Genomic DNA, 55387 nt, shown 5'->3' on the forward strand with positions numbered 1-55387 from the left:
GCCCCATTCGCCGATCGGCCACGCGCTGATACTGGCGGAGGGGATCCGCCAGGCGGTTAGCGAATACCAGACGCTGTCGGTGACCGTCAGCATCGGCGTGGCTGAACATCATGACGGCGAAACGGTTGATCAACTGTTTTCCCGCGTCGATAAAGCGCTGTATGCGGCAAAAAATGACGGGCGTAATCGGGTGACGCGCATGCCTTTTGACAGCTCTGAGCGACGGCGCAGTAGAGATGGCGCCGCCTGAATAAACCCCCGCCTGTAGTGGGTTAGCCTGCGTTAAGGTGGCAAACAAGGTATGGTGCGTTTTCTCGTTCTTTTCAGGAAGTGGGACTGGCTGAGGGGTCAGTCCTGACACCACACCCGCTCGCCGTTCACCAACGTCTCGCTGATATTGCGTTCATCACCCAGGGTCATCAGCACGAACAGCTGCTCATAAATGTCATGGCAGCGGCCTATGCGCAGGCGCTGCAGCGGGGTGACCGCCGGGTCAATCACCACAAAATCCGCCTCTTTGCCCGGCTGGAAATTGCCAATTTTCTCCTCCAGCCGCAGGGCGCGCGCCCCGCCAAGGGTGGCGTGATAGAAGGCCTCGCTGGCGCGCAGGCGATAGCTCTGCAGTTGTCCTACCTTGTAGGCCTCGCCCAGCGTCCGCAGCATGCTGAAGGTGGTGCCAGCGCCAACGTCGCTGCCGATGCCCATCCGCACCTGGTGCTGCCAGCAGGCGGGCAGGCGGAACAGCCCGCTGCCGAGAAACAGATTCGACGTCGGGCAGAAGGCGACGGCGGACCCGGTGTCATGCAGGCACTGCCACTCGGCATCATCGAGATGGATCCCGTGAGCGAAGACGCTGCGTTCGCCGGTGAGCTGATAGTGATGATAGACATCCAGATAGCGCGCATGCTCAGGCCACAGCTGTTTAACCCAGGCGATCTCCTCCCGGTTTTCACTGAGATGCGTCTGCAGCCAGGTGTCGGGAAACTCGGCCCGCAGGCGCTGCGCCGCCTCCAGCAACCCCGGGGTCGAGGTGGGGGCAAAGCGCGGGGTGATGGCATAGCCCAGCCTGCCGCGCTGATGCCAGCGGCGGATCAACGCCCGGGTCTGCTCGTAGCTCTCCCCGGCGGTTTCGCACAGGTAGTCGGGCACATGGCGATCCATCATCACTTTCCCGGCGATCAGGCGCATATTGAGGCGCAGAGCTTCGCTGAATAACGCCTCCACCGATGCCGGATGCAGGGTACAAAACACCAGCGCGGTGGTGGTGCCATGGCTTATCAGCTGAGTTACAAAAAACTGCGCTATCTCCTGGGCATACTCCGCATCGGCAAACTGGCTCTCCACCGGGAAGGTGTAGGTGGTGAGCCACTCCAGCAGCTGTTCGCCAAAGGCGCCGATCATCTCGGTCTGCGGATAGTGAACGTGGGCATCAACGAACCCCGGCAGCAGCAGCTTACCCCTCAGATCGACATAGCCCTTCAGGGGATGCAGAAAGGCTTCCCCCTCCTGCCATGGCAGCAGGGCGATAATTTTCCCCTCCTGCAGGAACAACAGGCCATCATCGAGATAGCGGGCCTGGGCGGCCACCTCATCCGGGGTCTCCGCCACGCCGGCGATATCAAAAAATGCACCGCGCACAGCGGTCTGGTAATCCATCATCGAACCTGCCTTCTCTTAACGCTCTGGGAATAGTGATAAACAGCAAGATTGGTGCCAGTTTGCAGCCTGCCGCGGCCAGACGCCGCGGCAGAAGGGGAAGGTTACTCTTTTTGCGCCACCGCGCCGGAGCGGAAGGCAGCTTTCGCCTGCACTTCGCGCTCGTCGCGAGCCAGCCAGCGGTAGGTGGTGGCGCCGAGGAAGACGCCGATAAACCAGCTGAAGTTCGCCACTTCATGCAGGGCCGGAATAAAGCTGATAATCAGCCCCAGGCCCACCGACGGCAGCAGGGCGGCAATCGCTTTCGGGTTAAAGCCGTTGCGGTACCAGTATTTACCCTGCGGCGTATCGTCAAACAGATCGTCCACTGACACCCGGCCGCGTTTGATCAGGTAGAAGTCGGCGATCAGGATGCCAAACAACGGGCCAATAAAGGCGCCCAGCACGTCGAGGGTATAGTGGATCAGCTCCGGGGAGTTAAACAGGTTCCACGGCGTCAGGAGTATCGAGCCCACCGCGGCAATCATCCCGCCGGTACGGAAGCTGATTTTCTGCGGGGCGCAGTTGGAAAAATCGAAGGCCGGCGAGACGAAGTTAGCCACGATATTGATGCCGATGGTGGCGGTGATCATGGTCAGCAGGCCGATGGCCACCGCCAGATCGTTACCCACGCGGCTGACGGTTTCGATCGGGTCGGTGATCATTTTGCCAAACAGCGACTGGGTGCCGGAGACAATCACCACGGTAACCACCGAGAATAGCAGAAAGTTAAACGGCAGTCCCCAGCGGTTACCGCGGCGGATCTCGCCCATGCTTTTGCCGTAGCGGGAAAAGTCACCGAAGTTAAGCAGCGGCCCGGAGAAGTAGGAGACCACCAGCGCCGTGGCGGTGATCATCTGCCAGGTCTGCTCGCCGGCGCTCAGGGATTTGCTGGCGAGGGTAAAGGAGATACCGTCCAGACCAGTCTTGTATACAATCCAGCCGGCCAGCGCCAGCATCACCACATAAACCGCCGGACCGGCGATATCGATAAAGCGTTTGATGGCGTTCATGCCATGCCAGAACACCGTCGCCTGCAGCAGCCACATAGTGGCGAAGCACAGCCAGCCGAGGGGCGACAGCCCGAGAAAGCTGCTGCTGGTCAGCGAGGCAAGGGAGGGCCAGAACTTGAGCAGGACCAGCATCAGGGCATTCGCCGCCAGATAGGTCTGAATGCCGTACCAGGCAAAGGCGATCAGCCCGCGGATCACCGCCGGGATATTGGCGCCGAAAACGCCAAACGCCTGACGACAAATCACCGCGTAAGGCACCCCGGCCATCTGGCTCGGCTTCGCCACCAGGTTGGCGCACAGCTGGACAATACAGATGCCCACCAGCAGGCAGAGCAGAACCTGCCAGCTGGCCAGCCCAAGCGTAAAGAAGCTCGCCGCCACTACGTAGCCGCCCATGCTGTGCACGTCCGACATCCAGAATGAAAAGATATTGTACCAGCTCCAGTTCTGGTCGCGGGTCGGCGCCAGATCGTCATTACATAGCCGCGGACTGTAGCCGGCGGCCGCCTTGTGAGTCTTCGTCTGCTGCGTGTGGGATGAATGTGGCATGAAACCTGCTCCTCTGAATGAAAACCCTTTGATATGGATTGCTGAGGCTATTGCAGGATCCAGGCCAGAATGATGAATTTTGTATACAAAAATTAAATTTTATGTATACGATCTGCTATCGATAAGTGAAACCGGAGTGGGTTAATGAATAATGAACATCGTCTCCAGGCCGCGCCAGCGCTGCAGGACAAGGACGAAAGCATTTACCAGGCGCTGATGACGGCTATCGTCGAACATCAGCTGCCGCCGGGCAGCAAACTGCCGGAAGAGGCGCTGGCGGAGGTGTTCGCCGTGAGCCGCACCGGCATCAGAAAGGTGCTGCAACGACTCGCCGCTGTGCAACTGGTCACGTTGACGCCCAAACGTGGTGCACACGTCACCAGCCCGAGCGTGGAAGAGTCCCAGGCGATCTTTCGCACCCGGGCGCTGCTCGAGGTCGCCAATCTCCCCGATGTGATCGCGCGCTGTCAGCCGCCGCATCTGGCGGCGCTGGAGAACATTATTCAGCGTGAACAGCAGGCCCATGCGGCGCACGACGGCCCGGCGGCGATCCGCCACTCCGCTGACTTTCATATTCAGCTGCAGGCTATCTCCGGCAACCCGGTGCTCACCGAGATGGTGACCCGCCTCAGCCAGCGCTCCTCTTTAGTGATTGCCGCCTGGGGCGCCCCCTGGCGACAGGGCTGCCGTTGCGACGATCACCAGCAGCTGGTCGGTTTGCTGCGGGATAAAGCCCTGCAGCCGCTCAGCGAGGCGCTGATGCACCATTTTGATCATATTGTCGCCAGCCTGTGCTTCGAGCGCGATGGCGTCAGCCTGCCCGATTTTTCCCGGCTGTTCGCCGGCCACAAGGAGTCGTGATGTCTTCCGTTCGTATACAAGTGATTAACCCCAACACCAGCCTGGCGATGACTGAAACGATAGGCGCCGCTGCGCGTGCGGTCGCTGCACCGGGCACCGAGATCCTTGCGGTCTGTCCCCGCGCCGGGGTGCCGTCAATTGAGGGCCACTTTGACGAAGCCATCGCGGCGGTCGGCGTGCTGGAGCAGATCAGGGCCGGACGCGAGCAGGGGGTGGATGGGCATGTGATCGCCTGCTTCGGCGACCCGGGGCTGCTGGCGGCGCGGGAGCTGGCCCAGGGGCCGGTGATCGGTATCGCGGAGGCGGCAATGCATATGGCGACGATGGTCGCCACCCGTTTCTCCATTGTGACCACGCTGCCGCGCACGCTGATCATCGCCCGTCATTTGCTGCACCAGTACGGATTTCATCAACACTGCGCGGCGCTGCACGCCATTGACTTGCCGGTGCTGGCGCTGGAAGACGGCAGTGGCCTGGCGCAGGAGAAAGTGCGTGAGCGCTGCATTCGCGCTCTGAAAGAGGATGGCAGCGGGGCGATTGTTCTTGGCTGCGGCGGGATGGCGACCCTGGCGCAGGAGCTGACCCGCGAGCTGCGGGTGCCGGTGATCGATGGCGTCAGCGCGGCGGTGAAGATGGTGGAGTCGCTGGTCGCGCTGGGCCTGGCGACCAGCAAGCATGGGGACTTAGCGTTCCCGGAGAAAAAAGCGTTAAGCGGACAGTTTCAGTCGTTAAATCCATTTTAAAAGGGGCAGGAGATGGGAGAGAACCAGGAACACTATCCTCGCGATCTGCGAGGTTATGCAGGGGAGCCGCCGCACGCGCGCTGGCCGGGCGGGGCGCGGATCGCGGTGCAGTTTGTCCTCAACTATGAGGAAGGCGCGGAGAATCACGTCCTGCATGGCGATGCGGGTTCGGAACAGTTCCTGTCCGATATTATCGGCGCCGCCAGCTACCCGGCGCGCCATATGTCGATGGATTCACTCTATGAGTACGGCAGCCGGGCAGGGTTCTGGCGCATCCATCGCGAGTTCAGCCAGCGCGGGCTGCCGTTGACGGTCTTCGGCGTGGCGATGGCGCTGGCGCGGCATCCGGAGATTGTGGCGGCGATCAAGGCTGCGGATTACGATGTGGTCAGCCACGGCTGGCGCTGGATCCACTATCAGCACATGGATATTGCCGAGGAGCGCGAGCATCTGCAAAAAGCGGTGCAGGTACTGACCGACCTGTTCGGCAAACCGCCCACCGGCTGGTATACCGGCCGCGACAGCCCTAACACCCGCCAGCTGGTGGTGGAGCACGGCGGCTTTGATTACGACAGCGATTATTACGGCGATGATTTACCTTTCTGGAGCGAAGTGGCCTGCAGCGACGGCAGCCAGCGGCCGCACCTGATCGTGCCTTATACCCTCGACGCCAACGACATGCGCTTCGCCACCGCCCAGGGATTCAACACCGCGGAGCAGTTTTATACCTATCTGAAAGACAGCTTTGACGTGCTATACGCCGAGGGTGAAACCGCACCGAAGATGATGTCCGTGGGAATGCACTGCCGACTGCTTGGGCGTCCAGGCCGTTTCCGCGCGCTGCAGCGTTTCCTTGATTATATCCAGCAGCACGACAAGGTGTGGGTCTGCACCCGGCAGCAGATTGCCGACCACTGGCGCGAAACCCATCCGTATCGCGGGTAGCTTGTTGCCCCTGATCCTGGCCCTCTCTTCAGGGAGAGGGCTCCGCCCGGTCGCGTCTGTTACACCGGTTTACCAGAATGTAATTTGATTATTGAATAAGCATGGCGAGGAGTACCAGGCACAGCAGCAGCACATAGATGCGCGCATACCATACATCAGGTACCGCAGGGATTGCCCGGCGGCTAAACACTATCCCGGCCCAGCCGGTCAGGACGAGCAGGCCTAAAATTTTCAGGCTGATAAACCCCATAAATCCGCTCAGCGGAATGCTGTGCCAGCCAATGACGGCATAGGTCACAGCCCCGCATAGCGCCACGGGCAAAGAAAGCGGGTTGGATGCGCTAACGCACTCCTGCATTGCATACCCGTGTCGCCGTAGCAGGGGCACCGTCATGACGCTGCCGCCCACGCCCAGCAATGCGGCGATCGTACCGATAATCACACCGCCGCCGGTGACCACTGGCAGGGACAGGCGACGCCGAGCGCTGCCCGTGAAAAAACCCTTGCGCAACAAACAATCGCTGATGGTTGCCAGCATATAGAGAATAAACAGCGCGCGAACAATATTCTCGCTCAATATCCCCGCCAGACAGGAGCCCACCACCGCCCCAATGGCAATAAACCATAACAACGGAAACAGCGTCTGCGCGGCAAGCCTGCCCGCCCGCCAGTTTCGATAGCTGACCCAGCCGGCGTTAAATATCATCACTGCCGTTGAGGTAGCCACTGCGACATGCATGGCGTTGCCCGCGATCGCCGGCTGCCGGAGCATCAGTTGATAGACAAAGGGCACCACCACAAAGCCGCCGCCGAAGCCGAACAGCACCGTGGTAATGCCGGTAGTAAAGCCTGCCAGCGCAATAATAACGATCTCATTCAAGAGAGTATCCCCGACCTGAAAATGAGCGAGCAGCTTATACCGGTCGCGTACTGCTTCCCATTTGCGTAGCGCTCAATTACCTTTGTAAATCGGTCAGAGGGAGGCAGGTGTGCGCAACGTAAAAATTGACGAGTTCGATCGACTCGATCGTGATGTGGTGGCGTTAGGTAATGACTATGCGCAGGGATTTATCCTGCCCCCGCACCAGCATCGTCGCGCACAGCTACTGTATGGCGCGACCGGACTGATGTATGTCACTACGCAAGACGGAGAATGGGTGGTTCCTCCGCAACACGCTGTCTGGATCCCCCCTGAAACCGTGCATGCCGTCAGATTTGCAGGGGTGACCACGCGTAGCTTGTATATTGAGCCAGATTGTGTGGCCGCTTTCATTAAACACCGTCGTTGCGAAGTGATCAGCGTCTCGCCGCTGTTGCGCCAGCTACTGCTTGAGGCTGTGGATTTACCACCGTTGTACGACAGCCCACGCGATCGCACGCTGATACAGTTGATGTTGCTGGAACTGGCCGCCATGCCGGTCCGCGAATTTGACATTCCGTTGCCGCAGCATCCGGCGCTGCTGGCGCTTTGTCAGGCTTTTTTGCTTAACCCCTCTATCCATGATCCTGCGGCGCGCTGGGCCAGGGCGCTGTTTATGAGTCCTAGTACCTTTCGCCGCCATTTCCTGAAGCAGCTGGGCCTGTCGTTTTCCGCCTGGCGACAGCGAGCCTGCGTGGTGAGCGCCCTGGCATGGTTGATAGCAGGCAAACCGGTGAACGAAGTGGCATTATCCCTTGGATACGACAATGCGTCCTCTTTCGCCACCATGTTCCGCCGCATGACCGGGCAGCCGCCGTCGTTTTATCACCCAGCCTGAGGCGTCGGAGAAGGGGACTCCCGCAGCATGTGTCGGAAAAGAATGTCGCTTTTATGGCGTAGCTATGCGTTTACGCGGTCATAAGACAGATAATCCAGGAAGGCCTGGCTTCGTTTTCAGGTACCCCTACATTTAGTGGTGGCTACATCCAGGCGGTTTATCTATTCTGCCTGTAACCGTGAGAAGACCGGAGTCTCTCTTTGTGAACCATCTTATCATTGAAAAAATCATCATCATCATTCTTCTCGTCCTGTGGGGATTCGATACCTTCAGAACCAGGAAAAGAAAACGCTATGATCCCGCAATTGAAGCCGCTGATGCCAGCGAACGTTATCAATGGCGCTATCTGAGATGGGGATTTCGAATCATACAGGTGGTAGCGGGAGTGTATATCGTCGTTCAACTGATACAGGTATTACTGAGATAGAGGCCGCCGGCAGGGCGGCGGGACAGAACATCTGGCTGACCAGAATGAGGTCAGGCAATAGCGGTTTTCACGTCGGCAAAGGGGAATGTCCGCTCTGAGCCAGGAGCGGAACTTACCCCGATGAAGTAAATCCGGATTTTTGCCGGATAAACCCCCAATAATTTACGTAGAAGGGATCCATTCAACAATAATTCTTGCCAACTCCCTGGGCTGTTCGAGCGGAATCAAGAATGATTCTTAACGACGCATAAGGTATGGCTTCGACCAATTCTTCTGCCTCCTTCATCGAACGGATGGCATCATCTTCACTGGCGATAACCAGCGTTGGACAACGTATCGTTGCAGAAGGTATACCTTGCCTGGATAAGGATGATTGCGTGATGAAGGCTTCAAATCCCAGAGAGCATCCCATTTTCTGGATAGCTGAAATCATATCCTGATTTGATGTGTTTAGAGGGTGGAGTGACCGGGCAATAGCATGTCTGCTCAGCCCCTTAAAGGTTGTGGGGGACAATGACTGCACGCTTTTCCGCTTTGCTTCAGCTTCTAACGGCGTATCTTCCCGTAAGGAACTGGCAATAAGCACTAAGGACTCTACACGTTCAGGGAATTCTGCTGCCAGTTGTCGGGCAATATATCCTCCCATCGAAAAACCTATCAAAGAAAACTTCTCAGGCAGAAGAGTAATCAAATGCTGCACTACATCATGAATGGTTCGTCCTTCAGTTACAGCTGCATGATGAACAATACAGTTTGACGGGAGATATGTTTCAAATTCATGCCAAAGCATTTCATTCAGCATAAACCCAGGAATTAAAACGATTCTACGCGGCTTTAAACTCATAATTCTCGCTTAAATGCATCAGTGTATTTATTGGATAAGACAGGTTAAAAATATCTTACTAACAGCGACAATATCAAATTGCAGCCCTGGATAGGCGTTTGTCTATTTCCACAGAGTTTCTGAACGTTTCTAACGTTCTCCCTGGCTTCCTCCACCATCAACAGGCTGATCCCGAATTGAGCAAGCTCTAATGCCCAGGTCCGTGTACAACCTACCAGAGCACTTTTCCGCTTCTCGCTCATAGCGGACCTTCAAATCAGGTAGCTTGTCCGCTCTGTGCCAGGAGCGGACATTAAAATCAAAACCGATGGCAAGCTTACCGAGCATGACATTATGCTTGCGCTGCTTTGTAACGTGCTTCCAGCTTATCCAAAAAGCCAAAAAGTACTTGATTCATTTCACTGTAATCGTGCGCCCGGAGCGCTTCAGGCGTGTCAACGAAACGATATTCTGCTGCACGGCTCAGGTCTTTCTCAGAATGAGCGATCAGCCGTTCTACAACGTCCAATGTGAGCTCCATGTGGCACTGGAAACCAAAGACGCGGTCTGAATAGGCAACGATCTGCCGCGGACAGCCTTCGCTGTAAGCGATAATTTTAGCCTCTGGCGTCAAACCTGGCATATCGTTATGCCAGTGACCCACTTCCAGTGTTTTCCCAAAGTGAGAGAACATCTCATCCTTCCTGCCGTCTTCGGTCAATGTGATCGGGAATTTACCAATCTCTTTTTCCGGGCTATGAGAGAACGGCGCGCCCAGCGCTTCACCAATGAGCTGTGAACCCAGGCAGATACCGATCACCGCCTTACCGGTTTTAACCGCGAAAGCAATCAGCGCCTGTTCCGCTTTAGCATTAAAGTGCGGGCACGCTTCAAGCGTGGTGTCCGGATCTTGCGGACCGCCCATAACGATAAGAAAATCGATGCCTACGGCGTCATCAGGTAGCCGATCGCCTGCATAGACGCGTGAGTAAGTTACATCATGACCCTGGTTTATTGCCCAGGTTTCATATGCGCCCGGGGCTTCAAAACTTTCATGTACGATAAAGTGTACACGCATGAGGTTAAGCTCCTGTAATATCTTTGATGATCAGAATGATAAGTCACGCACCCATTGCCTAAGGCTCTACTCCGGGTGGTTCCAGTTTCGATATGATAATGGCAGGGGCTAAATCTGAAATGCCAGGTAGTATAGATAAAGCGCCAAGACATGATGAAGCCACAGGCTGGTCCAGTACTGCGATAAGCTATCAACGCGGCGAGGCAGATCCTCCCCATCATCATGTTGAGGGGCAGCTACTCTTCGCCACCAGAGGGGTTATGCTGGTGCAAACAGAGAGCGACCGTTGGGTGATCCCTCCTCAGCGGGCATTATGGCTACCGCCTCTGCATATCCATAGTTATCATCTGCTTTCACAAACCGATCTCAGGGCGATCTATTTCAGCAGTAGCCTTATCGCAGAATGTACGAGCTTTACGAAGAGTCAGCAGGTGCATGTGATCACGGCTACGCCCTTAGTCAAAGAGCTTATCGCAGGGCTGTTCAGTGAGGAATACGCCAGACCGAGTCAACGGAAGATAGCGTTGTTGCTTCTGGAAATTCTCAGCGAGGCTCCACCTTTAACGATGGCGCTTCCCATGCCGAATGATGAGCGATTATTCAGCGCGGCCAGATCGCTACTGGTCAATCAGCGCTGGGAAGCATCGCTGAGCGAGCTGGCTTTTATGTCGGCCATGTCGGAACGGACCTTTTCCCGCTTGTTTATGAAGGATACAGGCTTTAGTTTTAGAACATGGAAGCAGAGAGCCAGAATTTGCGCTTCGTTGGATCTTCTCGCGAACGGTGTTCCAATCAAACAGGTCGCTTACCAGCTTGGTTTCTCATGCCCGGCGGCCTTTACCGCTGCTTTTCGCTGCATTTTGGGGGCAACGCCACGCGATTATGTGCCTTAAACCGGGAAACCCTCAAAGCGGTCTTTGAGACTGTCATGGGCATATTACCAGACGCAGAAACCCTGCGAGGGTAGGGGTATCCCGCCTTTGCTGTTGAGAAAGGTAGTTTAATTTGCACCCGACACACTCTCATTGATTAAAGCACGGAGTGGAGATTACTGCGGTCCACAGTTCTGACAAACCGTGAAAGAGAAGGCCTGCATGAAGAAAAAAGGTGTCGCGATGCGTGATGAAATTACCTTATGACAGACCTTACGGTGATTTACGGCACCGGGTGGATTCCGGACGCTGTGAGCCCCTCATTGCTACAAAGCCTGATTCTGCTGTACCTCACGCCATATGATAGCCTGCGCAACAATCACATCCTGCCCATTAATGCGTCCAGGGGAGTACTCCCGGGCCCTGCACGTCCCTGTGTGCCAAAAGCGGAAGTAGGCTGATGATAAATTAGCGTTGATGTTAATCGTGGGTTCTGCAGATGGGTAGAAATTGATAACTTAGGATGCAAGTTCGTCCCGCTCTTTCTGCAGTTTTCATCGAGGGGATATTCTCCGGAATAATTGTGCCCATATACATGGATAGTTCCGAATCGGAATGAGTTAATAATCGGTACAGCAGGCGTTGCGCTCGGGCCGACAATGATCGACCACGAAAAGCAGGAAGTATTACTTTGTCAGTAATACGATATCCTCTCAGAAAAGCGAGGTTTCCTTTCTGGCATATTAGCAACCCGGCGCGAACATCGTTTTCATAGATAATATATACTTCTCTCTCAGAAATATGGTCACACAACTCTTCGTCATCAACTGCTACCAAATTGCTTGCAGACAGTTCGCGAACTGTCTGCCATGTATGCTTATAGGCATCACCCAGGGCCTGACAACACCAGTCAAAATCTTCGTATGTCGCCACTTGCAAAGTAAGAGATTTATCATTGAATTCAGGGGGTTCAGAAAAAGAAGTGGCATATATATACTGGTCAGGAATACCCTGCGGGAAGGACTGGCCTGGCACAAGAATGCGGACATACTGAGCTCTGAGTTGTGACCATTCCTTACTAATGAGTTCTAATGCAGTATGATTTAGGTCAGAATCCATACCTACAATATCAATAAAAGGTTTGTTAATATTTCCGCCCTGATAACGGGGGCCAGTAAGAAATTGCTTTCCATCAATTTTGAGTTTTCGTTGTAAAAAATATTCCTGACATAATCCAGTTTCTCTCCAGGGAAATCGCGCCGAGAAACTTCTGTCTGTACACCTCGATTCCTGCTCTGACAACCATTGTTTTAACCATGAACGTAGAGTAACTTCAGGCACAGGTAGCCTGGCATATTGAGAGAGCATGTAAGATAGCATAAAAAATATTTTGCCCTTGGATGTAAAAATGTCTTTTTAAACAAATCAGAATAGTTCTACTCTCATTTTATTACCAATTATAGCTGGCACGTCAGCTCCTTGCTCAATGCGGACCTTTAGCTCGATAGCTTGTCCGCTCCGCGCCAGAAGCGAACAGTGTTATGAGTGGCCAGTGATAAAATGTCAGCCCGTTGACCTTGCCTTACAGCACCTCAACCACTTCAAATTCTTCTGCGATCAACTCCATATCTTCAGAAAAATGACCTTCAGAGCTGAAAAATCTCTGATGCTCTTTCTTCCAGTATTCAAGGCTTAAATCGCCTTCACCTTCTTTGCGGGCGAACGCTTCAGTGACATCACAAAAACGAACCAGCTGCATCGAAATCAGTCTGATCACGCAAACTGGAACATTCTGACCATCAAGAATAATGTTATAACTCCCGATTCTCGGGGCGGATTCTTCCTGCTGGTAAGAGGCAAAAGATCCGCAAGAGGCCGTTTTGATCCCTTTTTTGATCAGGTCAGCAAGCTCGTTAGCCAGTTGCGGACTGTCACCCATTTGCCAGGCATCTGCGCCGGGATATTTCTTTTTTATTTCCTCAACCTCAACCATGAAAATTCCTTCGTTATCGTCAATGAAAAGAAAAGCTATCCCTTTTTTAACATGAGCGGTCCCAACATAATAGGCGATATCATTCTTTAGATAGTGTGGTCCGTTCTTCGCTCAAAACTGACCTTGATCGATAACTTCGGCTGGCTGGACAATGCGTCGATTCCATTCTCGATGAGCCGAATCGGCGCCATTGTCTCCCTGGGTATCGCGCTGTACTTGATTTACTCCAGCAGCAGGGCAAAAGCCGCAACGGTGGAAATCCCCCGTCGGCCAGTACCGCAGGGGAGCTGACGATTATTGCCAGCGTTTCAGCAGCAGACTGGCGTTAACGCCGCCAAAGCCAAAACCGTTCGACAGCGCATAACGCATCTTCTGCGGGCGGGCCTGCAGCGCCACCAGGTTCATGCCTGCCGCGTCTTCATCGGGGTGATGCAGGTTCAGCGTCGGCGGCACCACCTGGTCACGCAGGGCCTGAATGGTGAAGATGGCCTCGATCCCGCCGGCCGCGCCTAACAGATGGCCGGTGGCGGATTTCGTCGAGGTAATGGCGACCGGATGCGCGCCAAACAGCGTTTTAATCGCCGCCAGCTCACCTTTATCACCGACCTGCGTCGAGGTGGCGTGGGCATTGATATGGTCAATCTCGTCGACGGTCACCCCGGCCTGGCGAATTGCGGTCTCCATGGCCCGACGTGCGCCGTTCCCGTCTTCCGGGCCCGCGGTCAGGTGATAAGCATCTGCGCTGGTGCCGTAGCCGACCAGCTCGGCCAGCGGCGTGGCGCCGCGCGCCAGCGCGTGCTCCAGCGACTCGATCACGATAAGCCCCGCGCCTTCTCCCATCACAAAACCATCGCGGTCACGGTCAAAGGGGCGGGAAGCGCTTTCCGGCTGGTCGCTGTAGGCGCTGGACAGCGCCCTTGCCGCGGCAAACCCGGCCAGGCTAACGCGATGAATTGCCGCTTCCGCGCCGCCGCAGAGGGCGATATCCGCCTCGCCGCTGCGGATCATCCGCGCTGCATCGCCGATGGCCTGGGCACCCGCTGCGCAGGCGGTGACCGGCGCGCCGATGGGGCCCCGGAAGCCGTGGGCGATAGACACATGCCCGGCGGCCAGGTTGGCCAGAAAAGAGGGGATAGTGAACGGCGAGAGACGACGCGGCCCGCGTTCATCGGTGGTATGTACCGCATTGGCGATCTCGCTGAACCCGCCGATCCCGGTGGCGATCACCGTGGCAGTGCGTTCCTGTTCGGCCTCGGATGCTGGCGACCAACCGGCCTGGGCCAGCGCTTCGCGGGCGGCGACCAGCGCAAACTCAATAAAGCGATCCATCTTTTTGCGCTCTTTCGCCGGGATGGTCGCCAGCGGGTCGAAGCCGTGCAGCGGATCGCTGTCAATGGACGGCACCTGGCCGGCCACTTTGCAGGGAATATCCGCGACCAGCTGCTCGCTGAGTCGGGTGATCCCTGACTTTCCTGCCAGCAGCGACTGCCAGACGTGCTGTACGCCGCAGCCCAGCGGGCTGACAATCCCCATCCCGGTGACGACAATGCGTTTAACGGAAACGCCCATAGTTAACTCTCCTGTAGTATCAGTGTGCCGGCGGCTTTTTCATCAAGGGAACCAGCAGCGCGGCAAGTAAAAAACCCATCATGATGAGGTAGAAAGCATCGGAAAATGCCTGGGTTCGCGCCTCCCGTAGCGCCAGCGCGGAAAGATTTTTCAGCGCCGCCGTCTGCGCGGCATCCGGCGAGATCCCCTGGACGGTGAAGTTTGCCGCGCTGCGCTGAACAAAATCGCTCATTGCCAGGTTGGCGTTATTCAGATGGTCCGCCAGGCGGCTATAGTGCAGATTGGTTCTGTCGTTAAGCACCGTGCCGCACAGGGCGATGCCGATGGCGCCCCCGAGGTTGCGCATCAGATTAAACAGCCCGGAGGCCAGCTTCAGGCGCGCGGGCGGCAGGCTGCCCAGCGTCAGGGTCACCGTTGGCGCGACGGCAAACTGCTGCGCCAGTCCGCGAAAGGCCTGCGGGAGCAGCAACTGGTCCGCCCCCCAGTCGTGAGTGATCGGAACAAAGCTGTACATTGACACCGCAAAGCCGATCAGCCCGGCCATCAGCAGCCAGCGCAGATCGACGCGGTTGGCGAGCCACGAATAAAACGGAATAGACATGACCTGGAACAGACCGGTGGAAAATACCGCCAGGCCGATCTCCAGCGCACTGAAACCGCGCACGCTCCCCAGATACAGCGGGGTTAAATAGATGGTGGCGAAGATGCCGACGCCGGCCATAAACGAGAAATAGCAGCCGAGGCTGAAGGTTCGATCCTGCAGGGCGCGGAGATCCATCACCGGCTGCGGATGGCGCAGGGTGCGGATAACAAAGGCCACGCCGCAGAGCAGGGCGACCCAGGCGGTGGTCGTCAGGGTCGCGTCATCAAACCAGCCCCAGCGCGGACCTTCTTCGAGGGTATATTCCAGGCAGCCGAGGGACAAGGCCAGCAGCAGAATACTGAGATAGTCGGCGCCGCGCAGCAGAGTGGGGTCGGCGCTGTCTACTTTTACCAGCAGCGGCACTGCCACCGCGATGTAAATCCCCGGAACCACGTTGATAAAGAACAGCCAGTGCCAGTTGTAGTTTTCGGTGATCCAGCCGCCCACCGTTGGACCCAGCGTAGGGGCGAGGGAGGCCAGGCCGCCGATCGTCGCCGCGGCGATGACCCGCTGTTTGCCCTGAAAAAAGGCGAAAGCGGTGGTGAACACCAGGGGGATCATCGACCCGCCCGCCAGTCCCTGCAGGGCGCGGAAGGCGATCATACTCTGGATGTTCCACGCCCAGCCGCACAGCAGGCTCATCAGCGTGAAGCCCGCCGCGGAAGCGGCAAACAGCCAGCGGGTCGACATGACCCGGGCCAGCCAGCCGGAAAGCGGGATAATAATGATCTCGGCGATCAGGTAGCTGGTTTGTACCCAGACGGTTTCATCGTCGGCCGCCGACAGGCCGCCGCCAATATCCCGCAGCGAGGCGGAGACGATCTGGATGTCGATAAGGGCAATAAACATCCCCACGCACATGCTGGCGAAGGCGAAGATCTTCTTCGCCGTCGGCATCGACAGACCCTGCGGGGCGGACAGCGCCTGAACGGTGCTCATCGAGGGCTCTTTTCGTTCACGGTGACGATCACCGACAGTCCCGGGCGCAGGACGTCAAGCTTTGCCCCGTCACCTTCCAGCGCAATGCGGACCGGCACCCGCTGCACGATTTTAGTGAAATTCCCGGTCGCGTTCTCCGCCGGCAGAATGCTGAAGCGTGAGCCGGTCGCCGGCGCCAGGCTGGCGACATGCCCCTTAAAGGTATGGTTCGGCAGCACATCGGCGACGATGGTCACCGGCTGGCCGGCACGCATATGCGCCAGCTGGTTTTCCTTGAAGTTAGCGTCAATCCACAGGCCGTGCGCGGGTACCAGGGAGAGCAGCTGCGTACCGCTGCTGACGAAGGAGCCGGACCACGCGCGGCGGTTGCCAATCACCCCATCGAACGGCGCGCGAATGTCGGTATAGCTGAGGTTCAGCCTGGCCATCTCGAGGTTAGCCTGGGCCTGCGCCAGGGCAGCCAGGATTTGCTGCTGGCGAGCATCCAGCACCGCCAGCTGACGTTCGGCCACGGTTTTATCCGCTTTGGCCTTCTCCTGCTCGGCGTGCGCCCGGCGATAATCGGCGGAGGCGTTATCGCGGATCTGTGCGGAAATCGCGCTCGACGCGGCCAGGGCGTTATAGCGTCGGTTGTCGTTAGCCAGTTTTTCGGTTGCCGCCGTGGCGGCCAGTAACGAGGCCGCAGAGCCGGCAATGGTCGCCTGCTGAAGCTGGCGGGTAGCCTGGATATCGGCCAGCGCGGCCTGCTGCGCCGCCACTTCTCCGGCGGCTTTCGCGAGGGCGGCGCGATAATCGCGGTCGTCAATGCGGATCAACAGGTCACCTTTTTTCACCGCCATATTGTCCTGCACCGCCAGCTGCTGGATATAGCCGGAGACTTTGCTGGAGATGGCGCTAATGTCGCCGCCGACATAGGCATCATCGGTGGTCTGCATAAAGCGCCCGGTATGCCACCAGTAAGCGCCGTAGCTCGCTGCCGCCAGGGCGGCAGCCCCCAGGGCCGCCAGGACAAGAATATTTTTCTTACTGGTCGGATTCATTGCTGGCATCTCTGTAAGGTTCAGGCTGGAATTTTTGCCCGCTATCGCCTTCGCGTTTGCGCAGCAGATATTCATGACGATATTTCATCAGCGGCGAGGCGGCGGGGCCCGGCACCATGGCGTATTTACCCGGGATAATCTCTTCCCCTGTCGCTTTATCCACCATGACTGGCTCCACGTGGCGCTGGGTTGCCATTTCCACCAGCTGCATCTGACGCCCTTCGGGGGCGAAGTGGCGATTACCCCATTCCGCCAGCGCCAGCAGCACCATGCGGAAATCGCGGCCGCGCGGCGTGAGGTGGTATTCGTAGCGCGGCGGGGTGCTGCTGTAGCACACCTTCTCCAGCAGTCCGTCATCGACCAGTTCCTTCAGGCGGCGCGACAGAATATTGGGCGCGACGTTGCTGCTTTTCTGGAACTCGTCAAAGCGGGTAAAGCCCGCGAAGGCATCGCGCAGGATCATGATGCTCCAGCTGTCGCCGATGCGGCCCAGGCTGCGGGCGATGGGGCAGGGAGCGTGGCAAAGCGGTTCATTTTTCATGGGCTGTCCAGTAACCAGGTGGCTTTTGCCAGCAAATTGACATAGTAACTATCAAAATGCAAGTTACTCTTCATGGTACCCGGAGAAGAAGCTGCTCCCGTTTCGCTACGCCGTTTCACCTTTGAATGCCGAAAACTGGACAGTCGCCGCCGCCTTATATCTGCTTGACCGTAATAAGAGATAAATATCGCTGATGGCAGATGAAACATTTTAATAATGATAAAAATCGATGTGCTGGGTAATGACCTTTATTGGGGGATACGATATAAGGTATGGCGACACTCAAATTAACATTCTCATAACTTATAAAGGTTAAATAAATGAAGCAGGTGGGTATTGTTGGTTGGCGAGGGATGGTGGGCTCTGTATTACTGCAAAGAATGATCGAAGAAAATGATTTTGACGGTATTTCAGCGCATTTTTTTAGCACCTCCAGTGCGGGCGGCGTGGGCCCGGTTATTAATGGTAACAGCGACAGGCTGAAAGATGCGAATTCCCTTAGCGCCCTCGCCGAAATGGATATTATTATAACCTGTCAGGGCGGGGATTATACCAAAGCCATCTATCCTGCGTTAATTAACCATGGCTGGCAAGGTTACTGGATTGACGCCGCTTCGGCGCTGCGGATGGATGAAAAAGCCTGCATTATTCTCGACCCGATCAACCGCGATAATATCGATCGCGCGGTAAAAGCGGGATTGAAACTGTTTGTCGGCGGCAATTGCTCCATCACGCTGAGCCTGATGGGGCTGGCCGGGCTGATAAAAGCGGATCTTATCGAATGGTTGAGCGTGATGACCTATCAGTCTGCCTCCGGGGCGGGCGCCAAACAGGTGCGGGAATTAATCGCACAAAGCGCTTATATCAGTCAGCATTTATCCGCTGATGAACTGACATCATCAGGTTCCGTGCTGCCATTGGTAAATAAAGTGAGTGAGTTGATTAACAGCGCGGGCATGCCGGTGGAGAATTTTGGCGTCCCCCTCATGGGCAGCATCATTCCGTGGATCGACAGCGATCTGGGCGATGGAAACAGCCGCGAAGAATGGAAGGGCGAGGCGGAAACTAATAAAATTCTTGGCCTTGCGCCGGGTACCATCCCGGTCAATGGTTTATGCATTCGGGTCGGGGTGATCCGCTGTCACAGCGCGGCGATTACGCTGAAACTTAAACGTGAGGTCAGCGAAGCAGAATTTGCTGAGTTAGTCACCCATTCCCATCCGTGGGTAAACTATGTCCGCAATAATAAGCAAGAGAGTGTCAGTAAATTGACCCCGGCTGCTATTAGTGGTTCGCTGCAGGTAGGTATTGGCCGCTACAAGAAAATGTCGCTAAATAATGACCCAGTCTACTCGGTGTTAACGGTTGGCGATCAGCTATTGTGGGGGGCGGCGGAACCCCTGCGCCGCATGTTAAATATCCTGCTGGGCAAAATATAGTTACGGTCATCCGGGGAAAGCCCTCGCGCGCAGGCGGTTAAGACAAATGTTTAACGAAGCGTTTGCGAACCTCCTTGTAGCCGTTATTTTCATAAAATTGATGCGCTCTGATTCTTTTTTCACTACTTGAAAGCTCGATCTGAGCGCATTGTTTATCACGGGCGAGGCGCTCTGCGGCCTGGAGAAGCTGCTGGCCTATCCCTGATCCACGTGACGATTCCTCTATGACCAGCGCGGAAATTAATGCCCATAAACGGTTCTCATGTACCGGTAAAATAAAATTGATAACGATTACGCCACACACGGCGTTTTCTGTTTCCGCCACCAGCGCACTCATCATCCTCTGCGGGGCAGTGATGCGTTGCGCTAAGATCGCCGTCTCCGTCTGATAGCCCAGCTGCAGAAATAGCGTTTGCAGCGAGGGGATATCTTTTGCTTCAGCAGCTCTGATGAACACCATGATCTTCGACTCCAAATAGCGTGTTACCGGACCGGAAGCGGGCCGGCGGATACCTTATTCCCCGGTCCGCTCCAGTCTATGCCACTCAGTCCATCAGACTGACCTGGGCGGCGACAATCCGCCAGCCGTAGGGGAAGCGTACCCAGGTCTGCTGCTGGCGGCCCAGGCGCGCGCTGCCTTCGCGGGTGAACTCGGTGCTGCACACCGCCATATCCGCGCCAAAGGTGGTAATGGTGGTATGGCGCAGATCGCGGGCCAGACCGGCGGCGGGGCGGGCGGCGCGAAAGGCGCGGATCGCCTCGATGCCATACAGATTTTCGCCGGCTCCCAGCCGTACGGTGCGCGGGTCGTGCCAGAACAGCGCATCCAGCGCCTCGATGTTATTGCTCACCAGCGCCTCTTCATACTGATAAAACGCCGCCGTTACCTCGGCGAGGATCGCCGGGCGGTCTACATTATCCAGATTGATCATGCTGCACTCTCCGCCACTCGGGCATCGGTAATGCCCATCGCTTCCAGCGCCCGCGCGGCGCGAAGACAGGCTTGTTCGTTAAACGGCGCGGCAATCAGCTGCAGGCCAATCGGCTTACCGCTGGCGGTACGCAGGGGCACGGTCACCACCGGCAGCCCGAGGAAGGAGATCGGCTGCGTCAGCATTCCCATGCTGGCGCGCACCGGCAGCGGCTGGCCGTTAATCACCATCTCCTCCGCGCCTATTGGCGTGGCGCTGCATGGGGTGGCCGGGGCGATCAGCACGTCGGCCTGGCTGAACAGGGATTTCATTGCCTGACGGGCATGACGGCGAAAACGCTGAGCCTGCAGATACCACGCGGAGGGGATCATCGCGCCGGCCAGCAGCCGCTCGCGGGAGTGAGGTTCAAAGCGCTCGGGCGAGTGGCGAAGATCCGTCAGGTACTGATTGCCGCCTTCGCTGGCGCTGATGATAAAGGCCGCCGAGCGGGCCAGCGCGGCATCCGCGAACTGCAGCTCGCTGTCGGCGCCCAGCGCGTGGGCGACCCGATCCACGGCCGCCCGGGCGTCGTCATCGCACCAGGTGGTGAAATAGCCCCCCAGCCGCGCGCAGCGCAGCCCCTCCAGTCCGCGTTCCAGCAGATTGCCGGTGCGCTCGCTGGCTTTATCAGCCTGAAAGTCATCGGCCGGGTCGCGCCCCTGCAGGGCGTCATACACCGCGGCGAGGTCGGCTACCCGGCGTGCAAAAGGACCAATATGATCCAGACTGGCGACAAACGGATGGCTGCCAGAGCGCGACAGGCGCCCGAAAGTGGGTTTCAGGCCAAAGATCCCGCACAGCGACGCGGGGACACGGATCGAGCCGTTGGTGTCGCTGCCGAGGCTGAAATGAACCAGCCCGGCCGCCACCGCCGCGGCCGAACCGCCGGAAGAACCGCCGGCGATCCGCGACAGATCGTGCGGGTTGCGCGTCGCGCCATAGTGGCTGTTTTCGGTGGTAAAGCCGTAGGCGTAGGCGTCCATATTGAGCATCCCGCTGAGCAGGGCGCCGGCGCTGTGCAGCTGGCGCACCGCCCAGCTGTCGCTGGCTGCCGGCGGCCGGTCGCTCAGCAGTTCGGCGCCGGCGAGGGTGGTATGCCCGGCGACATCAAACAGATTTTTCACTGCGTAAGGAATCCCTGCCAGCGGCGGCAAGGGGCGCTTTTCCCGGCGCAGGGCGTCGATGCTGTCGGCCTCCGCCAGCATGCGCTGGGCGGTGACCTCGGTCCAGGCGTTGATCTGCGGATTCACGCGGGCGATATCGTCCAGCGTCTGGCGGGCGATCTCCCGGGCGCTCAGTTCGCCATCGTGCAGCGCACGCTGGAGATCGGCAATGGTAAAGTGTTGAAGAGTCATGCTTTATACACCCCCGCAATCTCCTCGCGCGGCCCGAGGGGATAGTCCATCAGCGGCTGCGCCATGGCGGCGATGCGGGCAAACTGGCGCTCCAGCTCCTCACGGCGCGGCGCATCCAGCTCCATATCCAACAGGTGAGTCATCTGCGTCAGATACTCGCTCCAGTCTGGCTGTGTGGTCATAGTCTGCTCCTTAGTATCCGGCGGCGGCGCCGTTGCTGCGTGGATCGGTCGCCCCTTCAAGCAGACCGTTGGGATGGCGGACAATGGCCCCGGCGTGGCCCATCGCTTCGCTGAAATCGGCCAGCACTTCTACGTCGTGCCCCAGCTCGCGCAGGCGCGCGATACAGGCGGGGGCAAAGCGTCCCTCCAGCTTCAGTGAGTCGGAGGACTGGCCCCAGGTGCGGCCCAGCAGCCAGCGCGGACGGGAGATGCTCTCCTGCAACGGCACCCCCTGCAGGATATAGCGGGTAAACAGCGCCGCCTGCGTTTGCGGCTGACCGTCGCCGCCCATCGAGCCATAGACCATCACCCGGCCATCGTTCAGGCGCGCGGCGGCAGGGTTGAGGGTGTGGAATGGCTGTTTGCCAGGGGCCAGCGCCAGGAGATGCTGCGGGTCGAGGCTGAAGGCCGCCCCGCGGTTTTGCCAGACGATCCCGGTGTCCGGGAGTACCACGCCGCTGCCGAACTCGTGATAGATACTCTGAATAAACGACACTGCCAGTCCGCTGTTATCCACGACGCCCATCCAGACGGTATCGCCCGGGCCTTTGCCGCCGCCCCAGGGGGAAGCGCTGGCGTCGTCGATGCTGTCGGCCAGCGGCTGCAGGGCTTCCGGGGTGAGCAACTGCTGTACATCCACATCCAGATGGCGCGGATCGGCGATATGCGCATCGCGCAGGGCAAACGCCCGCTTGGTGGCTTCGACGATACGGTGCACCGTTTGCGCGTCGTCGGCATCGGCCATCTTCAGACGGTCGGTGATGCCAAGGATCGCCAGCGATACCAGCCCCTGCGTGGGCGGGGCAAGATTCCACAGCGTTCCCTGCTGGTGCTGGAGCGTCAGCGGCCCCGGACGCCGGGCGCGGTGGGTCTGCAGGTCGCGGAGGGTGACAGGCATCCCCAGCGTGGCCATCCCCTGCGCGAGACGCTCGGCCAGCGGCCCGCGATAAAAGCTGTCGAGACCGTCGCTGGCCAGCATGCGCAGGGTACCGGCGAGGGCGGGCTGGCGGAAGCGGCTGCCGGGCCGCGGGGCCTCGCCCGCTACCAGCCAGGTTTCGCTGAAGCCCGGCTGATGGCGCAGCTCTTCCAGTTTGCTGGCGGTGGCGTGGGCCTGCGAGGCAGTGACCGGAATACCGTCTTCGGCATAGCCGATCGCATCGGCCAGCAGGCGGGCCACCGGCAGCGCGCGGCCGGTTAAGTCCCGTGAAATACGCAGCGCCTCGTCCCAGCCGCTGACGGTGCCGGCGACGGTCAGCGCGGCCTGCGGTCCCCGGTGGGGAATATGCTGCTGTCCGGCGTAGGCCTCGAGGGTCGCCAGCGATCCGGCGGCCCCGCTGGCGTCAATGGCGATGGGGTCTCCCTCAGGCGGCACGATCAGCCAGAAGCCATCGCCGCCGAGGCCATTCATATGGGGATAGACGACGGCGATGGCCGCCGCGGCAGCCACCATCGCTTCAATGGCGCTGCCGCCCTCGCGCAGGATCGCCAGCGCGCTCTGACTGGCGAGGTGGTGGGGGGCCACCGCCATGCCGTGGGTCGAAACGTTGCTACTGTGCATAAATTATCCTTTCTGAACGAATCACCCGCAGAACACTGCAAAAGCTGTTCCATCTCTGAACGTTTCGTTTCATTGATAAAAACGATGACCAGAATTTTCCCACTGGCACGCTATGTGTAAGGCATAGCAGATACAGTATGATGAGGAATAGATGATGAAACGAAAGTTACAGGGGCGCTATGCAACAACTCGATGAACGACTGAAAGGGCAATACGCCTCGCTGTCGCCGCAGGAGCAGCGGGTGGCGGATTTCATCTTTGACCACTTTGACGACCTGATAAGCTACAACAGCGCCGAGCTGGCGCAGCTGAGCGGCGTGTCGAAAGCCACCGTCAGCCGGCTGTTTAAGCGCCTCGGTTACGACAAATATAAGGATATGCGCGATGAACTGCGCACTCTGCGTCAGAGCGGGATGCCGCTCACCGACCAGCGCGACGCGGTGCAGGGTAACACGCTGCTGGCGCGCCATTTTAAGCAGGAGATGGCAAACCTCACCCAGTGGGTCAACGCCCTCGACGCCCGCCAGTTCGCTGAGGCGCTGACGGCGATGGTGGCCGCCCGCCGCATTGTGGTGATTGGCATGCGCAACGCCTATCCGGCGGCGCTGCATCTGCGCCAGCAGCTGCTGCAGGCCCGCGGCCAGGTGCTGGTGCTGCCCCAGCCGGGTCAGAGTCTCAGCGAAGAGCTGGTCGATCTGACCGCCGATGATCTGGTGGTAATGATGGCGTTTCGCCGCCGGCCGCGAATAGTACGCCCGCTGCTGCAGCAGCTGCAGCGCGACGGGGTGCCGGTCCTGTTAATGTGCGAGCCGCAGGCCCACAGCCTGTTTCCGCTCTCCCGCTGGCAGCTCTGCGCGCCGCTGGACAGCGTCTCCGCCTACGATAGCTATGCCTCGGTCAACAGCCTGATTAATCTGCTGGCCAATGCCTTTCTCCATGAAACGCTCGACAGCGGTCGTCCGCGCATCCACGATATCGCCACGCTTTACCAGCAGCTGGACGAGCTGGAACAACGCTGATGGGGCGCCAGCGTGGTGCTGTGCATTATTATGGTGCAATAAAAACCACGTCATGGCGCCGCCGCTCTCTGAGCACTTTTCCGTTAACGCTTGTCCTTTCTCACTTTTTGTTTTAATTCCTCGCCAACCCTCGCCTCGTCTGTATCTGGCACATTAGTTGCAAAAACAGATTCAAAGAATCTTTTGTTTCATGCTAACGTAACGGGTAAACATCATGAAGAAACTGTTGATCGCGCTGGCCGGGGCCGCTTGTCTCCTATCGTCTGTTTCTGCCGCGCAGGCTGACCAGCTCCAGGATATTGAAAAACGCGGCGTCATCCGCATTGCCGTACCCCAGGACTTTCCACCGTTCGGCTCGGTGGGTACCGACCTGCAGCCGCAGGGGTATGACATCGATATGGCGCGCTATCTGGCGAAATCGATGAAGCTCAAGCTGCAGCTGGTCCCGGTGACCAGCGCCAACCGCGTGCCGTATCTGCAGACCGATAAGGTGGACCTGGTGATCTCCAGCCTCGGCAAGAACGCCGAGCGCGAGAAGGTGATCGACTTCAGCCGCGCCTACGCCCCGTTCTTCCTCGGGGTGTTTGGCCCGAAAGGGGCGGAGCTGAAGGACGCGGCCGCGCTGAGCGGCAAAAGCATCGGCGTGACCCGTGGGGCGGTGGAAGATATGGTGCTGACCAGCGTGGCGCCGCAGGCGGCGCAGATTAAGCGCTATGAGGACAACAACACTACGCTGTCGGCTTACCTGTCCGGTCAGGTGCAGTATGTCGCCACCGGAAACCTTGTGGTGGCGGCTATCTCCCGGCAGAACGCCGACAAAGCGCCGGTCCCGAGCTTTATGCTGAAGGACTCGCCGTGCTTTATCGGTCTGAAAAAGAACGAACCGGCGCTGAAGGCGAAAGTGGATACCCTCATCGAGCAGGGCATTAAGGACGGCACCCTCAACGGTCTGTCTGAGAAGTGGCTGAAAGCGCCACTGCCTGCCAGCCTCGGCGCGTAAGGTCTGGGGATGACGGAGCAACTTCATTTCTCTGAGCTCTGGCCGCACTGGCCGGAGCTGCTGGCCGGCCTGTGGGTGACGGTGCAGTTGACGGTGCTGGCGACGATCGGCGGACTGGCGATCGGCATCCTTGGGGCGGCGATCCGCAGCGGTCGCCCGGGAATGCTCAGCCGGGTATGGGGCGGATATGTGGAAATCATCCGTAATACGCCGTTTGTGGTGCAGCTCTTTTTTATCGTCTTTGGTTTACCGAACCTCGGACTGAAGATGACCGCCGGTGAAGCGGCGCTGCTGGCGATGGTGGTCAACCTCGGCGCATATAGCACCGAGATCGTCCGCGCCGGCATCCAGGTGACGCCGAAGGGCCAGTGGGAAGCCGGTCGCGTGCTCGGGCTTAGCCGGACGCAAACCTTCGTTCGCGTCGTACTGCCCCCGGCGCTGCAGCGGATTTATCCGGCGCTGGTCAGCCAGTGCATCATTGTGATGCTCGGCTCGTCAGTGGTGTCGCAGGTCTCCTATGAGGAGCTGACCTTCGCCGCCAACCTGATCCAGTCGCGGACATTTTTGAGCTTTGAGGTCTATCTGGTAACCACCGGGATCTACTTAGCGTTATCGATAGCGATGCGCCAGCTGCTGATGGCGGCGGGGCGTAAATGGCTGGGGGTACAGGCCTGATGACCACTTTTACTGACTGGGACATTATCCGCAACCTGCTGCTGGCCGGTCGCTGGACGGTGCTGCTGTCGCTGGTCGCGTTCACCGGCGGGGCGCTGGTGACCTTACCGTTACTGCTGCTGCGCCTCACCGGCGGACGCCAGGTGAAACGGCTGATCCGCGGGTATATTGAGCTGTTCCAGGGCACGCCGCTGCTGATGCAGCTGTTTCTGGCATTCTTTGGCGTGGCGCTGTTCGGCATTGACGTCTCGGCGTGGACCGCCGCCTCGGTCGCCCTGACGCTCTACACCAGCGCCTTTCTGCTGGATATCTGGTTCGGCAGCATTCGCGCGCTGCCGAAAGGCCAGTGGGAAGCCTCGCGCTGTCTCGGGCTGAGCTTCGGCCAGACCCTGTACCGGGTGGTGGCGCCGCAGGCTCTGCGCATTGCCATCGCGCCGACCGTCGGGTTCGCCGTACAGGTGATCAAAGGCACGGCGCTGGCATCGATTATCGGCTTTGTGGAGCTGACCAAGGCCGGGACGATGCTGACCAACGTCACTTATCAGCCGTTTAAAGTGTTTGCCCTTGTGGCGCTGGGCTATTTCATTCTGTGCTATCCGCTGTCCCGCTACAGCCGCTATCTGGAGAACAAATTCAATGCCTCTCATCACCATTAATCAGATGCAGAAGTACTACGGCGACAACCATGTGTTGAAGGGCGTCGATCTGGATATCGACATGGGGGAAGTGATCTCGATCATCGGCCGCAGCGGCTCGGGTAAAAGCACCCTGCTGCGCTGTATCAATGGTCTGGAGGGCTACCAGGAGGGCAGTATCAAGCTCGGGGGCATGACCATCACCGATCGCGATTCACAGGCCCGGGAGATCAGCCGCTCCATCGGCATGGTGTTCCAGAACTTTAACCTGTTCCCGCACATGACGGCGCTGGAGAACGTCATGCTGGCTCCGCGGCGGGTGCTGAAGAAGTCCCAGGCCGAATGCCGGGAGCTGGCGCAGCGGATGCTGGAGAAGGTCGGGCTCGGCGACCGTCTGGATTACTACCCGGCCAACCTCTCCGGCGGCCAACAGCAGCGCGTGGCCATTGCCCGGGCGCTGGCCATGTCGCCGAAAGTTTTACTCTGTGACGAAATCACCTCGGCGCTCGACCCGGAACTGGTGGGTGAAGTGCTGAAGGTGCTGGAGCAACTGGCGGCGGAAGGTATGACGCTGATCCTCGTCACCCATGAAATGAATTTTGCCCGCGAAGTGGGCGACCGCGTGGTGTTTATGCATCAGGGACGCGTCTGGGAGCAGGGCGACAGCAAAACGCTGTTCGCCAGCCCGCAGACCAGCGAACTGAAACAGTTTATCTCCTCGGTGCGCGGTCTTAACTAACGTAAGGAATGGCAGATGGATATCACTCAGTTTTCGCAAATTAATCCGCCGCAGCGCCTGCTGATGGGGCCGGGGCCGATCAATGCCGACCCGCGCGTGCTGCGCGCCATGTCGAGCCAGCTGGTTGGCCAGTACGATCCGGCGATGACCCACTACATGAATGAAGTCATGGCGCTCTACCGCGGCGTGTTTCGCACCGAAAATCGCTGGACGATGCTGGTCGACGGCACCTCGCGCGCCGGGATCGAAGCGATTCTGCTGTCGGCGATCCGTCCCGGTGACAAGGTGCTGGTGCCGGTGTTCGGCCGGTTTGGTCATCTGCTGTGCGAGATCGCGCGTCGCTGCCGGGCAGAAGTGCACACCATCGAGGTGCCGTGGGGCGAGGTCTTTACGCCGGATCAGGTTGAGGATGCGATCAAGCGCGTGCGGCCGCGCCTGCTGCTCACCGTGCAGGGCGATACCTCCACCACCATGCTGCAGCCGCTGGCGGAGCTGGGGGAGATTTGCCGTCGTCACGATGTGCTGTTCTATACCGACGCCACCGCGTCGCTCGGCGGTAACCCGCTGGAAACCGACGCCTGGCAGCTGGACGCCGTGTCCGCCGGGATGCAGAAGTGCCTGGGCGGACCTTCCGGCACCTCGCCCATCACCCTCAGCCCGCGGATGGAAGAGGTCATCCGCCGCCGCCGCTGCATTGAGCAGGGGATCCGCACCGATGCCCATCACGATGGCGTCGACGAGATGATCTACTCCAACTATTTCGATCTCGGCATGGTGATGGATTACTGGGGGCCGGAGCGCCTTAACCACCATACCGAAGCGACCTCGGCGCTGTTCGCCGCCCGGGAGTGCGCGCGCCTGATCCTCCAGGAGGGACTCGACAACGGCATCGCCCGCCACAAACTGCACGGCGATGCGCTGCTGAAGGGCATCCAGGCGATGGGGCTCGAGACCTTTGGCGACCTGCGGCACAAAATGAATAACGTGCTGGGGGTGGTGATCCCCAACGGGGTCAACGGCGATCAGGTACGCAAACTGATGCTGGAAGATTTCGGCATTGAAATTGGCACCTCGTTTGGTCCGCTGCACGGTAAAGTCTGGCGCATTGGCACCATGGGCTATAACGCGCGTAAAGACTGCGTGATGCAGACGCTCAGCGCGCTGGAAGCGGTCCTGAACTACCTCAGGTTCACCACCACTCAGGGCGCGGCGATGCAGGCGGCCTGGGATCACTACCGCACCGAGGCCACCCTATGAGTGACACCGTCCGCCAGCAGGCGGAGAGAGAGGCGGCCGCCAGCCGGGTGATGGCGCGTGCCGATCGGCTGGCCGCCCTCAGCGAAACCGCCGATGCCCTGACCCGGGTCTATCTGTCGCCAGAGCATCTGCAGGCCAACCAGCTGGTGGGGCAGTGGATGCAGGCCGCCGGCATGATGGTATGGCAGGACAGCGTCGGTAATATCTGCGGTCGCTATGAAGGCGTGCAGGAGGGCGCGCCGGCGGTGCTGCTGGGCTCTCATCTCGACACCGTGCGCAACGCCGGGCGCTACGACGGCATGCTCGGTGTACTGGCGGCGATTGAGGTGGTCCAGCGTCTGCACCAGCAGGGGCGACGGCTGGCGAAGGCAATCGAGATCGTCGGCTTTGGCGATGAAGAGGGCACCCGCTTTGGCATCACCCTGCTCGGCAGTCGCGGCGTCACCGGCACCTGGCCTGAAAGCTGGCTGTCACAGTGCGATACCGACGGGGTGAGCGTCGCCCAGGCGCTGGTGAATGCCGGACTCGATCCGGCGCGGATCGCCCACGCGGCCCGTCACCCGCGGGATATCGCCGCCTATCTGGAACTGCATATCGAGCAGGGGCCGTGCCTGGAGCAGGCGGGGCTGGCGCTCGGCGTGGTGGAGGCGATTAACGGCGCCAGACGGCTGAACTGCCGTTTTACCGGCGAAGCTGGCCATGCCGGCACGGTGCCGATGCTTCATCGCAAGGACGCCCTCGCCGCGGCGGCGGAATGGATGGTGCAGGTGGAAAACCTGACCCGGCAGCGCGGCGGTAACCTGGTGGCGACGGTCGGCACCCTGCGCTGTGCGCCGGGCGCGGTAAACGTGATACCGGGCGAGGTGCAGTTGACGCTGGATATTCGCGGCCCGCAGGATGCGCCGCTGACGGCGCTGCTGGAGGAACTGCTGGGGCAGGCGCAGGCCATTGCCGGGCGCCGCCAGCTGAGTTTCGCCGCCGAGGAGTATTATCGCATCGCCGCCACCGCCTGCGACAGTCACCTGCAGGCGGTGCTGAGCGAGGCGGTGGTGGCGGTGCAGGGGCGTTCCCTGACGCTGCCGAGCGGCGCAGGGCATGATGCTATCGCCATCGCCGAGCGCTGGCCATCGGCGATGCTGTTTGTGCGTTGCCTGGGGGGCGTCAGCCATCACCCGGCGGAGTCGGTCACCGCCGCCGACGTCGGGCTGGCTATCGACGCTTTCTCCCGGGCGGTAGAGAAGGTGGCCGACGCCTGATCGCGCCGGTCACCGTGCCCCGGCTGGCGGCTTTACACCGCCAGCTGGTTGACCACCTCGGCGACGGAGGTGATGGCATGGATGTTGCCGATCCCCGCGCCCACCGAGATATATCCCTCATCGGTATTCCCCTCCAGCATGCCCAGCCGCATCCCGCGCAGACCACCCATCGCCTGGGCCAGCTCGGTCCTGGAGGCGCCGGCCCGGTCCATGGCCACCAGTGTGTCGCTCAGTTTGCCGGGCAGCGCGCGGTAGTAGTCCGGTAGGGTACGGAACAGGCGCAGATCCAGACCGTTGGCGGCCACAATTTTCGCTTTCACCGAGTCGGGAACCCGGCTTTCGATGGTGCTGATAAATACCGAACCGGCGAAGACGCCCTCCGCCCCCAGGGCATGAACGGCGCGCGCGCCCCGGGCGTCGGTGATCCCTCCGGCGGCCATCACCGGAACCCGCTGTACCGCGTCGACGATCAGCGGGACGATGGTGAAGGTCCCGAGGGCGGTACCCGGCAGCGTGCCGCCTTCGTCAAAGCCGGTGGCGACAATAATATCCGCTCCGGCCTGCTCCGCGCGGCGGCTGTTCTCCGGCGTCGGGTTGATGTCACGATAGATAATGGTGATCCCGGCGGCTTTCAGTTCGTCGAACAGCGCCGGTTTTAACGAACCGTCGCCGTAGCCGGTGTAGACCACCACCTTAACCCCTTCCTCTTTGATCACCGGGAGGATCGCCGGCGTCCAGATGTCATTTTCCGCCGTCGGGATCAGGTTGACGCCAAAGGGTTTCTCCGTCAGCTGTTTGGTTTTGCGGATCTCTTCGCGCATTTTCTCGGCGGTGGCCTCCGGGGTGGAGACGGCGGTTGCCGCCGTCAGTCCGGCGTTCGGGCCCAGCACGCCAAGCCCACCGGCGTTGCCGACGGCCGCCACCAGACGAGCATCGGTTAGCCAGGAGAGGGGCCCCTGGACCACCGGTTTTTCAATACCCAGAATGCGGGCGACGCGGTTAGGTTGCATGCTATTTTTCCTTGTATGTTAATAAGTTATAAATTTGTTCGCCCCAGCGATGCGGCAATGAGGGCAGTGTAGGCGTCTTTATTGTTTTAAAAAATGAGAAAAAACTTTCATCACTATTATTAAATTAGTAATAATGTGAACTGATGAAGAGGTGGGAGGCGGGCCATCATGCAAATGAATCTGTTTGAAAATATTAAAATTTTTATTGAAATCGTCGATGCCGGCAGCTTTGCCCAGGCGGCGGAAAATTTGCAGATCCACCGACCGGCGGTGACCAAAGCACTGCAGCAGCTGGAGCAGGAGAGCGGGGTCCGGCTGCTGCAACGCACCACCCGGCGTCTTTATCTTACGCCGGAGGGGGAAGAGTTTTATCGTCGCAGCAAACCGTTGCTCTCCCAGGCCGACGATCTGCTGGAGTCGTTCGCGCCGGACCGGCCGATCCGCGGTCAGCTGCGCGTTGATATGCCGATCGCCTTTGCCCGGCTGCTGGTGATCCCGCATCTGCCGGATTTTTATCAGGCCCATCCGGAGGTGGAGATTGTCCTCAGCAGCTCCGACGTACGCCGGGATATGCTGCGCGATGGTCTGGATTGCCTGCTGCGGGTGGGGGATCTTGAGGATGGCGACTATGTGGCGCGTTCGCTGGGGGAGGTGGCGTTAACCACCTGCGCCAGTCCGGGCTATCTGGCGCGCTATGGGGCGCCCGCGACGCTGGAGGACCTGCAGTCGCATCTGGCGGTGAACTGGGTGAACAGCAGCAGCCGGCAGATTATGCCCTGGCGATTCCAGACCCCGGAAGGCATCAGGCAGATCGCCATTCCCGGTAAACTGGTGCTGGACAACTCTGAAGTCTTTACTGCTGCCGGGCTGGCGGGGCTGGGGATGCTGCAGGGGATGCGTTTCTTTTTGCAACCTTATATCGACAGCGGGCAACTGGTGGAAGTTTTGCCGGACTTTCCGGCGCCGCGTCGACCGTTGTCGCTGCTCTATCCGCACCGGCATCTCTCGCATAAGGTTCGGGTCTTTGCCGACTGGCTGCAGGGGCTGGTGGCGACCCTGGACTGACAATCGGCGCTGTCGCCTTGACTCTATCGGCTGAGCGTTTATATATAAAATGTGAATGCTATTAATGCAACGAATCACAAAGCTGGATAACGACTTAACCTGTAAGGGAATGCTGATGAAACTCTGGAATAAAACACTACTCGCTTCCGCCCTGTGCCTTACCCTGTTTGGCTGCGACGATGCGTCGAAAGTTGATAACAAACTGGATAAGGCTAAAGATAATGCGGAGCAGATGAAGGATGCCGCGGCGGATAAAGCGCAGGCAATTAAACAGGATGCGGATAAGCAAATCGATACGCTGAAAAGCCAGGCTGACGCCGAGGCCGATCGCCTGAAGGATCAGGCCAGCGCCATCAAGGCCGAGGCGGACAAGAAGGCGGACGCCATCGCCCAGCAGGCGAAAGCCCAGGCCGATGCGGTGAAGCAGAACGCAAAGCAGGAAAGTGACCGCATAGTCAAAGAGGCGGGTCAGATCAAAGACAACGCCATCGGTGACGCCAATCAGCTCTCGGCTGAAGCGGCGAGCAAAACCAAAGCCATCCAGGACAGTATCGCGAAGGATAAACAGAACGCCGCGCCGCCTGCCGCACAGCAGTAACTCGCGGTGTTTGCCTGACCCGCCGCCCGGAAATATAGGGAGCGGAGCCTGATAGATTGCCCGGCGGCGCTGCGCTTGCGCGGGCCTACGCAGGGGGCGGGTTGGCTGCGCAATTACCGGGTATCACCCTTTTGTAGGCCGGGCAAGGCGTCGCCGCCGCCCGGCACATGGACCGCAATAACATCCTGCTCAGGGGTATCTTACGATACCCCTTTTTTATGCCCGCCGTGGGTTCAACGGTTTGGCAGCAGGGTGCCTTTCAGGCCGTGCGGCTCCGAGCGCAAATACTGCGACGGCACACGGACCTGGGCGCCAAGGCTGGCCGCTGCGTGCCACGGCCAGTGCGGATCGTAAAGTACCGCGCGGGCGAGGGCAATCAGGTCGGCATCGCCATTCTCCAGCGCCGCTTCCGCCTGCTGCGGGTCGGTGATCAGCCCCACGCCAATCACCGGGATGGCTACCTGCTGGCGAATGTCGCGGGCGAAAGGCAACTGGTATCCCGGCCCAACGGTGATCGCCTGCTGCGGCGACAAACCGCCGCTGGAGACGTGAATATAGTCACTGCCCAGCGTTTCCAGCTGCTGGCTAAACTTAATGGACTGCTCGCAGTCCCAGCCGCCTTCGACCCAGTCGGTAGCCGACAGCCTGACGCCCACCGCCATGGTGTTGCCCACTGCCTCGCGGATCGCCTTAAAGACTTCCAGCGGATAGCGCATTCGGTTCTCCAGCGAACCGCCGTACTCGTCGCGGCGCTGGTTGCTGAGCGGCGAGAGAAACTGGTGCAGCAGATAGCCGTGGGCGGCGTGCAGTTCAATCAGCTCAAAGCCCAGCCGCTGGGCGCGCAGCGCGCTGGCGACGAAGGCCGCTTTGATGCGCGCCAGATCGGCATGGCTCAGTTCCGCGGGGGCGCGATCGCCATCGTGAAACGCCACGGCGGAAGGGGCGACGGTCTGCCAGCCACCATCGTTGAGCGCCAGCTGATGGCCTCCCTGCCAGGGGGCGGCGCAGGATGCTTTGCGTCCGGCATGACCCAGCTGGATCCCCAGACGGATCGGCGACCAGGCCCGAATATCTTCGACTACGCCGCGCAGGGCGTTTTCGGTTTCATCATCCCACAGCCCCAGATCCCCCGGGGAGATACGCCCCGCAGGCTCTACCGCCGTGGCTTCCAGAATTAACAGGCCGGCGCCGGAGAAAGCCAGTTGGCCAAGATGGATCCGGTGCCAGGAGGTCGCCTTACCCTCGTCGGCGGAGTACTGACACATCGGGGCGATAACGATACGGTTATCAAGGGTGAGTTGACCAATTCGCGTCGCGCTAAAAAGATGACTCATGAATACCTCGTAAATGTTAAACGTGGTCGTGCAGGGGACGGACAGTTGCTGTTTATAGCACGCCTGTTCACCCCCCCAGTATTCGGATATTGCGCTTAAGCGCTCCGCTATTCGATATACCAGAGACGGCGCCGTCGGCCGGCGGCCTGCTGCGACACGGCGCGGGCCATTGCGCTGCCAATCTCGGCGCTGGCCGTCAGCCCCTGCACAAAGGGGCGATCGTGCATCAGCCAGGGAAGGGCGCCGAAGGCGACCCGACCGCGCACTGTCTCCGGCGCCTGCAGCGTGTAGTCATCACCAACGTCCGGAATGTCGTCGCCGCAGGCCAGCAGCTGCTGGCGCAGTGAAGGGAAGGGCAGATCCCGGGTTTTCAGCGCTTTTTGTCCGCGGGCATCGATAAAGACATCGAATTCGCAGCGCTGACGATGATGAACAATCAGCGTCCGGTCAGGCTCCCGCTGCAGCTCATAATCTTCGCCCAGCGTCAGGATCCGCAGAATGCCAGCCCGGTGCAGGGCCAGCAGCCGACGTATGGACTCCGGCGGAATGGCGGCGTAGTTATCGATAAATACCCGGGCGAGGCCCTGGCGGAAGCGACGGCTGTCCGCGTCGTTGAACTGCGGCACCACGGTTTCAATCGCCTCATGCAGGCGCAGAATGGCATAGCGCCAGGGCACCGTGTGGTGTTCGCGCTTATTGCGCTCCACCTCCTGCAGATTGCGCTGCGCCCACTGAAAGGGGTCATGGGTGAGGCGGTCGGCAAACCAGGCGTCGGCGATACTGTCAGGCGTCAGCTGACGAAGCCCGATCGCCTCGCTCCAGTCGGGGGCAGCATATTCCAGCTCTTTAACGATCAGCTCAAAAATCCGATCTAACAGAGCGTCGCTACCCTCCGCAATGGTCGCTTCGAGGGCGGCGGGAGTGGCAATCTCCAGCGGCTCCCACGGGATCGGGCAGTAAAAATCGGCCTCCGGCAGCACGCCGTGGCGTGACATCAGGGTGATCTCCAGCGCTTCGCTGCCCGGATGGAGGGAAAAATGGGGCGTTTTGTCGTCCTCGGTATGGAAAACGCCGTGGCGGGCCACTACCGCCACGGCGGCATCAATCGCGCTTAATGAAGTCCCAAGGATCCCCACCCGACAGGGGGCAATGCGGGCCTCCATCAGGCCGGTCCACGGGCTGGGGAAGTACTGTCGGCTGGCGCGCTCTTCTTCAGGCCACAGATGGCCGGTGGCAATCGCCACCAGGTCGACAATTACCGGGTCTGCTGCACTATCGGTGTGGATGGCGATCCCGGTGGGCTGAACCGCAATATCCGTGACTTCACAGGATTCACAAACGCTAATCACAAAGCCGACGTCCCGGGCCCGCTCAACGAGGTACAGAAAACGGTCGCGATAGTATTCGCCGAGGATAACCCGCGGCAGAAACTGGCGCTCATGCAGGGCGTGCCGTTCAAGCCCGCGCGCCGCCAGCCAGTCATCGCTTTGCTGCTGCAGCCATTGCAGGTAGGTCAGGTCGATGGGGGGGATCTCAATGCTGGCAATATTGGCCAGCATTTGCGCCGCGGTATTATCGTCACTGTAGGGCATACCCACCCCGGCCTGCGCCTCTTTTTCAAACAGAGTGATGGCCAGCGGCTCACCGCGCTTCACCAGTTCATAAAAGGTGTAAATCCCCGTCGGCCCCATGCCGACGATGGCAATTCTCTTCATGATTCTCTCCCTTCCTGTGGGCAGATGCGGCATTGATGACGCTTCGCTTAAGCGAACCTGGTTTTAATTCTGGTCGAAAATTACCGAACCGGTGAGGGGAACACGCAATTTGAAACAAATTAGCATGCTAATAAACTTGCCGATTGTCGTAAAAGGGGTGTAATTAACAAAAGAGCAACTTTCTATACAAACAATTTACACAAGCGGTAACCCCAGCTCGCTCTGCTGGACGCCGCGCACACTCCCGGCAATGCCGTCGGGATAGGGATGACAAGATGCACGGCTGGACCTCACGACAGCGTAATGCGGCGATAGCCAGTTTTTTAAGCTGGACGCTCGATGCTTTCGACTTTTTCCTGTTAGTTTTTTTACTGAGCGATATCGCCCACTCGTTTCATGTCGACCTTGAGGAGGTCACCCTGGCGATTCTGCTGACTCTGGCCGTGCGGCCCGTCGGCGCGCTAATTTTCGGCAGGGCGGCGGAGAAGTTTGGTCGCAAACCAATCCTGATGCTCAACATTGTGTTCTTCTCGGCTTTTGAGCTGCTCTCCGCCGCCGCGCCGTCGTTGATGCTGTTTTTCCTGCTGCGGGTGCTGTACGGCGTGGCGATGGGCGGGATCTGGGGCGTGGCCTCTTCGCTGGCGATGGAGACGATCCCCGACCGCTCGCGCGGCCTGATGTCCGGCCTGTTCCAGGCGGGATACCCCTTCGGCTATTTGCTGGCGGCCGTCGCCTATGGGCTGCTGTTTGAACAACTCGGCTGGCGCGGGATGTTTGTCATTGGCGCCGCGCCGGTGCTGCTGCTGCCGTTTATCTATTTCTGCGTCGAGGAGTCTCCGGTTTGGCAGGCGGCCAGGCAGAATAAAGAGAGTACGTCCCTGCTGCCGGTACTGCGTAGCCACTGGAAGCTGTGCCTGTACCTGGTGGTGTTGATGGCGGCTTTCAACTTCTTCTCCCACGGGACGCAGGATCTTTACCCGGTCTTTTTGAAAGTTCAGCACGGCTTCGAGCCTAAAACGGTCAGCATCATCGCGGTCTGCTATAACATCGCCTCGATCATTGGTGGAGTGTTCTTCGGTTCGCTGTCGGAGAAGATTGGCCGACGCAAAGCGATTATGATCGCCGCCCTGCTGGCGCTGCCGGTCATTCCACTGTGGGCTTTCGCCAGCGGCTCGCTGGCGCTGGGGGCGGGGGCGTTCCTGATGCAGTTTATGGTCCAGGGGGCCTGGGGGGTGATCCCCACCTGGCTCAATGAACTGGTCCCGGCCAACACCCGGGCGGTGCTGCCCGGCTTCGTCTACCAGCTGGGTAATTTGCTGGCTTCGGTGAATGCCACTCTCCAGGCATCAATCGCCCAGCATCATGGGCATAACTACGGCCTGGCAATGGCCCTGGTGGCCGGGACGGTGGCGATTGTCATTACCGTCCTGACCTTTTTTGGTCGCGAAGGCCGGGTGATCCAATCCGCAGGAGCGGGACATCACCAGCCGCTCTCCACCAGCCGTTAACTTTTGTGACCGGGCGTGGCCAGGCGCCCGGTCGCATACATTAGTCACGCAGACGAATAGACGCCGCCTGGCGTTTCTCCAGCGAGCAGATCCCAATCCCCACCATGATGAACAGCGCGCTAAACAGATGCCAGGCCTGCGGTTGAGTATGCAGGAACAGGATGCTCAACACCCCACCGGAGAGGGGGATGATGTGGGTGTAAATTTCGCCCCGCGTGGCGCCAATGGTGGCGATACCTTTGTTCCAGAACAAATAGGCCAGCCACGATGGGAAAATTACCAGATACGCCAGGCCGCTGAGGAAAAACGGCTCGCGCCAGGCTGCCCAGTCCTGCGCCGGGTGGCGCATCAGCCAGAAGATGACGATTGGCACCAGGATCAGGGCGCCGAGCAGCGAGCTGACGGCGACAAAGCCATTCGCCGGGATACGGCGGTCCTTCAGACGTAACAGCGAACAGTAGAGCGCCCAGCTCAGCGCCGACCCCATCGCCCACAGGTCGCCGATGGCAAAGGTGTGCAGAGAGGCGGCGTGCAGCGGATTTCCCTGAAATAAGAGGATCATCACGCCGAGGGTGCTAAAAGCCACTCCGAGCCAGTTACGCCCTAATACCGGGTCGCGGAAAATCAGCCGGTTAATCAACAGCACCATGCTCGGCGTGGCGGACATATAGATGGCGGCGTTGAGCGCGGAGGTGGTTTGCAGGCCAATATAGAGCGTAAGCGGGAAGCTGACCTGGCCACAGAGGGTGAGCACCACCACCGCCGGGGCGTTTGCCCGCAGCAGGTGGCGACTGCCGACGATTTGCCGTCGGTAGAGCAGGCCCAGCAGCAGCGCCGTCAGCGCCCAGCGCGCTTCGGTCATCAGGATCGGATCCACGCCCTGCACCAGCACGTGCCCGACAACATAATTCCCGCCCCAGAACAGAGCCGCCAGCGTCAGTAACAGATAAGGCATGATGGTTCCTTGTGTCGTTTGTCACTGTACTGAATGGTAATGTTATTGTTTTTATAATATCAATAATATTTTAGTGGTTTTTATTGTATTCATTTAAATTCTTTGATAATCAGTAAATTGAAAGCACGTGTGAAATTTACGTTGCCGCATTATGGACGGTACTATACCGTATAGTAGCCATGTATTTCACAGGGATAAATCATGCGTAACACAGATAATGGGGTGATTGGAAGCGACCAGACCGCGGTGATGGCCAGGCTGGCGCTGGATGAGTTAATTGACCAGCTTCTGCACAGCAACGCGCTGTCGCTGAAGCTGACGGCCAACCCGCTGGTGGCCGACAGAGCCTGGCATCTCACTGAGAATACCTGCATCCGCGCCTTCTCCGCTGACGATCCACAGGCCAAAAAGCGTGCGCACCACGCGCTGTTCATTCTCTATCAGTCCTGGCTTGCCGACCCGCTCTCGCCAGCGGCTGCCAATCAGTTTCATCCGCTGCTTTCCGGGATCAGAAATTACATCGAGTCTGAGTGGCTGCGGGCGGAAAGCAAACGCTTCCACCACCAGAGACCAATGCTTAACGCCGGCAATATCGTCGACGAACTGCGCGCCTTATGCCAGCAGCACCCGGCGTCTCATCATCCGCTGTTCGATTTCCTTGCCAGCGAGGCCTCTGCGGCGCAAATCGACTATTTCTTCAAAAGCGACAGCGCCCTCAATCTGCTTTTCTTCGATCTGGTGGCGATGGGGCTGGTGGGCTCGCTGCCGGAAACCCGCGCTGAGATTGCGCAAAATCTGTGGGATGAGATAGGCCAGGGCAGCACCGAGATCACCCACGTTAATCTGTATAAGGATTTACTGAAGCGGCGGAATATCGCGTTGCCGGACAATCATTTTGCCCATTTGTACGAGTGGCAGGGGCTGGCCGGGTATAACGCCTTTATGCTGGGCGGCGTAAACCGTCAGCATTATTACAAATCGCTGGGCGTGATGGCGATGACCGAGCTGCTCGACCCGCCGCAGTATGAAAAACTGGTGGCGGGCTGTCGGCGGATTGGGCTTTCCGAGCGCGACGTGCATTACTATGCCGAACATATCACGGTCGACATCGGTCATGCGGATGGCTGGCTGAACAATGTGATTGTGCCGATTGGCAAAAAACATCCGGCGGCGATGGAGGAGGTCTTCTTTGGCGCCGCGCTGCGTCTGCAAACCTGCAACGATTACTATGATGGTCTGCTGGCGGCCCTGCAGTCGCTGGGCGGCAGCTTATCATCTCACAGCGTACCGCCTTCTGAGTAAATAAGCGCTTTGGCCGCGCTCCAGGCGGTCACCCCTGGCGGGATCTCCCGGCATTCGGCGGACTCGGCCTGCTGGGCGGCGATGGCGCCATCGATGAGCATCACCATCATCATGGCCACCCGCTCGGCAGGTTCCGGTTTTAACACCTGCAGGAGGATATCGCGGAAGAACTGCCAGAGGAGCGACTTAAATCGGGAGCATTGCTCCTGGATCGCCGGCGATGACGCGCCATATTCAAACAGCGCGCGGGTAAACATGCAGCCGTGGAACGTTTCGCAGGTAAACCAGCGATGGTAGTAGTCGAACACGGCGAACAGCTTTTCCCGCGCGCTGGCTTTATCCGCGGTGATCTGCGCCAAATCCTGCATAAATTCGCTCTCTTTCTGCTTGAGGATAGCCAGAATGAGCGCCTCTTTATCGGCGTAATAGCGGTAGAAGGTCATTTTGGAGATGCCAGCATGTTCAGCAATCCGCTCGATGCTGGGCGACTGATATCCTTCGCGATTAAACAGCGTGCTGGCGTGGCGGAGAATGTCCGCTTGTTTTGGCTTCATGCGTTTTCCTGTCGAATGTTCGCTGTCACGACTGCCGGTGACACGGCCGTCCTGCGACAGCGGTGCATTATGCCGGATCTTGCCGCCAGACGGGCAAAAAGTAAATTAGCCGCGGTTTATGCGGCGTCGGTTCCCTCAATAAAAACAAGATTGCGTAGACATACACAAGTCATGTCCTTATGTTTCTGAACCGGCGTATTATTCGGACCTTTATACTCATAAGCTGTGAATGATGTACTTTCTGATAGGCATTATTTCTGAAGTCTGAGACGGTTACAGCAGGACAGGCATCGAATGAGGGTATTACAGACATCATTACCAGGATGATCCGATAACTATGATGAATCTTATTAAAAGATTGCTGCGAAGAATATTCAGGTCGTTAATTTCCTATTATGGCCCAGCTGTACTGACCATCCTCTTCGCCGTGGCGCAAGGGCTCTTTTTTCCAGAGACGCCTCTCTGGCTTGTTCCCCTGTTTTTCGTATTTGTTATTGTAATGTTTTATCGGTTTGTGAAATTTTAATATCGAAATTTAACTTTATATTAAATTGACAAGGAAGTGCGATGGCTGGGTTGAGGCTGCGCAGGTTAAGATGGCCCCGCCATTGCCCGTCTCATTGAGAAGAAGAGAAGAGATGAAATTACCCCTGACCACGCCCCGGCTGCTGCTGCGCCGGTTCAGAACGGAAGATCTGCCGTCTTTCAGCCATTATCGCAATCTGCCGGAGGTGGCCCGCTTTCAGAGCTGGACCCACTACGGCATGACAGAGGCGACAGCCTTCTATGAACAACAGCGTTCGCAGGCCTTTGCTGAGGATGAGAGCTGGTTCCAGCTTGCCGTAGAGATTCAGGCCAACGGTGCGCTGGCGGGAGATGTGGGGATCCACTTCTTAGATCACGGCAGACAAGCCGAGCTGGGGATGACCTTTTCCCCTGCGTATCAGCATCAGGGGTATGCCCGGGAAGCCATGCGGGCGGTGATGGCCTTACTCTTTGAACAGTTAGCCCACCACCGGCTGACAGCGGTGGTAGACACCCGCAATACCGGCGCGATCAAACTCCTGGAAGGGCTGGGCTTTCGTCGCGAGGCGCATTACCGGCAGAATATCTTTTTTAAAGGCGAGTGGGGCGATGAGTACCTGTACGCGCTGTTGCGTAGCGAATATCAGTGAAGTGACGGGCGAGCCGTCACTTCTGCCCGGCGGACGATTAGCTATGCTGGCGGATAAAGCGCGCGCGCCACGGTTTTAGCACCCACAGCGCGAGGGCGGCGGTGACAAAATCAAGGCCAATCGCGCAGCTGAAGACCACATGCCAGCCGTGAGTGTGCTGATAGAGCAGTGCCGCCAGCGGACCGCCAAAGATTGACCCGATGCCCTGCGAAATATACAGCCAGCCATAGTTGCTGGCGGCATGCTCGCTGCCGAACGTATCGGTGAGCGTCGACGGGAAGAGCGAGAAGATCTCCCCCCAGCCAAAGAACACCACCCCGGAGAGCAGGACAAACAGCAGCGGATCTTCCCGGCACGCCAGCCAGAGCATCATCGCTACCCCCTCCAGCGCAAAGGCGATAAACATGGTTTGCTCGCGGCCGAAGCGGTCGGAAATAAACCCAAACAGCGGCCGGGTTAAGCCGTTGGTAAAGCGGTCTATCGTTAACGCCAGCGGCAGCGCCGCCATGCCAAACACCACCGCCTGGCTAATGCCGAAATCCTCGGCGAACACCGCCATCTGCGAAGTGACCATCAGCCCGGAAGTCGACATCATCGCCATCATGGCGAACATCAGCCAGAACAGCGGCTGGCGCAGCATTTCCCGGGAAGTAAACGATCTGCTGCTCTGCACCACCGTCTGACTGACGGGCTGGGAGACAGCAGGGGGCGGCAGCTTCAGCCCCTGACTGGCGAGGAAGCCGACGAGGGCGAAAAGGATCCCGAAAGTCGTCATCGTGTGTTCCAGGCCGTTAGTGGTCAGCGACAGGGAGATGGGGAAGGTGGTTATGATGGCCCCCATCCCGTAGCCCGCCGCCACCGCGCCGGCGGCAAATCCCCGCTGCTGTGGGAACCATTTGACCATCAGGCCGACAACGCCGATGTAGACGATCCCGGTCCCGAGGCCGCCCATGCAGCCATAAACCAGCCAGAGCGTTGCCAGGCCATTCACCTGCGCGGAAAGCACCCAGCTCATTCCCGCCATCACCGTGCCAATAGCGATCAGCCGCCGCGGGCCAAATTTTTCCACTAACCGCCCCTGAAAAGGGGAAAAGAAGGTCTGCAGGATGATCAGCAGCGAGAAGGTGACTTGCAATTCTGGCAAACCCACGCCCAGTTTAGCGGCCAGGGGTTTTGTCAACAGCGTCCAGACATATTGCGGACTGGAAATGGCGGCCATACAGATCAAACCCAGCACCAGCTGGCGCCATTTGCCATATTTCGGGGTAACCAACGGTTCACTGAGTGTCGTCATGTTGTTCTCCGTTTTCAGTAAGCAGGCTTCCGTGAAACGCATCCACCCTGGATGCCTCACGGAAAGGGGAAGGTGGCGACCGCAGAGTGACGACGTGTTGTGGCCATACGGCATACGATCTTGTCCACATCGCGGTATACAAGCGAAGAGCATTAAACGTGCCATATAAAATAATTTTTTATATTCAAATAGTTAATGTAATGAGGGCATGTCTGACGGGGGGCGGCATGATGAATGTGCGGCACCAGGGCGGTGCAAATGAATTATCGCGGTGCGCTTTGCCTGCTAACTGGCGTAGGAGACATCGTATATCCTGGACTGGCGCTAGACGGACTTCAGTGCAAAGCCGCCCAGGCGGGTCGAGGCTACGAAATCACCGCCTGGGGCGGCTGGCAAGATAAACGGGAAATGAGGCTGGCGGTTTACCCGCTTAGTAGCGAAAAAACGCTACTGTCCCGACTTTTTTTTGCTTTATGAGCTGGGCATTTATTGTATGGACTCTCGCAGAGAGACATTCTTCCTGGTAGAAACCCTGGCTACCACACACAGATACTAGATAGGGGAAGCCTTATCGCCCTATACTAAGTTCATGCCGCGGTACTGGCCCGGACTTTGAGCACTGACGGAATTTCAATGAACTTTTCACCAGGCTTATCGTTAAGCAGTTCGAGAAGAGCTTTACCGGCTTTCACCCCAATGTCATGCCAGGGAAACTCAACGGTTGTCAGGGCAGGGGAACAGACTGTCGATAACACTCCTCCGCCTAAACTCGCAATGGCTACGGTATTGGGCACCTTGATGCCGGCACTGTGGCAGGCCATCATACATCCACAGGCCATTTCATCCGACGTGCAAATTAACGCATCCAGATCGCCCCAGGTAATCATCATATCCTTGAATATATTGACGCCTGTGGCGATGGTGGATGGCAAATGCGTGGTTACCACCCGGTGCGGGGAGCGGTTCAGAGCGAGCATCGCCGTATTCCAACCGCTCAGCAACTGGCGAAACATTGTGTTATTAGCCGGGGTACAGAGCAGTGCGATGTTTTTTAATGAGGCGTCGGCCAGATGAGTCACGATCTGTTTTACGGCCTTACCGTAATCCACGCCGATGCACATACCCACAGGGTGGGTATTTAGCGCGCCAATTTCCAGAATAGGAACATCCACGTTGGCCAGCAACTGGGTGCAGCTCTCAATGGTATCGATATTGAACTGAATAATGGCCGCCGGGTTATAGGCGAGCATTTTTTCAAACGTCTTTTGTTCACTTTGACCGTCATGCCCGGATTCCATAAACATCATGGTATATCCGCGTTCGGTCAGCACTTTTTGCAGCGCTTCAGAGACCGGCAAAAAACCCGGCGAAGAGAAGGTGGGAACGACGGCGAGAATAAGATCGGAATGGACCGACGCCAGATTACGTGCCTGCAGATTAGGGACATAGCCGAGTTGACTGACGGCCGCATCGATGCGATCGCGAAGCTCAGGATTCACTTTTTCAGGCATTCTCAGCGCTCGCGAGACGGTCATGGCGCTCACACCGACAAACTCAGCCACCTCGGTCAGGGTTATCTTACCCGTTCCTTTACGTCGTTTTTCTTTCGGGCTACCGTCCGCGTCTAAACTCTTCACCAAAATCACCAACCGTTTGAAAAATAAAATATAACGAAAGTATATCTGCGAATCGCATTATAACTTACCACAGCGAGGGGGAAAGCACATTATAGCCAGTGTTAGCGGTAACGCACTTTTTAACATTTTTCTTTGTTAGCGCTAACTTTGGGAGGTGTATCACAGTTGCATTTTATTTAGCTGTTTATAGTGCAGCACATAGACCCCCTCGGGAGAGATTATGATCAGAGACTGGTTAACCCCGGATAAAATCAAAGTCATTAACTCAATAGATAGCTGGGAAAATGCCGTTCGACTTGCAGCAGAACCCTTGCTGATGCAAGGGTATATAGCCGGGTCGTATATTGAGGCGATTTTGCAAAGCCATAAAGAGCTTGGGCCCTATTACGTATTAGCTCCCGGCTTGGCGATGCCTCATGCCCGTCCTGAACAGGGGGTATTAAGAAATGGATTATCGCTTCTTCATATTAAAGAAGGGGTGTCGTTCGGCTCGGAAGAGAACGATCCGATATACGTGGTAATCATGCTATGCGCTCGTTCCGGGAATGAACATATCACGATGATCGGTGAACTGGCTGAAATCTTTAGCGATCAGCAAAAGTTACACCGATTGTTAAATGCCGATGATAGCAAGGCGATTCAGGCCGTTATTGACTGAAGGAAAACAGAATGAAAAAAGTGCTTATCGTGTGCGGTAATGGTTTGGGCAGCAGCTTCATCGTTGAAATGAATGTCAAAAAGATCCTTGCCGAAATGAATAAAGAAGCTGAAGTCGCACATACCGACCTGACGTCGGCAAAAAGCGAAACTGCCGATCTTATTCTTAGCGCCAAAGACATTGCAGAACATCTTAGCAGTCACTCTGCAAAGGTCGTTGGATTAAGTAATTTACTTGATAACAATAAAATTAAAGAAATTTTAGCAGAAAACATTTAAGCAACGGCTATCTGATTCGTGGAGTTTAACATGCTTCATTTTCTTATTTATGATGTGCTAGGAACACCGGCGATACTGGTTGGTTTATTTTCACTGATCGGTCTGCTGTTGCAAAAAAAAGGAATTTCAGACGTTATTTCAGGCACGCTGAAAACCATCATGGGTTTTGTCATATTGACCGCCGGCGCCGGTATTATAGCCTATACGTTAACCATCTTTAGCCAGTTATTTGAACATTCTTTCCATATTCAGGGCGTGGTGCCCAACACTGATGCCATGGCCGCTCTGGCGCAGAAGAATTACGGCACGGAAACCGCCACCATTATGGTATTGGGCATGCTGATCAATATCGCCCTGGCGCGTCTAACGCCATTAAAGTACATCTTTCTGACCGGACATCATACGCTTTATATGGCTGCGATGCTGGCGGTTATCCTGTCTGTAGGGGGCTTGTCAGGGGGATGGGTGGTGGCCATCGGGGCGGTTATTCTCGGTGCGATGATGGTCATCTCCCCGGCTATCTTGCAGCCGTTTACCCGTAAAATAACCAACACCGACGATCTGGCGCTCGGGCATTTTGGATCTATTGGCTACCTGCTGTCCGCGCTGGTGGGCAAAATTATTGGTAAAGGTAGTCCCTCGATTGAAGAGATCAAAGTACCTAAGTCGCTCAATTTCCTTCGCGACTCATCGGTGGCCATCTCTCTCACCATGATGATTCTGTTTCTGGTGCTGGTGCTCGTTGCGGGCAAATCCTTTGTCGAGGAGACCCTGAGCGCTGGTCAGAACTTTATTATCTTCGCCATTATTCAGTCCCTCACGTTTGCTGCAGGAGTTTATATCATCCTCGCCGGGGTTCGGATGGTGATTGCCGAAATTGTGCCAGCGTTTAAAGGGATTGCGGACAAACTGGTTAAAGACGCGAAGCCGGCGCTGGACTGTCCGACGGTGTTTCCCTTCGCTCCGAATGCCGTCATCGTCGGCTTCCTCGCAAGCTTTGTCGCAGGGCTGGTCAGTATGTTCCTCTGCCCGCTGTTCGGCTTGAGCGTCATCGTCCCGGGCCTGGTTCCCCACTTTTTCTGCGGGGCCACAGCGGGGGTTTACGGCAACATTACCGGCGGACGTCGCGGGGCGGTGGTAGGGGCTTTTGCTCACGGTCTGCTCATTTCGTTCCTGCCTGCCATTCTCTTGCCCATGATGGGGGATATGGGACTGGGCTCCACAACCTTTGGAGACGCAGACTTTGGCGTTGTCGGCATCGTGCTGGGTCATATCATCGCAATGTTTAACTAACTATTTATCGGAGGTGGTTTATGAGCGCTAAATTTTCACCGTCACTGATGTGCATGGATTTAACGCAGTTCAAAGAGCAGATCACGGCAATGAATAAAAAAGCGGATTTTTACCATGTTGATATAATGGATGGCAATTACGTCCGCAATATCACACTGTCTCCCTTTTTTATTGAGAATCTGAAAAAAATTACTACTGTGCCCATTGATGTTCATCTGATGGTGAATCATCCGGAAGATATCATTCCAATGTGTCTCGAGGCCGGCGCCGATATCATCAGCTTTCATCCCGAGACGGCGAATAACAAAATATTCCGCCTGCTGAATCAGATCAAGGATGCGGGCAAAAAGTGCGGGGTGGTGCTGAACCCGGCGACACCGGCAGAAAGCATTGCCGAATATGCGCATCTGCTGGATAAAGTGACGGTCATGTCGGTTGACCCTGGCTATGCCGGACAAAAGTTTATTCCTGAGTCGCTGAACAAGATTAGAAAGCTCATCAACATGCGCAAAAATAATGGTTATCACTATCTGACGGAAATTGATGGCTCTTGCAATGAGAAAACCTTCGGTCAGATTGCTGAATCCGGGGTAGATGTCTTTATCGTCGGCACATCGGGTCTGTTTTCGCTCCATGAGGATGTCAGCCAGGCGTGGGACAGAATGATCGAGATCTTCCAACGGGAAACTGTCGCTGCATAACGGGTTATCTCTCTTCGAACCACAGTGTGTATTTGAATAAGCCTTAAAAGATCTGCATCACGCCAGCGATGCTGGTTTGTTATTTAACGACCACTCTATATGAATGCGGGTGAATCATGGATATTTCGACAGTGCTTAATGTTAAAAACATCAAGTTAAATATGACCGCCAGAACCAAAGAAGAGGTGATAGAAGAACTCACCGATTTACTTATCCAGGATGGCGCCGTCACCAATAAGGAAGACTTTATTCGTGATGTCTGGTTACGCGAGGAGCTAGGCTCTACCGGTTTTGAAAACCATATCGCTATTCCACATGGTAAATCTTCCGGTGTTTCCCGTACCGCATTAGCCATCGGACGCACGCAACATGCCATTCCCTGGGAGACCATGGATGGCAGCGATGTCCGCTGTGTTATTTTATTTGTGGTTTGCCTGGTGGATCAAAATGCCACCCATATTCGCCTGTTGGCACAAGTGTCTGGGTCACTGGCGGATGAAGACATTATCGCTAAATTACTTGTTGAATCTGATCCACATAAAATCATTGCGCTTTTCAATTCAGAAACTGAAAACGCCGATGCTTAATACCAACTTGCTAATATCGATTTGTAATTTATTAAATTAATTAACGGAGAAACATTATGAATATTGTCGGCGTTACCGCCTGCACGGTGGGGATTGCACATACCTATATTGCGCAAAAGAAAATTGAAACTGCGGCTAAAAAAGCCGGACATAACGTTAAAATCGAGACGCAAGGAACCATCGGCATTGAGAATCAGTTAACCGCTGATGAGATTGCCATGGCAGATATTGTTCTGCTTGCCGCGGATGTTAAAGTGACGGGAGAAGAACGGTTTGCGGGTAAGAAAGTGGTCAAAGTCGCCACGGAAACGGCAGTGAAATCCCCCAATAAACTGATTGAAAAACTCAGTGAAATAGTCAATTCATAATTTTATTTCGGCCTGCTGACTCTATACTTAAGGGCGTAATTTATGTCTCTAAAACAAATATGGCAAGCAGCAAATCCTAAAGGACATCTGCTGACCGCTATCTCATTTCTGATCCCCATTGTCTGTGGTGCTGGGTTTATTATCGCCATCGGTATGGGGCTTGGCGGAACGGTGCAGGACACTTTAACGCCGGGGCAATTTGATGTATGGCAGGCAATGGCCACCCTGGGCGCCAAGGCGCTTGGGCTGTTGCCGGTGGTGATTGCCGTGGGAATATCTGGCTCGATCGCCGGCAAACCAGGCATCGCGCCAGGATTTGTCGTCGGGCTGGCGGCGAATACTATAAGCGCAGGCTTTATCGGTGGGATGATTGGTGGCTATATTGCGGGGTATATTGCGCTGGCGATCATTAAAAACGTCAAGGTGCCTGACTGGGCCCGCGGGTTGATGCCGACGCTGATCGTTCCCTTTTTTGCCTCCATTATCAGCTGCCTGATTATGGTCTATATCATCGGTACGCCTATCGGTATCTTTACGGAAGCGCTTACGTCTTTCCTGAGAAGCATGGGCACGTCGTCGAATTTGGTGTTAGGCGCAGTCATAGGCGCATTGTGTATTGTTGACTTTGGCGGCCCGCTAAATAAGACATGCTTTGCTTTCGTGCTGACCCTGCAGGCGCAGGGGATAAATGAACCCATTACCGCACTTCAGTTAGTTAACACCGCTACGCCTATCGGATTTGGCCTGGCTTTCTTTATTGCCAAACTGCTGCGTAAAAATATCTATAACCGTGAAGAAGTGGAAACCTTAAAATCAGCGGTTCCGATGGGGATTGTGAATATCGTTGAGGGTTCTATTCCGATCGTCATGAATGATATTGTGCGCGGTATCGCGGCGGCGGCTATCGGCGGCGCGTGCGGCGGGGCGGTCACCATGGTCTATGGTGCGGATGCGACGGTTCCTTTTGGCGGAGTATTGATGATCCCCACGATGTCACATCCGATGGCAGGCATCATGGCCCTGCTGGTGAATATCGTTGTTACCGCCACGGTCTATGCCGTCATCAAAAAAGATATCCCTCGCGACGTGATTGTTGATAATGATTACGAAGAAGAGGATATCGACCTGGATGATATTAAAGTGAGCTAACGTATCCCAGGGTTATTTTAAATCAACATTAAGCTCTTCCTGTAAGAACATCAGCCCATGACTAAGCATTACTTAGTCATGGGCTACTCTTTGCATCTGTCATCCCCGAAGTAAAATGGAGCAGGGTAAGCAGAAGATCAGGGGAAATAATTTTGTTGCAAAAATGTGAACCCTTCAGTAGCCTTGTCTCTTTCGGAGACAGGAAATGCTCGTCACTGATTCACTTCTTGCATACACCCTCGCTGCCACACTGCTTACCCTGACGCCAGGTCTCGATACCGCGCTCATCCTGCGCACGGCGACCGCTGAAGGTGGACGCAAAGCCTTGCATGCCGCGTTAGGCATTGATCTCGGATGCTTTATTTGGGGCGCCGTGGTGGCCTTTGGCTTAGGGGCGCTGCTGGCGGTTTCTGAGTTGGCTTATACCTTGTTGAAATGGTGCGGAGCGGGCTACCTTTGCTGGCTGGGCATCCAGTTGCTTCTGCGCCCGCGCCAGCAATTTAACACCCACCCGGCCGAATCAGATTCCACGAGTAACTGGTTCCTGCGTGGGATGCTGGGGAATGTGCTTAACCCCAAAATGGGCGTCTTCTACGTTTCGTTTTTGCCCCAGTTTATCCCTGCCGGGCATTCACCGATCAGCTGGACCTTTCTCCTGGTCACCATCCATGTATTGATAGGGACGCTGTGGTCGTTAACGCTGATTACCGCCACTCGCTATGCCGCCGGCATCCTGAAAAAACCGGCCGTAGTGAAATGGATGGACCGAACGACCGGCTGCCTGTTTCTGTTGTTTGCCGCGAAGCTGGCCATGAGTCGGCGGTAGTCACGCAGGGGCGTATGCCCCTGTTTTTGCCTTAAAAAATGAGCAACCCGTGGAGTACTACTCAGTGGTGAAACGATCGGGCTCGAACGTACGTTTAGCCAGTTTCTTTTGCAAAACGATGACAATAATTGGGGTTCCTGATGCGGTAATTGCACATACCGCCAACAGCGTATCCATATTTTGTAGCGCCATGCGATGGTCGGGTAACAAAAAAGCAGACAGGAAAAATGCGGCAGTTGTCATCAGATACATCATGGATGTCTGTAATGAAGAGAATCCCGCTCGTTGCTTGTTATCAGGAAACTGAATCGTCACCGCCGACGATGACACCAGACGACTGTAAGCTGCGCCGAGAAATAACGTAATAAATAGCGCTGGATGCGGATAGCCCATCACGGGTATCAGTAAGCTCAGGATAAAAACGAGGGTCGACCCGGTCGCCAAACTCAAAGCAGAAACACGAGAGGTTAATGCGCCTGTCATTCTGGTAGACAGATACCCCGCCAGGCCCCCGCCGAAGAACAACCAGGGCAGCAGACCTTGAGAAGCCCCCAACAGCTGCGTCATTAATGGCGCCAGGACAGGAATGATCAGCATTGGACTAAACTGTACCAGCGCATTACCGGAAGCAAACAGTAAAGTATCTACATCGAGGGGCAGCGCGTGGGACGTGTCGAAAGTGACGGGATCCTGAGGGATGATGGAGACGATCAGTGGCAATGCCAACCAACACAGTGTACAAATTAACCACAACGCGACATGCCAACCGTAATGAGTACACAAAAATAGTACAGCGGGCATCCCCACGATGCTGACCATCGAAAATGACGCAATCACCGTCGCCAACATTTTTCCGCGCAAGTCAGCCGGTGTGTGGTTTATCAAAATAGTGATCCCCACAGCCATTGTCGTACCGCCAACCAGTCCTGCGAAGAAGCGCAATGTAAGAAGAAGAGGAAAACTGGTAGTGAATGTCGTCAACAGTGTCGCCATGGCTAGCAGTACCATATTAGCGATTAAAAAATGCTTCTTATTGCAACGATCAATCCAGTAAAAGGCGATAATTCCCGACAGGACGGCTCCAGATGTGTACATACCGGATACATAGCCTGAGAAGGTGACGGGAACAGCGAAATCTGCAGCCATAAATGTAAAAACAGGGCTGAACATCATATATTCCAGCGCATTAGTAAACTGGACAAAAGCGATTACCATAGCAATCCGAATGAGCGTCTTTTGATTAAATGTTGTGGTGACCAGTGGCATAGCAAGCGACCTGTGGATGAAAGATATCCTAGCTTAACTGCTATCAAACTTGTCGATTAGATGGTAAAAATGGCACTCATTATTATCATATGTGGGATAGTTGATGCGGCCAGTTCTTGACTTTAATGCGCTGAAAATCTTCATTGCTGTGGTGGAAAGAGACAGTTTTGTCGGGGCATCGAAAGCCCTGGAAATGCCGACATCAAATGTGAGCCGTTGCATTTCTCAGTTAGAAGACAAACTGAACCTTCAGCTCATTGAGCGCAGTACCCGACATATGAAGCTCACACAGGCTGGGCATCTACTCTATACCCGGGCGAAGCCATTACTGGAAGCACTTGAGCAAACTGAAACCGAAATAACGTTGCGACAAATGCAATTCAAGGGGCCATTACGTATCTGTATTCCCAATGAAATCGGTCCTGTATTGCTGGGCTCTGTTGTTGCTGATTTCGCCTGTCAGCATCCGGATCTGGAGATAAGTTGCGTCACAAATTTGTCGGGTTATGAATCCCTGCGAGATGATCTGGATTTAGCTGTCATTGTTAGCCGTGGTCAGATGGATGACAGTGACTACATCGCCCGTCATCTGGTGACGATCCCTTGCACCATCGTTGCGGCCCCCTCCGTCATCCAGCGTTATGGCACGCCTTCTCGAATACAGCAATTTGAAGAGTTACCCTGTATTACAACGGTGAATGCGCTTAAAGGCGCTCCCTGGCAGTTTGTGAATAAAAAGGGCGGATTCGAGACGATCAAGGTTAACGGTCGTTATCGGGTCAACAGCGGAGAGATGGCAGGGCGAGCGGCCATCTCAGGTGTCGGTTTTGCCATCCTGTCGAAACAAGCCTGCCAACCCTATATTGATGATGGGCGGTTAATCGAGATTGAATTTGAACAATCGGCAGCCCCCTTGCAATTGTTCGCTCTGTATTCAGATCGGCGTTACTTGCCGGCAAAAACAAGAGCGCTTATTGATTTCATGCATCAGAGATTGAGTCATTAACAAGAGGCCATCTTCAGCGCGCCAGGGCAGCGCTGTTTTATTCAGCCGGCCGGCTCAAGCAACAAATCTCTGATATAGCCCTCCAGCAGGGAGGCACAAATTCGCGTTTCATACGACATCATCCCAGCTGGTGGATTGAGCAACCAGGCACTAAATGGCGGGATCGGATAATGGCTTAAGAGGGGGATGAGCGCGCCGTCTGCCATTTCTTTTCTGCAAACCGGACTTTGCAAAACACCAATGGCATGTCCCGCTAATAACCAGGAGAGGACACTCCGCCAGTGCGTGGACTGAAATTGAATATTGACGGGAACATTAATGAGTTGATCTTCGGAAGCGACCAATTGAATGCGATTACTGGCGAATACACCGGAAACAGCAGCAAATGGATAATCTGTCAGCGCATCCGGCGTGTCAGGATGACCCATTTTCGCCAGCAAAGCCGGAGAGGCGAGTAACACTCTGCGCACGGTGCCAAGCGGGCGTGCGACAAAAAAACCTTCGGAGACATCACCTAATCTCAGCGATAAATCGACCCCCTCGGTGACGGGATTGATGACGCGGTCGTTAAAAATGACATCGACCTGTAGCTCCGGATGCTCGTTCTGAAGCTGCAACAATGCAGGCATCAGCAAGCTTTCTCCGGCGGAATAGGGCGCGGCAATACGGATTTTGCCTTGCAGCCCCTGATTTTCCTCATTCACAGAAAGAGCATGCTCTGCCGCCTGAACGGCCGTTTTGCTTCGCTCATAAAACACGTTACCGCTTTGCGTTAGAGACATGTTACGCGTGTTGCGCCTAAGCAAACGTGTCCCAAGATGAGCTTCCAGTTTTTCTATTCTTTCACTCACGGCGGGCTGGCCAATACCGAGATCGCGGGCTGCAGCCGACATGCTGCCCCGTTCAACCACCCTGATAAATATGCGCATTGCTGAGAAGAGATCCATTCACCAATTATATTGGCTTTACCGATAAATGTAAGTGGGGACAGGTATCTACTGCTTTACTGCGAAATGATGAAAAATCCAGACTCAAGGCCTGAGTCAGGCTAAATTTCAATCTATTTAATTGATTTATTGGTGGAAAATAATGATGCCAGAGATAAAGCTTTTCATGTTCCAGTCAGGAACACAGCATTGTCGATATCAGCATATCCGGATGAATCAGGGCGTGGGAGAGCATTATGAGATCCCTGTCCCCTGGTTTCTGCTGACCCATCCGGATGGGTTTACGCTGATTGACGGCGGTCTGGCTGTCGAAGGATTGAAAGATCCCAGCGGTTATTGGGGAAGTGCTGTAGAGCAGTTTAAACCGGTGATGTCAGAAGAACAGGGTTGCGTGGAACAACTTAAGAGGATTGGCATTGCTCCTGAGGATATCCGCTATGTGGTCCTGTCCCATTTGCACTCTGATCATACGGGAGCAATTGGTCGCTTCCCCCATGCTACGCATGTTGTCCAGAGGCAAGAGTATGAATATGCCTTTGCCCCTGACTGGTTTACTTCGGGAGCCTATTGCCGACGCGATTTCGATCGTCCCCAACTTAACTGGCTATTTCTGAACGGGTTGTCCGATGATCACTATGACCTTTACGGTGATGGCACGTTACAATGTATTTTCACCCCAGGGCATTCACCGGGCCATCAATCTTTTATTATCCGCTTACCGGGTGGTACAAATTTTACGCTAGCGATTGATGCGGCTTATACCTTAGATCATTACCATGAGAAGGCTCTCCCGGGGCTAATGACGTCTGCTACTGATGTCGCTCAGTCTGTGCGAAAGCTGCGTCAGCTTACCGAGCGATATCATGCGGTATTCATACCCGGCCACGATCCTGAAGAATGGAAAAAAAACAGGCTTGCGCCAGCCTGTTACTATTGAATCATTCCTCGCTGATCGCCAAAAAGCGTCTGTTAAGCAGGGCTGTCAGCTTATCTTGTTCGAAATGGCCCTGGTGATGGCCGGGGCCATTTCTGCGGGCAAGCTCAGGGCTTCACGTCCAGCACGACATGACTGAAGGTTTGATAGGTTTTTTCGTCCGGCGCGGGCGGGATGTTGGCTTTTTTCAGCGCGGACATCACCTGCGCGCAGAATGGCCGATCGCCGCTCTCGACCGTTGGATCCTGCACCGTCCCGTCACGCTGCAGCATAAAGCGCACCGAGCATTTTTGCCCTTGCCAGGAGGCCGGCTGGTCTATGTTAGCGAAGATAGCCGCCTGGATCCGCGCCAGATAGCGTGAGGCATTGGCCTGGGGTGAAGTATCGGAACCCGTTTGATAATCGCGAAGTATCTTATCCACTTCAGCCGATATTTTAGCGTCTTCGGCGCTGCCCGGCGCAGAAGCACGACCCGAGCAGGCGGAAAGGAGTAAAGAGAGGGTGCAAACGAGCACAGCGTTGGTTTTCACGGACATGCTAAGCCTCCTTGCTGGTGGTGATACCGTCGTGTACGAGGCGGTTATCCTCTGTTATTCCGCGATATTATTCAAACGCTGAATTGCATGGCACGCGCTTTCAGTGACAGTGTCACTCATTTTTTACTTTCGTCGCGGGCGGTGATGCCATCCAGTCGCGAATGATGTCACCGTATAGCTGTTCGGCCTCCGCCAGTCGGCTGAGCAGGCAGTATTCGTCGGTTTGATGCGCCATCGACGGCTCGCCGGGGCCGAGAATAATACAGGGCGGATCGCCCAATGCAGGCAGCAGCAGCGAGGCGTCGGTAAAGTAGGGCACCACGCGCGGCGCAATCGGCTCAGCGTGCAGCGGCTGACAGCGTTGATAAACCTGCTTAATCCACGCATGATCCTCCCGGCTGAGGACGGCGGGCAGGTCGACCAGCGTGGAGACGGTGACGCTTTCGCCAAGCAGCGTCGTCAAGCGCTCCCGGATAGTGGCGTGCTGTAAATTGGGCGCGCTGCGGATATCGACATCAAAACGCGTGCGGTCCGGTACGGAATTAATATTGAGTCCGCCTTCTATGCGTCCGACGTTGAGGGTGGGTTGCTTCATTAGCGGATGCGGCGCGCCTGGCGAAAAATGCTGAATCTTACCCAACGCATCCGCCGCAAGATAAATAGCATTGGTCCCCAGCTCCGGCATCGCGCCGTGGGCGGTTTTCCCCCGCGTTTCGCAGCGTAGCCAGAGCGCGCCTTTATGGCCGATAACCGGATAGTTGGCGGTGGGTTCACCGACGATCAGCGCGCCCACCTCCGGCAACGTTGCGGAGGCGATCAGCGCCCGCGCGCCGTCGCAGCCGGTCTCTTCTCCGCCGGTTATCAGCAATACCGCGCCGCGTCCGGCGAGGATCGCTTCCCGCTGATGAACGCAGGCGACGGCAAACGCCGCTATCGCCGCTTTCATATCGCTGGATCCGCGGCCATAAAGACGCCCGTCTTCCATCTGCGAGCCGAAAGGATCGTACTGCCAGCGGGCATTTCCCAGCGGGACGGTATCCAGATGTCCGGTAAAGGCCAGCGGTTTACCGCTCTTCGC

General features: G+C 56.8%; 59 protein-coding genes and 2 pseudogenes (2 of these 61 running past the window's edge). 33 read left to right on the top strand and 28 right to left on the bottom strand.

The genetic code is table 11. From position 1 onward, the window contains the following. On the top strand, positions 1–250 hold the 3' end of the coding sequence (locus KB890_RS01135; RefSeq protein ID WP_004884412.1) for a sensor domain-containing diguanylate cyclase. It extends 1007 nt beyond the left edge of the window; the window shows 250 of its 1257 coding nt (coding positions 1008–1257); the start codon falls outside the window, past its left edge; it ends in the stop codon at positions 248–250. A gap of 98 nt (positions 251–348) precedes the next feature. Here the strand turns inward: KB890_RS01135 and guaD are convergent, their stop codons facing one another. Both guaD and KB890_RS01145 read right to left on the bottom strand, forming a co-directional pair. Next, positions 349–1659, bottom strand: coding sequence for a guanine deaminase (gene guaD, locus KB890_RS01140; protein WP_211778009.1), 1311 nt, complete (start codon positions 1657–1659; stop codon positions 349–351). 101 nt (positions 1660–1760) lie between these two features. Further along, the gene (locus KB890_RS01145; protein ID WP_004179989.1) at positions 1761–3257 is read right to left on the bottom strand and encodes an NCS1 family nucleobase:cation symporter-1; all 1497 of its coding nucleotides are present in this window, start codon (positions 3255–3257) and stop codon (positions 1761–1763) included. Between the two features lie 144 nt (positions 3258–3401). Here KB890_RS01145 and KB890_RS01150 point away from each other — a divergent pair, with 144 nt between their 5' ends. From KB890_RS01150 to puuE, 3 genes and pseudogenes are all read left to right on the top strand, one after another. Beyond that, positions 3402–4118 (top strand): GntR family transcriptional regulator, encoded by a 717-nt coding sequence (locus KB890_RS01150; protein WP_004179987.1) that lies wholly within the window; start codon positions 3402–3404, stop codon positions 4116–4118. Beyond that, a pseudogene (hpxA, locus tag KB890_RS01155) lies at positions 4118–4989 on the top strand (allantoin racemase). Before KB890_RS01150 ends, hpxA begins: the two are co-directional and overlap by 1 nt. Further along, positions 4874–5806 (top strand): allantoinase PuuE, encoded by a 933-nt coding sequence (puuE, locus tag KB890_RS01160; RefSeq protein WP_004179983.1) that lies wholly within the window; start codon positions 4874–4876, stop codon positions 5804–5806. The pseudogene hpxA and the gene puuE overlap by 116 nt, the downstream one beginning before the upstream one ends. A gap of 88 nt (positions 5807–5894) precedes the next feature. Here the strand turns inward: puuE and KB890_RS01165 are convergent, their stop codons facing one another. Next, positions 5895–6686 carry a sulfite exporter TauE/SafE family protein gene (locus tag KB890_RS01165; RefSeq protein ID WP_004179981.1) on the bottom strand — a complete coding sequence of 264 codons (792 nt, stop codon included), beginning with the start codon at positions 6684–6686 and terminating at the stop codon, positions 5895–5897. A 109-nt stretch (positions 6687–6795) separates the two neighbouring features. Between KB890_RS01165 and KB890_RS01170 the strand changes: the two genes are divergently transcribed. Then, complete coding sequence (locus KB890_RS01170) at positions 6796–7563, top strand: AraC family transcriptional regulator (RefSeq protein ID WP_004179979.1); 768 nt, start codon at positions 6796–6798, stop codon at positions 7561–7563. Between the two features lie 202 nt (positions 7564–7765). Continuing rightward, positions 7766–7990, top strand: a complete 225-nt coding sequence (locus tag KB890_RS01175; protein WP_004179977.1) for a hypothetical protein — start codon at positions 7766–7768, stop codon at positions 7988–7990. 181 nt (positions 7991–8171) lie between these two features. Here the strand turns inward: KB890_RS01175 and KB890_RS01180 are convergent, their stop codons facing one another. Then, positions 8172–8834, bottom strand: coding sequence for an alpha/beta fold hydrolase (locus KB890_RS01180; RefSeq protein ID WP_099975606.1), 663 nt, complete (start codon positions 8832–8834; stop codon positions 8172–8174). A 331-nt stretch (positions 8835–9165) separates the two neighbouring features. After that, on the bottom strand, positions 9166–9891 hold the full coding sequence (locus KB890_RS01185; RefSeq protein WP_004179976.1) for a type 1 glutamine amidotransferase: 726 nt from the start codon (positions 9889–9891) through the stop codon (positions 9166–9168). 119 nt (positions 9892–10010) lie between these two features. On the opposite strand from KB890_RS01185, the gene KB890_RS01190 reads away from it, so the two are divergent. Next, positions 10011–10784 carry an AraC family transcriptional regulator gene (locus KB890_RS01190; protein ID WP_004179974.1) on the top strand — a complete coding sequence of 258 codons (774 nt, stop codon included), beginning with the start codon at positions 10011–10013 and terminating at the stop codon, positions 10782–10784. Between the two features lie 459 nt (positions 10785–11243). Here the strand turns inward: KB890_RS01190 and KB890_RS01195 are convergent, their stop codons facing one another. Both KB890_RS01195 and KB890_RS01200 read right to left on the bottom strand, forming a co-directional pair. Then, positions 11244–12143, bottom strand: a complete 900-nt coding sequence (locus tag KB890_RS01195) for a hypothetical protein (protein ID WP_004179972.1) — start codon at positions 12141–12143, stop codon at positions 11244–11246. Between the two features lie 202 nt (positions 12144–12345). Beyond that, positions 12346–12702: an ASCH domain-containing protein gene (locus KB890_RS01200; protein ID WP_072143287.1), complete on the bottom strand. Its 357-nt coding sequence runs from the start codon at positions 12700–12702 to the stop codon at positions 12346–12348. A 177-nt stretch (positions 12703–12879) separates the two neighbouring features. Between KB890_RS01200 and KB890_RS27490 the strand changes: the two are divergent. After that, positions 12880–13047 (top strand): annotated as a pseudogene (locus KB890_RS27490) (EamA-like transporter family protein); the annotation flags it as partial. Between the two features lie 3 nt (positions 13048–13050). Here the strand turns inward: KB890_RS27490 and fabF are convergent. Genes fabF through KB890_RS01225 form a run of 5 tightly spaced genes read right to left on the bottom strand, consistent with a single transcriptional unit; the run spans position 13051 to position 17607 of the window. Then, the gene (gene fabF / locus KB890_RS01205; RefSeq protein ID WP_004179968.1) at positions 13051–14325 is read right to left on the bottom strand and encodes a beta-ketoacyl-ACP synthase II; all 1275 of its coding nucleotides are present in this window, start codon (positions 14323–14325) and stop codon (positions 13051–13053) included. Between the two features lie 19 nt (positions 14326–14344). Next, positions 14345–15907 carry a DHA2 family efflux MFS transporter permease subunit gene (locus tag KB890_RS01210; protein WP_004179966.1) on the bottom strand — a complete coding sequence of 521 codons (1563 nt, stop codon included), beginning with the start codon at positions 15905–15907 and terminating at the stop codon, positions 14345–14347. Then, the gene (locus KB890_RS01215; protein ID WP_004179962.1) at positions 15904–16947 is read right to left on the bottom strand and encodes an HlyD family secretion protein; all 1044 of its coding nucleotides are present in this window, start codon (positions 16945–16947) and stop codon (positions 15904–15906) included. Before KB890_RS01215 ends, KB890_RS01210 begins: the two co-directional genes overlap by 4 nt. Beyond that, a complete protein-coding gene (locus tag KB890_RS01220) occupies positions 16931–17488 on the bottom strand; it encodes a winged helix-turn-helix transcriptional regulator (RefSeq protein ID WP_004176109.1) in 558 nt (185 codons plus the stop codon). Before KB890_RS01220 ends, KB890_RS01215 begins: the two co-directional genes overlap by 17 nt. After that, positions 17485–17607, bottom strand: coding sequence for a hypothetical protein (locus KB890_RS01225; protein WP_032408689.1), 123 nt, complete (start codon positions 17605–17607; stop codon positions 17485–17487). The genes KB890_RS01220 and KB890_RS01225 overlap by 4 nt, the downstream gene beginning before the upstream one ends. Before the next feature lie 201 nt (positions 17608–17808). Here KB890_RS01225 and asd point away from each other — a divergent pair, with 201 nt between their 5' ends. Then, positions 17809–18927, top strand: a complete 1119-nt coding sequence (asd, locus tag KB890_RS01230) for an aspartate-semialdehyde dehydrogenase (RefSeq protein WP_020325036.1) — start codon at positions 17809–17811, stop codon at positions 18925–18927. A gap of 37 nt (positions 18928–18964) precedes the next feature. Here asd and KB890_RS01235 read toward each other — a convergent pair whose 3' ends face one another. The 5 genes from KB890_RS01235 to hpxW all read right to left on the bottom strand — a co-directional run bounded on the left by KB890_RS01235 (position 18965) and on the right by hpxW (position 23032). After that, positions 18965–19387: a GNAT family N-acetyltransferase gene (locus KB890_RS01235; RefSeq protein ID WP_004179959.1), complete on the bottom strand. Its 423-nt coding sequence runs from the start codon at positions 19385–19387 to the stop codon at positions 18965–18967. 85 nt (positions 19388–19472) lie between these two features. Then, the gene (gene hpxZ, locus KB890_RS01240) at positions 19473–19859 is read right to left on the bottom strand and encodes an oxalurate catabolism protein HpxZ (RefSeq protein ID WP_002905421.1); all 387 of its coding nucleotides are present in this window, start codon (positions 19857–19859) and stop codon (positions 19473–19475) included. Further along, a complete protein-coding gene (locus KB890_RS01245; RefSeq protein ID WP_004179957.1) occupies positions 19856–21253 on the bottom strand; it encodes an AtzE family amidohydrolase in 1398 nt (465 codons plus the stop codon). Before KB890_RS01245 ends, hpxZ begins: the two co-directional genes overlap by 4 nt. Next, positions 21250–21435: an oxalurate catabolism protein HpxX gene (hpxX, locus tag KB890_RS01250; RefSeq protein WP_004179955.1), complete on the bottom strand. Its 186-nt coding sequence runs from the start codon at positions 21433–21435 to the stop codon at positions 21250–21252. The genes KB890_RS01245 and hpxX overlap by 4 nt, the downstream gene beginning before the upstream one ends. Positions 21436–21445: 10 nt before the next feature. Beyond that, on the bottom strand, positions 21446–23032 hold the full coding sequence (gene hpxW / locus KB890_RS01255; RefSeq protein ID WP_004179953.1) for an oxamate amidohydrolase: 1587 nt from the start codon (positions 23030–23032) through the stop codon (positions 21446–21448). Positions 23033–23211: 179 nt separating this feature from the next. On the opposite strand from hpxW, the gene hpxU reads away from it, so the two are divergent. From hpxU to hpxK, 7 genes are all read left to right on the top strand, one after another. Continuing rightward, on the top strand, positions 23212–24051 hold the full coding sequence (gene hpxU / locus KB890_RS01260) for a MurR/RpiR family transcriptional regulator HpxU (RefSeq protein WP_004179951.1): 840 nt from the start codon (positions 23212–23214) through the stop codon (positions 24049–24051). 214 nt (positions 24052–24265) lie between these two features. Then, positions 24266–25051, top strand: coding sequence for a transporter substrate-binding domain-containing protein (locus KB890_RS01265; RefSeq protein ID WP_004143665.1), 786 nt, complete (start codon positions 24266–24268; stop codon positions 25049–25051). 9 nt (positions 25052–25060) lie between these two features. Further along, the gene (locus KB890_RS01270) at positions 25061–25726 is read left to right on the top strand and encodes an amino acid ABC transporter permease (protein ID WP_004176117.1); all 666 of its coding nucleotides are present in this window, start codon (positions 25061–25063) and stop codon (positions 25724–25726) included. After that, complete coding sequence (locus tag KB890_RS01275; RefSeq protein WP_004179948.1) at positions 25726–26382, top strand: amino acid ABC transporter permease; 657 nt, start codon at positions 25726–25728, stop codon at positions 26380–26382. Before KB890_RS01270 ends, KB890_RS01275 begins: the two co-directional genes overlap by 1 nt. Beyond that, positions 26363–27100: an amino acid ABC transporter ATP-binding protein gene (locus tag KB890_RS01280; RefSeq protein WP_004179947.1), complete on the top strand. Its 738-nt coding sequence runs from the start codon at positions 26363–26365 to the stop codon at positions 27098–27100. Before KB890_RS01275 ends, KB890_RS01280 begins: the two co-directional genes overlap by 20 nt. A 15-nt stretch (positions 27101–27115) precedes the next feature. Next, the gene (locus KB890_RS01285; RefSeq protein ID WP_004179945.1) at positions 27116–28357 is read left to right on the top strand and encodes a pyridoxal-phosphate-dependent aminotransferase family protein; all 1242 of its coding nucleotides are present in this window, start codon (positions 27116–27118) and stop codon (positions 28355–28357) included. Further along, on the top strand, positions 28354–29613 hold the full coding sequence (gene hpxK, locus KB890_RS01290) for an allantoate amidohydrolase (RefSeq protein WP_004179943.1): 1260 nt from the start codon (positions 28354–28356) through the stop codon (positions 29611–29613). Before KB890_RS01285 ends, hpxK begins: the two co-directional genes overlap by 4 nt. 32 nt (positions 29614–29645) lie before the next feature. Here the strand turns inward: hpxK and KB890_RS01295 are convergent, their stop codons facing one another. Beyond that, on the bottom strand, positions 29646–30623 hold the full coding sequence (locus KB890_RS01295; protein WP_004179941.1) for an NAD(P)H-dependent flavin oxidoreductase: 978 nt from the start codon (positions 30621–30623) through the stop codon (positions 29646–29648). Between the two features lie 174 nt (positions 30624–30797). Here KB890_RS01295 and KB890_RS01300 point away from each other — a divergent pair, with 174 nt between their 5' ends. Both KB890_RS01300 and KB890_RS01305 read left to right on the top strand, forming a co-directional pair. Then, positions 30798–31688, top strand: coding sequence for a LysR family transcriptional regulator (locus tag KB890_RS01300; protein ID WP_004218747.1), 891 nt, complete (start codon positions 30798–30800; stop codon positions 31686–31688). A 64-nt stretch (positions 31689–31752) separates the two neighbouring features. Next, positions 31753–32286, top strand: coding sequence for a hypothetical protein (locus KB890_RS01305; RefSeq protein ID WP_004179939.1), 534 nt, complete (start codon positions 31753–31755; stop codon positions 32284–32286). A gap of 233 nt (positions 32287–32519) precedes the next feature. On the opposite strand, the gene KB890_RS01310 is transcribed toward KB890_RS01305, so the two are convergent. Together KB890_RS01310 and KB890_RS01315 are read right to left on the bottom strand one after the other, a co-directional pair. Further along, on the bottom strand, positions 32520–33620 hold the full coding sequence (locus KB890_RS01310) for an NADH:flavin oxidoreductase/NADH oxidase (protein WP_002905225.1): 1101 nt from the start codon (positions 33618–33620) through the stop codon (positions 32520–32522). Positions 33621–33727: 107 nt separating this feature from the next. Continuing rightward, the gene (locus tag KB890_RS01315) at positions 33728–35335 is read right to left on the bottom strand and encodes an FAD-NAD(P)-binding protein (protein WP_004179935.1); all 1608 of its coding nucleotides are present in this window, start codon (positions 35333–35335) and stop codon (positions 33728–33730) included. A 275-nt stretch (positions 35336–35610) separates the two neighbouring features. Here KB890_RS01315 and KB890_RS01320 point away from each other — a divergent pair, with 275 nt between their 5' ends. Next, positions 35611–36843 (top strand): MFS transporter, encoded by a 1233-nt coding sequence (locus KB890_RS01320; RefSeq protein ID WP_004179934.1) that lies wholly within the window; start codon positions 35611–35613, stop codon positions 36841–36843. 40 nt (positions 36844–36883) lie between these two features. On the opposite strand, the gene KB890_RS01325 is transcribed toward KB890_RS01320, so the two are convergent. Next, complete coding sequence (locus KB890_RS01325; protein WP_004179932.1) at positions 36884–37798, bottom strand: DMT family transporter; 915 nt, start codon at positions 37796–37798, stop codon at positions 36884–36886. A gap of 201 nt (positions 37799–37999) precedes the next feature. Between KB890_RS01325 and KB890_RS01330 the strand changes: the two genes are divergently transcribed. Continuing rightward, positions 38000–39100: an iron-containing redox enzyme family protein gene (locus KB890_RS01330; protein ID WP_004148409.1), complete on the top strand. Its 1101-nt coding sequence runs from the start codon at positions 38000–38002 to the stop codon at positions 39098–39100. On the opposite strand, the gene KB890_RS01335 is transcribed toward KB890_RS01330, so the two are convergent. Further along, positions 39076–39654: a TetR/AcrR family transcriptional regulator gene (locus KB890_RS01335; RefSeq protein WP_004179930.1), complete on the bottom strand. Its 579-nt coding sequence runs from the start codon at positions 39652–39654 to the stop codon at positions 39076–39078. The genes KB890_RS01330 and KB890_RS01335 overlap by 25 nt on opposite strands. A gap of 337 nt (positions 39655–39991) precedes the next feature. On the opposite strand from KB890_RS01335, the gene KB890_RS01340 reads away from it, so the two are divergent. Together KB890_RS01340 and KB890_RS01345 are read left to right on the top strand one after the other, a co-directional pair. Then, a complete protein-coding gene (locus KB890_RS01340) occupies positions 39992–40180 on the top strand; it encodes a hypothetical protein (protein ID WP_002905214.1) in 189 nt (62 codons plus the stop codon). A 70-nt stretch (positions 40181–40250) separates the two neighbouring features. Continuing rightward, positions 40251–40829 (top strand): GNAT family N-acetyltransferase, encoded by a 579-nt coding sequence (locus KB890_RS01345; RefSeq protein WP_014907574.1) that lies wholly within the window; start codon positions 40251–40253, stop codon positions 40827–40829. Positions 40830–40866: 37 nt separating this feature from the next. Here KB890_RS01345 and oxlT read toward each other — a convergent pair whose 3' ends face one another. Continuing rightward, positions 40867–42165 carry an oxalate/formate MFS antiporter gene (gene oxlT, locus KB890_RS01350; protein WP_004176133.1) on the bottom strand — a complete coding sequence of 433 codons (1299 nt, stop codon included), beginning with the start codon at positions 42163–42165 and terminating at the stop codon, positions 40867–40869. 216 nt (positions 42166–42381) lie between these two features. On the opposite strand from oxlT, the gene KB890_RS01355 reads away from it, so the two are divergent. After that, positions 42382–42600 (top strand): hypothetical protein, encoded by a 219-nt coding sequence (locus tag KB890_RS01355; RefSeq protein WP_020325054.1) that lies wholly within the window; start codon positions 42382–42384, stop codon positions 42598–42600. Positions 42601–42710: 110 nt separating this feature from the next. Here the strand turns inward: KB890_RS01355 and KB890_RS01360 are convergent, their stop codons facing one another. Next, positions 42711–43763, bottom strand: coding sequence for a LacI family DNA-binding transcriptional regulator (locus KB890_RS01360; protein ID WP_004151868.1), 1053 nt, complete (start codon positions 43761–43763; stop codon positions 42711–42713). Between the two features lie 217 nt (positions 43764–43980). Here KB890_RS01360 and KB890_RS01365 point away from each other — a divergent pair, with 217 nt between their 5' ends. The 8 genes from KB890_RS01365 (at position 43981) to KB890_RS01400 (ending at position 49620) form a co-directional block, all read left to right on the top strand. Next, on the top strand, positions 43981–44418 hold the full coding sequence (locus KB890_RS01365) for a PTS sugar transporter subunit IIA (RefSeq protein WP_004179927.1): 438 nt from the start codon (positions 43981–43983) through the stop codon (positions 44416–44418). An 11-nt stretch (positions 44419–44429) separates the two neighbouring features. After that, positions 44430–44696: a PTS sugar transporter subunit IIB gene (locus KB890_RS01370; RefSeq protein ID WP_004176134.1), complete on the top strand. Its 267-nt coding sequence runs from the start codon at positions 44430–44432 to the stop codon at positions 44694–44696. A 30-nt stretch (positions 44697–44726) separates the two neighbouring features. Then, on the top strand, positions 44727–45989 hold the full coding sequence (locus KB890_RS01375; RefSeq protein ID WP_004176135.1) for a PTS ascorbate transporter subunit IIC: 1263 nt from the start codon (positions 44727–44729) through the stop codon (positions 45987–45989). A gap of 20 nt (positions 45990–46009) precedes the next feature. Then, a complete protein-coding gene (gene alsE, locus KB890_RS01380; RefSeq protein ID WP_004179925.1) occupies positions 46010–46690 on the top strand; it encodes a D-allulose 6-phosphate 3-epimerase in 681 nt (226 codons plus the stop codon). Between the two features lie 116 nt (positions 46691–46806). Beyond that, the gene (locus KB890_RS01385; RefSeq protein WP_094932907.1) at positions 46807–47277 is read left to right on the top strand and encodes a PTS sugar transporter subunit IIA; all 471 of its coding nucleotides are present in this window, start codon (positions 46807–46809) and stop codon (positions 47275–47277) included. A 56-nt stretch (positions 47278–47333) separates the two neighbouring features. After that, complete coding sequence (locus tag KB890_RS01390; RefSeq protein ID WP_004179922.1) at positions 47334–47645, top strand: PTS fructose transporter subunit IIB; 312 nt, start codon at positions 47334–47336, stop codon at positions 47643–47645. Between the two features lie 42 nt (positions 47646–47687). Next, positions 47688–48794, top strand: a complete 1107-nt coding sequence (locus tag KB890_RS01395) for a PTS fructose transporter subunit IIC (protein ID WP_004179921.1) — start codon at positions 47688–47690, stop codon at positions 48792–48794. Positions 48795–48999: 205 nt separating this feature from the next. After that, a complete protein-coding gene (locus KB890_RS01400) occupies positions 49000–49620 on the top strand; it encodes a LysE family translocator (RefSeq protein ID WP_004179920.1) in 621 nt (206 codons plus the stop codon). A 57-nt stretch (positions 49621–49677) separates the two neighbouring features. On the opposite strand, the gene KB890_RS01405 is transcribed toward KB890_RS01400, so the two are convergent. Continuing rightward, the gene (locus KB890_RS01405) at positions 49678–50886 is read right to left on the bottom strand and encodes an MFS transporter (protein WP_004176142.1); all 1209 of its coding nucleotides are present in this window, start codon (positions 50884–50886) and stop codon (positions 49678–49680) included. Between the two features lie 103 nt (positions 50887–50989). Between KB890_RS01405 and KB890_RS01410 the strand changes: the two genes are divergently transcribed. Continuing rightward, on the top strand, positions 50990–51892 hold the full coding sequence (locus KB890_RS01410) for a LysR family transcriptional regulator (protein ID WP_004179910.1): 903 nt from the start codon (positions 50990–50992) through the stop codon (positions 51890–51892). A 41-nt stretch (positions 51893–51933) separates the two neighbouring features. Here the strand turns inward: KB890_RS01410 and KB890_RS01415 are convergent, their stop codons facing one another. Then, on the bottom strand, positions 51934–52821 hold the full coding sequence (locus KB890_RS01415; RefSeq protein WP_004179902.1) for a LysR family transcriptional regulator: 888 nt from the start codon (positions 52819–52821) through the stop codon (positions 51934–51936). 160 nt (positions 52822–52981) lie between these two features. On the opposite strand from KB890_RS01415, the gene ahlK reads away from it, so the two are divergent. Continuing rightward, a complete protein-coding gene (ahlK, locus tag KB890_RS01420) occupies positions 52982–53776 on the top strand; it encodes an N-acyl homoserine lactonase AhlK (RefSeq protein WP_020325045.1) in 795 nt (264 codons plus the stop codon). A gap of 104 nt (positions 53777–53880) precedes the next feature. Here the strand turns inward: ahlK and KB890_RS01425 are convergent, their stop codons facing one another. Together KB890_RS01425 and KB890_RS01430 are read right to left on the bottom strand one after the other, a co-directional pair. Beyond that, the gene (locus tag KB890_RS01425) at positions 53881–54309 is read right to left on the bottom strand and encodes a cell envelope integrity TolA family protein (protein ID WP_004179900.1); all 429 of its coding nucleotides are present in this window, start codon (positions 54307–54309) and stop codon (positions 53881–53883) included. A 112-nt stretch (positions 54310–54421) separates the two neighbouring features. Beyond that, positions 54422–55387 carry the 3' portion of a M20 family metallopeptidase gene (locus tag KB890_RS01430; RefSeq protein ID WP_004179899.1) on the bottom strand. 177 nt of this gene lie beyond the right edge of the window, so 966 of the gene's 1143 nt are visible here — the last part of the coding sequence; its start codon lies off the right edge, out of view; its stop codon occupies positions 54422–54424.

Origin of the sequence: Klebsiella sp. P1954 (genome assembly GCF_018199955.1) — a bacterium.
Taxonomy (GTDB): domain Bacteria; phylum Pseudomonadota; class Gammaproteobacteria; order Enterobacterales; family Enterobacteriaceae; genus Klebsiella; species Klebsiella pneumoniae.

Excerpts from the sequence above, each read along its gene's own strand:
- KB890_RS01305 (WP_004179939.1), top strand. The coding sequence starts at position 31,753 with ATGCAACGAATCACAAAGCTGGATAACGACTTAACCTGTAAGGGAATG.
- KB890_RS01355 (WP_020325054.1), top strand. The coding sequence starts at position 42,382 with ATGAATTATCGCGGTGCGCTTTGCCTGCTAACTGGCGTAGGAGACATC.
- KB890_RS01415 (WP_004179902.1), bottom strand. The coding sequence starts at position 52,821 with ATGCGCATATTTATCAGGGTGGTTGAACGGGGCAGCATGTCGGCTGCA.
- KB890_RS01215 (WP_004179962.1), bottom strand. The coding sequence starts at position 16,947 with ATGAATCCGACCAGTAAGAAAAATATTCTTGTCCTGGCGGCCCTGGGG.
- guaD (WP_211778009.1), bottom strand. The coding sequence starts at position 1,659 with ATGATGGATTACCAGACCGCTGTGCGCGGTGCATTTTTTGATATCGCC.
- hpxK (WP_004179943.1), top strand. The coding sequence starts at position 28,354 with ATGAGTGACACCGTCCGCCAGCAGGCGGAGAGAGAGGCGGCCGCCAGC.
- ahlK (WP_020325045.1), top strand. The coding sequence starts at position 52,982 with ATGATGCCAGAGATAAAGCTTTTCATGTTCCAGTCAGGAACACAGCAT.
- KB890_RS01185 (WP_004179976.1), bottom strand. The coding sequence starts at position 9,891 with ATGCGTGTACACTTTATCGTACATGAAAGTTTTGAAGCCCCGGGCGCA.
- KB890_RS01310 (WP_002905225.1), bottom strand. The coding sequence starts at position 33,620 with ATGAGTCATCTTTTTAGCGCGACGCGAATTGGTCAACTCACCCTTGAT.
- KB890_RS01425 (WP_004179900.1), bottom strand. The coding sequence starts at position 54,309 with ATGTCCGTGAAAACCAACGCTGTGCTCGTTTGCACCCTCTCTTTACTC.
- KB890_RS01375 (WP_004176135.1), top strand. The coding sequence starts at position 44,727 with ATGCTTCATTTTCTTATTTATGATGTGCTAGGAACACCGGCGATACTG.
- KB890_RS01195 (WP_004179972.1), bottom strand. The coding sequence starts at position 12,143 with ATGCTATCTTACATGCTCTCTCAATATGCCAGGCTACCTGTGCCTGAA.
- asd (WP_020325036.1), top strand. The coding sequence starts at position 17,809 with ATGAAGCAGGTGGGTATTGTTGGTTGGCGAGGGATGGTGGGCTCTGTA.
- KB890_RS01410 (WP_004179910.1), top strand. The coding sequence starts at position 50,990 with ATGCGGCCAGTTCTTGACTTTAATGCGCTGAAAATCTTCATTGCTGTG.
- KB890_RS01300 (WP_004218747.1), top strand. The coding sequence starts at position 30,798 with ATGAATCTGTTTGAAAATATTAAAATTTTTATTGAAATCGTCGATGCC.
- fabF (WP_004179968.1), bottom strand. The coding sequence starts at position 14,325 with ATGGGCGTTTCCGTTAAACGCATTGTCGTCACCGGGATGGGGATTGTC.
- KB890_RS01365 (WP_004179927.1), top strand. The coding sequence starts at position 43,981 with ATGATCAGAGACTGGTTAACCCCGGATAAAATCAAAGTCATTAACTCA.
- KB890_RS01340 (WP_002905214.1), top strand. The coding sequence starts at position 39,992 with ATGATGAATCTTATTAAAAGATTGCTGCGAAGAATATTCAGGTCGTTA.
- KB890_RS01385 (WP_094932907.1), top strand. The coding sequence starts at position 46,807 with ATGGATATTTCGACAGTGCTTAATGTTAAAAACATCAAGTTAAATATG.
- KB890_RS01335 (WP_004179930.1), bottom strand. The coding sequence starts at position 39,654 with ATGAAGCCAAAACAAGCGGACATTCTCCGCCACGCCAGCACGCTGTTT.
- KB890_RS01370 (WP_004176134.1), top strand. The coding sequence starts at position 44,430 with ATGAAAAAAGTGCTTATCGTGTGCGGTAATGGTTTGGGCAGCAGCTTC.
- puuE (WP_004179983.1), top strand. The coding sequence starts at position 4,874 with ATGGGAGAGAACCAGGAACACTATCCTCGCGATCTGCGAGGTTATGCA.
- KB890_RS01405 (WP_004176142.1), bottom strand. The coding sequence starts at position 50,886 with ATGCCACTGGTCACCACAACATTTAATCAAAAGACGCTCATTCGGATT.
- KB890_RS01390 (WP_004179922.1), top strand. The coding sequence starts at position 47,334 with ATGAATATTGTCGGCGTTACCGCCTGCACGGTGGGGATTGCACATACC.
- KB890_RS01220 (WP_004176109.1), bottom strand. The coding sequence starts at position 17,488 with ATGAAAAATGAACCGCTTTGCCACGCTCCCTGCCCCATCGCCCGCAGC.
- KB890_RS01320 (WP_004179934.1), top strand. The coding sequence starts at position 35,611 with ATGCACGGCTGGACCTCACGACAGCGTAATGCGGCGATAGCCAGTTTT.
- KB890_RS01345 (WP_014907574.1), top strand. The coding sequence starts at position 40,251 with ATGGCCCCGCCATTGCCCGTCTCATTGAGAAGAAGAGAAGAGATGAAA.
- KB890_RS01235 (WP_004179959.1), bottom strand. The coding sequence starts at position 19,387 with ATGGTGTTCATCAGAGCTGCTGAAGCAAAAGATATCCCCTCGCTGCAA.
- KB890_RS01145 (WP_004179989.1), bottom strand. The coding sequence starts at position 3,257 with ATGCCACATTCATCCCACACGCAGCAGACGAAGACTCACAAGGCGGCC.
- KB890_RS01400 (WP_004179920.1), top strand. The coding sequence starts at position 49,000 with ATGCTCGTCACTGATTCACTTCTTGCATACACCCTCGCTGCCACACTG.
- KB890_RS01325 (WP_004179932.1), bottom strand. The coding sequence starts at position 37,798 with ATGCCTTATCTGTTACTGACGCTGGCGGCTCTGTTCTGGGGCGGGAAT.
- KB890_RS01190 (WP_004179974.1), top strand. The coding sequence starts at position 10,011 with ATGCCAGGTAGTATAGATAAAGCGCCAAGACATGATGAAGCCACAGGC.
- KB890_RS01210 (WP_004179966.1), bottom strand. The coding sequence starts at position 15,907 with ATGAGCACCGTTCAGGCGCTGTCCGCCCCGCAGGGTCTGTCGATGCCG.
- KB890_RS01200 (WP_072143287.1), bottom strand. The coding sequence starts at position 12,702 with ATGGGTGACAGTCCGCAACTGGCTAACGAGCTTGCTGACCTGATCAAA.
- oxlT (WP_004176133.1), bottom strand. The coding sequence starts at position 42,165 with ATGCGTTTCACGGAAGCCTGCTTACTGAAAACGGAGAACAACATGACG.
- KB890_RS01315 (WP_004179935.1), bottom strand. The coding sequence starts at position 35,335 with ATGAAGAGAATTGCCATCGTCGGCATGGGGCCGACGGGGATTTACACC.
- KB890_RS01265 (WP_004143665.1), top strand. The coding sequence starts at position 24,266 with ATGAAGAAACTGTTGATCGCGCTGGCCGGGGCCGCTTGTCTCCTATCG.
- KB890_RS01295 (WP_004179941.1), bottom strand. The coding sequence starts at position 30,623 with ATGCAACCTAACCGCGTCGCCCGCATTCTGGGTATTGAAAAACCGGTG.
- KB890_RS01280 (WP_004179947.1), top strand. The coding sequence starts at position 26,363 with ATGCCTCTCATCACCATTAATCAGATGCAGAAGTACTACGGCGACAAC.
- KB890_RS01180 (WP_099975606.1), bottom strand. The coding sequence starts at position 8,834 with ATGAGTTTAAAGCCGCGTAGAATCGTTTTAATTCCTGGGTTTATGCTG.
- KB890_RS01150 (WP_004179987.1), top strand. The coding sequence starts at position 3,402 with ATGAATAATGAACATCGTCTCCAGGCCGCGCCAGCGCTGCAGGACAAG.
- KB890_RS01330 (WP_004148409.1), top strand. The coding sequence starts at position 38,000 with ATGCGTAACACAGATAATGGGGTGATTGGAAGCGACCAGACCGCGGTG.
- hpxU (WP_004179951.1), top strand. The coding sequence starts at position 23,212 with ATGCAACAACTCGATGAACGACTGAAAGGGCAATACGCCTCGCTGTCG.
- hpxX (WP_004179955.1), bottom strand. The coding sequence starts at position 21,435 with ATGACCACACAGCCAGACTGGAGCGAGTATCTGACGCAGATGACTCAC.
- KB890_RS01395 (WP_004179921.1), top strand. The coding sequence starts at position 47,688 with ATGTCTCTAAAACAAATATGGCAAGCAGCAAATCCTAAAGGACATCTG.
- KB890_RS01285 (WP_004179945.1), top strand. The coding sequence starts at position 27,116 with ATGGATATCACTCAGTTTTCGCAAATTAATCCGCCGCAGCGCCTGCTG.
- KB890_RS01245 (WP_004179957.1), bottom strand. The coding sequence starts at position 21,253 with ATGACTCTTCAACACTTTACCATTGCCGATCTCCAGCGTGCGCTGCAC.
- hpxZ (WP_002905421.1), bottom strand. The coding sequence starts at position 19,859 with ATGATCAATCTGGATAATGTAGACCGCCCGGCGATCCTCGCCGAGGTA.
- KB890_RS01270 (WP_004176117.1), top strand. The coding sequence starts at position 25,061 with ATGACGGAGCAACTTCATTTCTCTGAGCTCTGGCCGCACTGGCCGGAG.
- alsE (WP_004179925.1), top strand. The coding sequence starts at position 46,010 with ATGAGCGCTAAATTTTCACCGTCACTGATGTGCATGGATTTAACGCAG.
- KB890_RS01275 (WP_004179948.1), top strand. The coding sequence starts at position 25,726 with ATGACCACTTTTACTGACTGGGACATTATCCGCAACCTGCTGCTGGCC.
- hpxW (WP_004179953.1), bottom strand. The coding sequence starts at position 23,032 with ATGCACAGTAGCAACGTTTCGACCCACGGCATGGCGGTGGCCCCCCAC.